The organism is Aeromicrobium sp. EU05-FHT14F07 (assembly GCF_058790455.1).
This window is the reverse complement of sequence record NZ_JBYTCR010000001.1, coordinates 278,207-333,948: the sequence shown is the minus strand read 5'-3', so window position 1 is coordinate 333,948 and position 55,742 is coordinate 278,207. Positions and strand designations below refer to the sequence as shown.

Sequence of the window (55,742 nt, the reverse complement as noted above, 5' to 3'; positions counted from 1 at the left end):
GCTCGTCGCGCGGCAGGTCGGGCAGGGCGGCCCGCACCGGCCAGTCGGGGCACCACACCACGAGGGTCCTCATCCGGCGCTCCGCACGATCGCGGGCTCGCGCCGGCGCACGGGTGCGACGTCGGGGCGAGCCTGCTGCACGGTGAGGTCGGCCGCGGGCAGCAGCAGGTCCCGGGTGCGGCGTGGCGCGGTGCCGCGGCGGAGCGCGACCGTGACCTCCCGCGAGCGCAGGTGTCCGTCGCCGGCACCCGGACCGGCCCAGCGGGCGGTCTCGAGGGTGAGCCGGGCGTCGCAGCGCGGCCAGTCACCCCACGGGACGAGCACGCAGCCCTGCTTGCGCAGCCGGGCCCCGAGGCGGGCCGCGTCGCCCTCGCCGACCGCCGCGGGCGGTCGGACGACCACGAGACCCACCACGTCGACGAGCGCGGCCGTGACCTCCAGCCAGCGGTCCTGCGGGTCGGGCACCAGCACCGTGCGGTGCGGGTCGACGCCCATCGCGACCGCGGCCTCGACCCCCAGGTCGGGTGCGCCGACCACCGCGCACCACGTGCCGGCCGCCGAGGGACCGGCCATGAGCAGCAGGGCCAGGCTGGCCGAGTCGACGCCGTACACCCCTCCGGTCTCCAGGCTCAGCAGACCCTCGAGGGCCGCGTGCGTGGGCACCGACTGGCGGGCGGGAGCGCCCTGCATCCGCTCGACCTCACGTCGCAGCTCGGCGACGACCTCGAGGGCGGGACGGGCGGTGGACACCCCACCATGATCGAACAGATGTTCGAACGCGTCAACTGGATCGACGCACCCCGCGCCCGGTCAGCCGGGCGCGGGGCGAGCCTCAGACGTCGTCGCCGGCCTCCACCACGCCGAGCGGGATCGACCCGCCCGGGATGGCGTCGAGGAGCATGCGCGTGTAGTCCTCGCGGGGGTTCTCGAACACCTCGGAGACGGTCGACTGCTCGACGACCTTGCCGTTCTGCATCACCAGCACGTTGTCGGCGATCTGCCGCACGACCGCGAGGTCGTGGGTGATGAACAGGTAGGACAGGCCCAGCTCGCTCTGCAGCTCGTTCAGCAGCGTCAGGATCTGCGCCTGCACCAGCACGTCGAGCGCCGAGACGGCCTCGTCGCAGATGACGACCTCCGGGTCGAGCGCGAGGGCTCGGGCGATCGCCACCCGCTGGCGCTGGCCGCCCGACAGCTCGTTCGGGTAACGCGTCATGACCGACGCCGGCAGCGACACCTTGTCGAGCAGGTCGCGGATCTTGGTCTCGCGCTCCTTGGCCGTGCCGACGCCGTGCAGCCGCAGCGGCTCCTCGATCGAGCGGTAGATGGAGTACATCGGGTCCAGCGAGGCGTACGGATTCTGGAACACCGGCTGCATCTGGCGGCGCAGCGCGAGCTGCTGGTCCTTCTTGCGCAGGGTCGTGATGTCGACGCCGTCGAACTCGACGCTGCCACTCGTGGCATCGAGCAGGCCGAGGACCATGCGGGCCACGGTCGACTTGCCCGACCCCGACTCGCCGACGATCGCGGTGGTGGTGCCGCGCTCGAGCTGGAACGAGACCTGGTCGACCGCCGTGAAGTCGGTCGACTGGCCGGGCCGGCCGCCCCGGATCTTGAAGACCTTGGTGAGGTCCTTGGCCTCGACGATCGTGCCGCGGCCCTCCCCCAGCTCGTCGTCGTGCGTCGCGACCTCGGCCGCGATCTCGGCCGCCGTCTGCACGGCCTGCTCGCGGACCTCGGCGCGCGCCTGCACCGACGAGAGCCGCTGCGAGGCGAGCGACGGCGCCGAGCTGACGAGCCGCTTGCTGTACGGGTGCTGGGGGTCCTGCAGGATCTCCAGCGCCGGCCCGGACTCCACGACCTGTCCGCGGTACATGACCACGAGGTGGTCGGCCCGCTCGGCCGCCAGGCCGAGGTCGTGGGTGATGAGCAGGACCGCGAAGCCCAGCTCGTCGGTGAGCCGGTCGAGGTGGTCGAGGATCTGCTTCTGCACCGTCACGTCGAGCGCCGACGTCGGCTCGTCGGCGATGAGCAGCTTCGGCCGCGCCGCGAGGCCCATGGCGATGAGCGCCCGCTGGCGCATGCCGCCGGAGAACTCGTGCGGGTACTGCTGAGCACGACGCTCGGCGTCGGGCAGACCGGCCTCCTCGAGCAGCTCGACGACGCGGGCGTCGGCGGCCTTGCCCTTGGCGACGCCGTTGGCCTCGAGCGACTCCTTGATCTGCGTGCCGACGCGCCACAGCGGGTTGAGGTTCGACATCGGGTCCTGCGGCACGAGGCCGATGGACGAGCCGCGCAGGGCGATGATGTCGGACTTCCTGGCGTGCGCGATGTCCTGGCCCTCGAAGAGGATCTGGCCACCGGTGATCCGTCCGGTGCCGGGCAGCAGGTCGATGATGGCGTGCGCCGTCGTCGACTTGCCCGAGCCGGACTCGCCCACGATCGCGACGGTCTGACCGGGGTAGACGGACAGGTTCGCGCCGATGACGGCGGGCACCACGGTCTTCTTGTCGGCCGCGAAGCCCACGTGGAGGTCCTTGACCTCCAGCAGCGGCTGGTCAGGGTTGAGGTCGCGGCTCATCGCTTCTTCGCCTTCGGGTCGAGGGCGTCGCGCACGGCGTCGCCGAGGAGGATGAAGCTGAACACCGTGAGCGCCAGCGCTCCGGCGGGCCAGAACATGGTGCCCAGACGCTGCCCGGCACGCACCTGGTTCTGGGAGGCGGCGATGTCGTTGCCCCACGACACGATGCTGGTCGGCAGCCCGAGGCCGAGGAACGACAGCGTCGCCTCGGCGACGATGAAGACGCCGAGCGAGACCGTCGCCGTGACGATCACCGGGGCGAGCGAGTTCGGCACCACGTGGCGGAGCAGGTTGCGCCGTGGCGTGGCACCGAGCGCACGCGCGGCGTCGACGAACTCCTGCTGCTTGGTCTCGATGACGGCACCACGGGCGATACGGGTCACCTGGGGCCAGCCGAACAGCCCCAGGGCCAGCACGATCGCGAGGACCGAGCCCCAGAAGCCGCGGTTGGGCCACACGTTGTTGAGCGCGGACAGCAGCACGATCGCGGCCAGCAGCAGCGGGATCGCGTAGAAGATGTCGCCGATGCGGGAGATGAGAGCATCGAGGAAGCCGCCGTAGAAGCCGGCCACGGCACCCGTCACCAGCCCGAGCAGCGCGACGATCAGCGTCGTGAAGACGCCGACGGCGACGGAGGCCCGGGCGCCGTAGATGACGCGCGAGTACACGTCGCAGCCCTGACGGTCGAAGCCGAGTGGGTGACCGGGCGAGGAGACCGCCAGGCTCTTGCCAGGCTGGCAGAAGCTGGGGTCGTTGCTCGTGAACAGGCCCGGCACGGCGATGACCACTGCCAGGAACACGAGCAGCACGGCCGAGACCCAGAACAGCGGGTTCTTGCGCAGCTGCTTCCACGCCTCCTTCCACTGGCTCTCCGGCGGTGCCGTCGTGTCGAGGGCGCCGACGTCGTGCAGCGGGGTGTCCTCGAGGCGGGCGACGTAGCGCTCCTGCCCGGGACGGATCTTCGAGGGACGGCCGTCAGGCATAGCGGATCCTCGGGTCGAGCCAGGCGTAGAGCAGGTCCACGACGAGGCTGGTGAGCACGTAGACGAGCACCATGATGGTGACGACCGAGACGATGGTCGGGGTCTCGCCGCGTCGGACGGCCTGGAAGGCCAGGTTGCCGACACCCGGGACGTTGAAGATGCCCTCGGTCACGACCGCGCCGGCCATCAGGCCGCCCAGGTCGGCGCCGAGGAACGTCACGACGGGGATGAGGGAGTTGCGCAGCACGTGCCGGCGGTTGACCTGCCCGTCGGGCAGTCCCTTCGCGCGGGCCGTGCGCACGTGGTCGGCGGTGAGGTTCTCGATGACCGACGTGCGGGTCAGGCGCAGCACGTACGCGAACGACACGAGTCCGAGCACGATCGCCGGCAGCAGCAGCTCGCGGAACGTCGCCTGGGAACTGACCAGCGCCGGAAGCGCGCCGAGCTTGATGCCCACGAGCAGCTGGAGCACGAAGCCGAAGACGAAGATGGGGACGGCGATGACGAGCAGCGACACCACGAGCATCGTGGAGTCGAACAGCTTGCCGCGGCGCATGCCGGCGTAGAAGCCGGCGGCCACGCCGAGCACCGCCTCGATCACCAGCGCCATGAACGCGAGCTTGATCGTGACCGGGAACGCACGCTGGACGAGGTCGATCACCGGCTGCCCGCTGAACGCGGTGCCGAAGTCCAGCGTCACCGCGCCCTTGAGGAACAGCAGCCACTGCACCAGGAACGGCTTGTCGAAGTTGTACTGCTCTCGCAGTGCCTGGTAGGTGCCCTCGGGCACGGGCTTGTCTCCGAACAGCGCGACGATGGGATCGCCTGGTCGCAGGAACACCATCGCGTAGATGAGCAGCGTCGCTCCGAGGATCACCGGGATCGCTTGGAGGAGACGCTTACCGACGTACCACCACATGGGCAGGACTCCTTGTCTGAAGGGGGCGGCCGTGCCGCGACCCGCCCCGACGATACGCCGGGGGCGGAGGCACCACCGAAGGACCCGGACGCACCTGTGGGGCAACACCTGAGGTGTTGCCCCACGGGTGGTCGTGCGGGCGCCGGAGCTACTTCTTGGTGATGAGGTGCAGCTCGGGCTGGTTCTGCCAGTTGAACTCGACGTTCTCGACGTTCTTCGAGGCGGCGGCGGCCACGTTCGAGTACCACAGCGGGATGGCCGGCAGGTCCTTGAACAGAACCTCCTGGGCCTCCGACTGCAGCTCGTAGCGCTTGTCCTCGTCGGGCTCGCCGGCGATCTTCGTCATCAGGTCGTCGAACTCCTTGGAGGAGTAGTCGCCGTCGTTGGAGCCGGCACCGGTCTGGTAGAGCGGGGCCAGGTAGTTGAAGATCGACGGGTAGTCGGGCTGCCAACCGGTGCGGAAGGCGGTCTTGATGCTGCGGTTGGTGACGTCGGCGCGCAGCTCGTCGAACGTGGCGTAGGCCTGGCCCTTGGCGTCGATGCCGAGGTTGTTCTTGAGCTGGTTGGCGATCGCGTCGACCCACTCCTTGTTGCCGGCGCCGTCGCCGTTGTAGGCGATGACGAACGAACCCTTGAAGGGGGCGATGTCGTCAGCCTGGGCCCAGAGCTTCTTGGCCTCGTCGGCGTCGAAGGTCAGCACGTCGCTGCCCGGGATGTCCTTGTCGAAGCCGGGCATGACCGGCGCGGAGAAGTCCACGGCCGGCGTGCGGGTGTCGTCGAAGATGTTCTTGGTGATCTCGGGGCGGTTGATCGCCTTGGAGATCGCCTGACGACGCAGACGGCCCTCGTCGTTGGTGCCGAAGCCGGGCAGGCGCTCGGGGATGGTGACCGAGCCGAAGACCGAGCCGGGCTCGGAGATGGCCTGGACCGAGCTGTCCGACTGGAAGGTCGAGAGCGCGCTCGGCGGCACGGCGTCGAGGACGTCGAGGTCACCGGTCTGGACGGCGGTGTATGCGGTGTCCGGGTTGGTGAAGAACTTCAGCGTGACGCCGCCGTTCTTGGGCTTGCGGACGCCGTCGTACTCCTCGTTCGGGACGAGCTTGATCTGGACGTCGTGCTCCCAGGCACCCTTGCCGTCCATCTTGTACGGGCCGTTGCCGATCGGGTCCTCGCCGTAGGCCTTGATGTCCTCGAACGCGGACTCGGGCAGCGGGTAGAACGCCGAGTAGCCCAGACGCGCCGGGAAGTCGGCCTCAGGCTGGTTGAGCTCGATCGTGAAGGTCTTGTCGTCGACGACCTTGAGGCCCTCGAGCGTCTTGGCCGTCGGCTTCTCGGCCTGGACGGCGTCGAAGCCCTTGATCGGGTAGAAGAAGTAGCTGGCGAGCTGCTTGTTGGTGCTGAGCGCGCCGTAGTTCCACGCGTCGACGAACGACTTCGCGGTGACCGGCGTGCCGTCGGAGAACTTCCAGTCCTTCAGCTTCACGGTCCAGGTGACGTTGTCGTCGGACTCGATCGACTCCGCGACCTCGTTCACGCTCGAGCCGTCCTTCTGGTACGAGACCAGACCGGCGAAGAGCAGGTCGATGGCACGACCGCCACCGGTCTCGTTCGTCGACGTGGGGACGAGCGGGTTCTGGGGCTCGGTGCTGAAGTTGGTGATCACCGAGTCGCTGGACCCGGAGTCGTCACCGCCTCCGCCGCAGGCCGCCAGGACGAGGCTGCCCGCGGCGAGCAGGGCTACGCCCGCGACGCGAGTACGTCGGGAGAGACGCATGGATTCCTCCTGTGAAGATGGGTGCACGCAGTCGCGTGCGCCCCTATTGCTATCACCGGCGGACGGGCCTTCGACAGGGCCCGGAGGGGACTTCACCAACTTGCAACCTGATCAGGATGGGCCATCATGTGTGGCCCCGACGGGCCATGGACGCACGAAGGGCCCCGGACCGAGCGGTCCGGGGCCCTCGTGGTGAGGCGGGTGCTGATCAGCCCTTGCGCGCCTTCGCGGCCTCGGTGGCCTGCGGCAGGACCGTCTTGAGGTCGCCCACGACACCGAAGTCGACGAGCTCGAAGATCGGCGCCTCCTCGTCCTTGTTCACGGCGACGATGGTCTTCGAGGTCTGCATGCCGGCCCGGTGCTGGATGGCACCGGAGATGCCGTTGGCGACGTACAGCTGCGGCGAGACCGTCTTGCCGGTCTGGCCGACCTGGAAGCTGTGCGGGTACCAGCCCGAGTCGACCGCGGCGCGCGAGGCGCCGACGGCGGCACCGAGGGTGTCGGCGAAGGCCTCGACCTCGGAGAAGTCGCCGCCGGTGCCACGACCGCCGGAGACCACGATCGCGGCCTCGGTCAGCTCGGGGCGGCCCGACGCGGCCTTCTCCTTGGTGGAGACGATCTTGGCGCCCTTGGCGGCGTCGGAGACGTCGACCGAGACGGCCTCGACCGTGCCGGCGCCGGAGGCGGCCTCGGGGGCCACGGAGTTCGGCTTCACGGCGATGACCGGGATGCCCTTCGTGACCTGGGCGTCGACGGTGAAGTTCCCGGCGAACACCGACTGCGTCGTGGTGACGGTGTCGCCGTCGACCGAGACGTCGACGGCGTCGGTGATCAGGCCCGACTCGGTCTTGAGCGCCACGCGGGCGGCGATCTCCTTGCCCTCGGTGGTGGAGGGGACGAGCACCGCTGCGGCGGAGGCGTCGGTGACGATCTTGGTGAGCGCCTCGGCCTTGGGGCCGACGAGGTACTCGCCGTAGACGGCGTCGTCGAGCTGGTAGATCTTCTCGGCGCCGTGCTCGGCCAGCGAGGCCGGGACGTCTGCGCCGAAGACGACGGCCGACGGCTCGCCGATCTTGCGGGCGATCGTGAGGAGCTCGAGGCTGGGCTTGGTGGCGTTGCCGTCGACGACGTCGACGAGCACGATGACTTCGGACATCTCTCTACTCCTGCTCAGACGAACTTCTTGGAGGCGAGGAACTCGACGAGCTTCGTGCCGCCGTCGCCCTCGTCGGTGATGATCTCGCCAGCCGTGCGCGGGGGCCGCGGCTCGGTGCTGACGACCTTGGTCCAGGCGGCGTCGAGGCCGACCTCGGACGCGTCGACACCGAGGTCGGACAGGTCCCACTCCTCGACCGGCTTCTTCTTCGCGGCCATGATGCCCTTGAAGGACGGGTAGCGGGCCTCGCCGGTCTGGTCGGTGACGCTCACGACGAGCTTGCCCGAGCCCTGGACCTCCTGCGTGGCGACGTCGCCGTCGCGCTTGATCGTCACGCTGTCGCCGTCGACGGTGATCTCGCCGCCGAGGGTGACCGCGGGCAGGCCGAGACGCTCGGCGACCAGCGTCGGGACGACGCCCATGCCGCCGTCGGTGGAGGCCATGCCGAAGAACACGAAGTCGTACTCGAGCTTCTCGAGGGCCTTCGCGAGCACCAGCGAGGTGGCGAACGCGTCGGAGCCGGCGATGGCGTCGTCGTTGACGTGGACGCCCTTGTCGGCGCCCATCTGCAGGGCCTTGCGGACGGCGTCGGCGGCGTCGTCGGGGCCGACGGTCAGGACGGTGACCTCACCGTCGCCCTCCTCGACGACCTTGAGCGCCTGCTCGACGGCGTACTCGTCGAGCTCGGAGAGCAGTCCGTCGACGTTCTCACGGTCGACGGTGTTGTCGGACGAGTCGAAGGTGCGGTCGGCCGTGGCATCCGGCACGTACTTCACCGCGACGACGATGTTGGTCACGAGGACCCTCCTGTGGTCGGGGACGCGGCGTTCTACGCCGCGCTGTCGGGGACGTCCACCTTCCCACGTGGTGCTCCACGAGGTGAGGGCAGCCTTGCACCAAAGGTTACCGGCGAGTTACATACCGGGGCCAGGCGCGTCACCCATGGTATAGGTCACACCTCCCGCGCACCTGCCGTCGCAGGCGTCGCGGTCAGGACCGGGCGGGCCGGTGCAGCAGCGACGGGGCGAGGACGCCGATGGCCAGGTAGACCACCGATCCCCCGCCGTACGCCACGAACGACTCCTTGGCGGCGGCGTTCTCGCCACTGAAGGAGACCAGTCCGCGCAGGGGTTGCGTGAGCGGGTCGGCGACCGTCGCGACCGACTGGAGCACACCGGTGGACGGGTCGAAGCCGAACGCCACGAGCAGGGCCGCGAGCGCGAGCGTGACCGATGCGACCAGCCCGAGGACGCCCAGCACGACGCCGACCAGACCGATCCCCCGGCGGACCGCGGACGGACCCTCCTGCGGGACCGACGGCGGCTCCGGGACGTCGTCCGCGGCAGCGTCGTCGCGGCGCGCGACGGCGGCGGCGGCCACCTTCGCCCGGCGACGCTCGACCCGGTCCGCGCGGCGCCCTCGGGACGATCCGTCGGTCGGTGCCGCGTCGACGGGCACGCCGTCCGTGGCGGTGTCTGTGGTGGCGTCCGTGACCGGGCCGAGGGCCTCCGCACGGTGGTCCGTCGCGGACGACTCCGGGGCGTCAGGTGCTGCGGCGACCGCAGGCACCACCTGGGTCTCGACCGCGTCGGCCGGCTCCCCCGCGGGCGTCCGAGCCTCCGGGACGTCGGCGGCTCCGACCGCCTCCAGCAGCGCGGTGTCCTCCTCCGACGGCGCGGGTGCCGTGGCCGCGGTGCGCGTCACGGGACCGGAGGTGTCGGCGTCCTCGGCCGGCTCCTCGGCGGAGGGCTCGGCACGGTGGCTGCCGGGCGGGGTGGCCAGTGCCGCCCTCGCCGCTGCCTTGCTCTCCGCGCGACGCCGCGCCTTCGCCTGGGCCTCCTCCTCGGCGAGCCGTCTGGTCTCGGCGCGCTCCTGCTCGCGCTCCTCGGCGTCGGCCGCCGACTGCTCGGCCTCGAGCTGCTTGACCTCCTCGGCCCACACGCGCTCGCGCTCCCGCTCGGCGGCAGCCTCCTGGCGGGCGCGCGCACGCTCCTCGCGGGCACGCTGCTTCTCCGCCTTCGCCTCGGCACGCCGCTGTGCACGCTCGCGCCTCGCCGCGTCGCGACGGGCCGCCTTGGCTCCGCGCGACCCGGGCGCGGGCTCGGCCTCGGGTCGGCGCTCGGGGGTGTCGAGCGCAGCCTCGGCCCGCGCCAGGGGGTCCGGACGGGGGCCGCCGTGGGTCGCCGCGATCCAGGCGAGCGAGCCGGGCACGAGGTCCTCGTACGCGCGGCTGGCGCCGGGCGTGTCCGCCGGTGCGGCGGCGCCCGACGTCGCTGGTACGTCGGACGTCGCGTCGTGCTCGTCGTCCGCCTGCGCGGACGGCGCGTCGAGGCCGGCGACGATGGCGCCGGCCGTCAGGTACTCAGGATCGCCGGATGACCCTTTTTTTGGTCGGGGGGACGGCTGCCCCGGGTCCGTCGCTCACCCCCGCCGAGGCGTCGGGACCGGCCTGGCTCGACGACTCGTCGGCCGTCGGCCTCTCCTCGACGAACTCCCCCACCGCTGGTGGCTCGAGCTCCGCGAAGCTCGGCACCTGCTTGGCCGACTGGTTCGCCGCGACGATGTGCGCCTGGGCGACGCGCTCGGCCTCCGCCTCGGCGGCCGCCACCCACTGCATCGCGGTGGCCTCGGCCTCGGCCAGCTTCTCCTCGGCTGCGGATCGTGCCGCGGCGACGGCCTGCGTGAGCCGCTCCTGCGCGTCCAGCTTGGCGCGCTGCACGACCCGGTCGGCCTCGGCGCGCGCCTCCTCGATACGGCGCTGGGCGTCCTGCTCGGCCCGTTCGCCCACGGCTCGCGCCTCGGTCTCGGCCTGGGCGAGGCGGGCCGCGGCCTGCTGCTCGGCCTCGGCCAGCTTCCGCTCTGCGTCGACCCGGGCCTGCTCGGCCTCCTCGGCCTGACGACGGGCGGCCTCCTCGCGTGCCGCGGCTGCGGCCCGGGCCGCGTCGGCAGCCTCGGCCGCCACGCGCTCGGCCTCGGCCTGCGCCGTCCGCACCCGCTCCTCGGCGACCCGCTCGGCCTCGGCCAGCTTCGCCGAGGCCTGGTTGCGCTCGTCCTCGGCCTGCCGCGCCAGCTCGGCCGCCTCCGCGGTGACCCGCTCGACGTGCGCCCGCGCCTCGTCACGCTCGCGCGCCAGCTCGGCCGCGGCCTGCTCGTGCCGCTCGGCGGCCTCCGAGGCCAGCCGCTCCGCCTCCGCCTTGGCGGCGGCGAGCTGCTCGTCGGCGGAGCGCTCCGCGTCGGAGAGCCGCACGGCGATCGCGACCCGCTCCGCCGCGACCTCCTGGGCGTACTTCTCGGCCTCGGCCTTGGCGACCGCGACGTGCTCGGCGGACGTCCGCTCGGCGTCGGCGACGACCTTCTCGGCCTCGAGGCGCACCTGCTCCAGCTTGGCCTCCGCCTCGGCGCGCTCCTTCTCGAGCTGCTGCAGGGCTGCCTCGCGGTCCTGGCGCGCGGCCTCGGCGAGCTTCTGGGCCTCGGCACGCGCCTCGCTGATCCGGCGCTCCGCGTCCTGCTCGGCAGCGGCGAGACGCCGCTGCGCCGCGTCCTCGGCGTCGCGCTCGCCCTGGGCCAGACGCTCCGCAGCGGTCCGTGCTGCCTCCTCCTCGGCCTCGGCGATACGGCGCTCGGCCTCCGCCTTGGCCTCGTCGAGACGCTCCTGGGCGGCACGCTCGGCCTCCGCACGGGCTGCCTCGACACGAGCGTCAGCCTCCTGCTGGAGCTGCTCGATCTTGGCGGCGGCGGCCTGCCGCTCGCGCTCGATCTCGACCGTGACCCGCTCGGCCTCGGCACGCGCGGCGCGCACCCGCTCCTCCGCAGCCTGCTCGGCGGCTCGCAGGCGACCCTGCAGCACCTCCCGCTGCTCGGCCTCGTCGGCGCGGATGCGGGCGGCGACCTCGGCGCGCTCGCGTGCGGCCTCCTCCATGAGACGGGCGGCCTCGGCGCGGGCGGCGCTGACGCGCTGCTGCGCGGCGGCGCTGGCCGCGGCGAGCTTCTCGGCGAACGTGCTGGGGGCCGGTGCGGCCTGATCGTCCTGCGCGGGCTGCTCGGACGTCACGGTGGTCTCCTCGGCCTGGCCGGCCTCGTCGTCCGACGGGACCGTGGCGGTCGGCGTCGGCTCCTGCTCGGACGGCTCGTCCTGGGCCGGGCTCGGCTCGGCGTCGGCCTGCTCGGCCTCCGCACGCTCCGCCTCCGCCGCGGCCGCACGCTCAGCCTCCGCCTGCTCAGCGGCTGCACGCTCAGCCTCCGCCTGCTCGGCAGCGGCACGCTCGGCCTCCGCCTGCTCGGCAGCCGCACGCTCAGCCTCCGCCTGCTCCGCAGCCGCACGCTCAGCCTCCGCCTGCTCAGCGGCTGCACGCTCAGCCTCCGCCTGCTCGGCAGCGGCACGCTCAGCCTCCGCCTGCTCCGCAGCCGCACGCTCGACCTCGGCCTGCTCCGCAGCCGCACGCTCGACCTCGGCCTGCTCCGCGGCCACACGCTCAGCCTCGGCCTGCTCCGCAGCGGCCTGCTCCGCGGCCGCACGCTCGACCTCGGCCTGCTCCGCAGCGGCTGCATCAGCGTCCGACGCGGCGTCGGACTCGGGCTCGGCGAGGGAGGCGGCCGTCGGGGGCGCCCACCGTCGCGTACCCGAGGAGGACGTGTCGGCGCTGGTCTGGGACGGCTCGTCGTCGGAGTCCTCGACCGCGGGGAGCGTCTGCGTCGTCTCGGACAACGCGGCGTCGATGTGCTCGTCGTCGGTCGAGGGCGCGTCGGGCGACGGCGTCGTCTCGACCGCCGGCTGCTCGGCGGTGGCCGAGGGATCCGCAGCGGGGGCGGTCGGCTCGGACGTGGCCGCCTCGGGCGCGGGCCGCTCCTGCGGCGCGACCGGCTGCGGCTCGGGCTCGCTCGCCTGCGCGGCGGCACGCTCCTGCGCCTCGATGGCCTCCTCGGCCGCCTTGAGCGCGGGCTCCGGCTCGTCACCCTCGCGACGCCCGCGGCGTGAGGCGTTGAAGGCGCGGGCGGCGTTGCGCTCGGCACGTCGCTTCTCGGCCGCCATCTGGCGCGCGGCACGCTGGGCCGCTCGCTTGGCCCGTCGGTCGTCGGGCGCACCGCGGCGCGCGTCGTCCGCGGCAGCCTCGCTCTCACCGCCAGACTGCTCCAGCATGTCGGCAGCCACCTTCAACGGATCGGCGCGTCGACGCTCCTGCGGCTGGTTCGAACCTGAGTCGGTCATGACTACCCTTCTCGCGAGCACGGCGGCACGTCGCAGCACAGTATGCCCCATGCGTCCCTGGTGCCACAGGTGTTCCGTGGCGATGTCGAGGCGTGAGACCCAGAACCCGTAGTGGCGCCTCTCCCACGTCGGTAGGACACCGGTCAGGACCCGCTGAACGTGGCCTTGCCGGGGCCGTTCTCGACGAAGGAGTCCATGCCGGCACGACGGTCGTCCGTTGCGAACAGGCCCGTGAACTCGATCCGCTCGATCTCCAGGCCCGTCTGCAGATCCGTCTCCAGCCCGCGGTCGACCGCACTCTTCGCGGCCCGCAGCGCGAGCGCAGGTCCCCCGACGAAGCCGCGCGCCCAGGCGACGGCCGCGTCGAGCACCTCGTCGGCGGGCAGCACGCGGTCGACGAGACCGATCCGCAGCGCCTCCTGCGCGTCGACGAAGCGCCCCGTGAAGATGAGGTCCTTCGCGACCGAGGGACCCACGAGCCGCGCGAGCCGCTGGGTGCCACCGGCGCCGGGGATGATGCCGAGGAGGATCTCCGGCTGTCCGAGCTTGGCGTTCTCCGCCGCGAACCGCAGGTCGGTGGACAGGGCGAGCTCGCAGCCCCCGCCGAGGGCGAAGCCGGTGACCACGGAGACCGTCGGCTTGCCGATGGCCGCGACCGCGCGCGTGAACTCCTGCAGCAGGTGGCCGTGCCGCGCCATCTCCTGGTACGACATCGCGGCCATCTCCTTGACGTCGGCGCCCGCGGCGAACACCTTCGGACCGCCGTGCAGCACGACCGCCGCGACGTCGTCGCGCATGTCCACCTCCCGCGCCACCTCGACCAGCTCGCGCTGGACCTGCGCGTCGAGCGCGTTCATGGGCGGGCGGATGAGCTGGACGAGGGCGACCCCGTCGGTCACCTCGAGCTGGACGAGCTGCGTCACGCTGGTTCCTTCCGTCGGGCCGGCGTCGTGACACCGACCACAGGGCCGTGGCCGCGAGCATAGGAGGAGCGCCACCTGGTCCGACGCGCGGGTGAACAGGGTGCGGACCGGCCCCGAGCCACTAGCGTGTCCCCATGGTCGCTCGGGTCCCGGTGCTGGAAGTCCGTCCGTGCCTCGACCGTGGGCGCTTCCCGGCCAAGGTGGTCCCCGGCGAACCGTTGACCGTCGAGGCACTCGTCCTGCCCGACACGGTGGAGGTCGGCGCCGCGGTCGTGCTGACCGGCCCCGACGGCGAACGCCGTGACCCCGTGCCGATGCAGCACCTCGGCGACCACGTCTGGTCGGCCACCGTGTCGGCCGACGAGGTGGGCGCGTGGACCTACCACGTGGAGAGCTGGCAGGAGCCCCTGCGCACCTGGGCGGCACGGGTCGTGACCGACATCGACCACGGGGCCGACCCGGAGACCGTGCTCGCCCAGGGCAGTGCGCTCGTCCTCGCGCTCGGAGGCGAGGATCCGGCAGCTCTCGACGTCGGCGACGACCTCCTCGACACCACGACGCCGGCCCACGAGCGGCTCGCCGTCGGCCTGGCCTACGTGGCATCCCTGCCCGACCACCTCGGCCGCGCCGACGTCGGCTCGACGGACCCGCTCCCTCTGCGTGTGGATCCCGAGCGCGCCCTCGTCGGCGCCTGGTACCGCCTGGCCCCGTCCACCCCCGACGACACGCTCTCCGACGCCGCCGCGCGCCTGGACCACGTCGCCGCCCTGGGCTTCGACGTCGTCCGCCTCCCGCCGCTGCACCCCACGCGCGGCCGACCGTGGGACGCCGCCCCCGTCGTCGGTGACCACCTCGACGTCGACCCTCGCCTCGGCACCGTCGCCGACCTCGACGCGCTCGTGCAGCGCGCCCACCAGGTCGGGCTCGAGGTGGCGCTGGAGCTCACCTGGACGGTGGCTCCCGGCCACCCGTGGCTCGAGCGGCACGCGGGGTGGTTCGTGCCGACCGGTGAGGAGACCTGGCGTCTCGATCCCGACGCCGAGCCCGCCGGGGTGCTCGGGCTGGCGCTGGAGACGCTGGTCGGGTGGGCCGATCGCGGCATCGGGGCCTTCGTGGTCCGGGACGCGCAGCAGTGGCCGCTCGGGCTGTGGGAGCAGGTGCTGCGCGAGCTGGCCGTCGCGGCGCCCGACGTCCTCCTCCTGTCCGAGGGCTCGGCCAGCCCCGCGCAGGCGCACGCCCTGGCGCTGGTCGGGTTCCACCAGACGACGCCCGCGCTGCACGACGCCCTCGGCGTCGCCGACGTGGAGGACGTCCTCGCGGGTGTCGGACGCGGGTCGGTCACGCGGACGCACCTCGTCGCCGCCCCCGGCGGTGGGCGCGCCTCGACCCTGGACGACGGTGGCGCCGCCACGCGCTGCGCGTGGGCCGCGGTCGCCGCGCTGGGCAGTCCGGCGTGGGAGACCGGCAGCATGCTGGAGGCGATCGACGGACCGAGCTCGGAGCCGGAGCCCGACGTGGCCACGTTCCTCGGCCGCCTCAACGAGCTGCGCCGCGCCCACCCCGCGCTGCGCCGCCGACGCGGTCTCGTGCTGCACCGCGTCCACCACGCGGGCGTGCTCGCGTTCAGCCGGGGCGACGGCGACGACACCCTGCTCGTCGTCGTCGACCTGTTCCCCGCCTTCGCCAAGTCCGTCGGCGTGCCGGGCGCCCTCGGCGCCCCGGGAGAACGCCTGCAGGACGAGCTCGACGGCACCTGGCACACGCTCGACACGCTCACGCTCGACCCAGAGCACCCCGTGCGGGTGCTGACGGCGCGACGCTGAACGCACCGGCGTCCACGCGCCGGACCCCGCTGCGTGCCGTCGGTCGGCCGCGTACGGTGACGACGTGACCGCCATCCTGCGTGACGACGACCTCCACCTCGAGCCGACGAGCGGCGCGGACGGCCTCAGCGGCTGGTCCGTCGTCGTCGACGGTGAGCGCCGCGGCACCATTGCGCTGCTCGACGAGGGACGCGGCACCGGGTCCGTGCGCTGGAACACCGGCACCGGCGAGCAGTCGCTCGGCCTGGCCGTGCGCGCCCTGCGCCTCGTGCTCGCGCACGCGTTCGACGACCTCGCGCTGCAGAGGATCGAGGCGCGCGTGCCGGTGGACCGCACCGGTGACGTCCGCGCGGCGTCGATCAGCGGTCTACGTCGCGAGGGGATCGCGCGGGGCGCCGGCGACTCCCCCGACCGCGCCCTGCTCGCACGACTGCGCGACGACCCCCCGGCCGACAGCCGCGACGGGTTCATCGCGCTGCTGAACGCCGGTCTGCCGACGAAGCGGGTCATCTCGCAGGGGGTGCTGCGCGACGGCGAGGGCAGGGTGCTGCTCTGCCAGCTCACCTACAAGCAGGAGTGGGACCTGCCCGGAGGTGTCGTGGAGGTCGGCGAGTCGCCGTCGGAGGGGCTCGTGCGCGAGCTGGAGGAGGAGCTCGGCCTCACGTTGACCCTGCACGGCCTTCTGACCGTGAACTGGCTCCCGGCGTGGCGCGGGTGGGACGACGCGTGCGTCTTCGTCTTCGACCTGGGCGTGGCCGACGCGTCGATCGTCGACGGCATGGCGCTGCAGCCGACGGAGATCGCCGGGGTGCACTGGTGCGACGCCGACACCGTCCGCGACCGGGCGACCGCGGCCGCGACCGAGCTGCTCGACGCCCTCGCCGCGGGCGAGGTCCCGCCCTACCGCGAGGCGCCGCTCGCCCCCGACCCGCCGGTCGTCTGAGTCGTCAGGGACCCTCGGCCTCCACCACGCCGCCGTACTGCCCGATGACGCGCGGTCGCCCGGAGCCGCCGGGGATCTCGACCAGCACCTGGTGCAGGTAGCGCAGACGACCGGACGAGGAGACCCCCGACTCCAGCAGCGCCTTCTGCGGGGAGTCGTCCGGCCAGGTCACCTGGATGCCGTCGCGGACGCGGTAGGAGTCGACCCGTTCGAGGGTGGCGAAGACCAGCGCTCCCCCGTCGGCCGTCCTGAGCGCGTGGGTGACCTTCTCGGACTTCCACGTCTGGCTGAACCGGACGCCGTCGAGCGCGGCGTTGCGGCGCGCGGCGGTGCGCATCTGCGCCCGGAAGTCGTCGCTCTCGATCGTCCGCGCCTGCGACGCCGAGGGGTCCTCGAGCGCGGCGGCGTAGCGGTCGGCGGCCTCCTGCGGCGACATGCTCATGCCGGTCGCGCTGCGCGGGTCGACGGTGAGCGCGGCACCGTCGCGCTCCCGCAGCTCGGGCAGACGCGTGCTCAGCACCGTCTCGGGGCTCGCCACGAGGAACCAGGGGTCGACGGCCGACCCACGCTCGAAGACCTGCACGCGGTTGACCTTCGCGGCAGGGTCGCGGACCTCGACGACGAACCAGAGCGGGTAGGCGGTGAACCGGGGCACCGCGAGCCGCTCGACCTGGTCCGACGTGCCGTCGGACCCCACTCCGCGCGAGAGCCGCTGCGCGACGTCGAACGACCCGGTGTCGATCGCGAGCACCGCGCCGCTCTCGACGGTGGACAGCGGCTTGGGGTCCAGCAGCTTCGCGGCGGCCTCCCGCACCTGGTCGTAGCGGCTCAGCACCCGTTCGACCCCGGCCCGGTCGATCGGGACCGTCGAGGCAGGACGGTCGTCGCGCGGGCGGGGCACGGTGCAGGAGGTCAGGACCAGCACGCAGGCCAGCAGCACCACGACCGGGGCGGACCGCCGGCTCATCGGTCACGCTCCTCGTCGTCGACGACCTCGTAGTCGGCGAGCTCGTCCTCGGAGACCTCGTGCTCCACCCCGTCCTCGTCGACGAACACGTAGACGACCGGCGGGGGTGGTACGACGCGGGCGGCGGGCTCGTCGGTCGCAGCAGGCTCGGTCGCAGCAGGCCCGGTCGCAGCAGGCTCGGCCGCACCCGGGTCGAGGGCGGTGCTGTCGGGTCCTTCGGCGGCGAGCCGCTCCTGCAGCCGGGCTGCCTCCTCGGCCGTGATCTCGTGCTCGACCCCGTGCTCGTCGACGAACACGTAGACCTCCTCCTCCACGACCTCGACCTCCTCCTCCGGCTCGCTGCCGCGCTCGCGCCGCGGACGTCGCGGACCACCGGTGAACGCCACCGACCCGCGTCGCAGGAGCACCCCGGACCACGCGAGCCCCAGGCCCCCGAGCAGCGCGCCGAGACCGAGACCGAAGCCGCCCCTCACGCCGTAGGCGAAGGTGACCCGCAGGCCGGAGAGGTCCGAGGCGCCCACCGCGAGGATCGCGAGCGACACCGGCGTGTCGGGCAGGGTCGTGCTGATCGACGCACCCCCGAGTCCCGCGGAGTCGGCGATCCACCAGTCGAGTGCCGTGGGCGCGCCGGGCAGCGCCGGTCGACCGCGACGCTCCGCCGTGCGCACCGTCCAGGGGGCACGGAACGACGTGACCTCGAGCCGTCGCGTGCCGGCCAGGTAGTCCTGCACGTCGACCGTGTTGCCGAGGCCCACGAACACCGGCTTGTTGACGGGGACCTCGACCAGGACGTCGACCTGCAGCCCGCGGTAGGTGATGACGTCGGGCGCGGTGACCACGGCGACGCCGTCGGTCCGGACCGCGTGCGGTCCCGTCGTGAATCGGCTGTCTGGACCGAGGACGACCATGACGGCGGCACCGGCGAGCGCGAGCAGGAGACCGGCGACGACGAGCGGCCAGGCCAGACGTCGCGCCATCACCCCTCCTCGCCGTGGCTGCTCCCACGGCTGCCGTCGCCGCACCCTAACGCGCAGGCGAGGCCGCCGCCGTCAGAAGAGCGCCGACGCGAGGGCGCGTCGCGCGTCGGCGACACGGGGGTCGCTGGTGCCCACCACCGTGAACAGCTCCAGGAGCCGCTCACGGATCCGGTCGCGGTCGTCGCCGTGCGCGGTGCGGACCAGTCCGACGAGCCGCGCGAAGGCGTCCTCGACGTGTCCGCCGCTCACGTCGAGGTCGGCAACGAGGAGCTGCGCGTCGACGTCGTCCGGGGCGTCCGCGGCGGCCTTGCGGGCCTGCTGCAGGTCGGCGTCCTTCGTGCGGGCGAACAGCTTGACGCCGGCGAGGCGCTCGGCGACCTCGGCGTCGCCGGGGTGCTGCAGCGCGAGCCGCTCGTACTCCGCCACGGCCGTGTCGGTGTCACCGGCCGCGAACGCCGCGTCGGCCGCGGCGAACCGGGGGTCCTCCGCAGGCTCCTCGGCCTCGGCCGGCTCGACCCCGGCCGGGGTCGCGCGACCGGTCAGTCCGTTCTGCACCGCCAGCGCCACCAGCTGCTCGAGGTACTGGCGCACCTCGGTCTCCTCGGCGAGGCCCTGGAACAGCGGCACCGGCTGGCCCTTCACGAGACCGACGACGACGGGGACGCCCTGCGCCTGGAGCGCCTGGGCGATTGCCGGGTTGGCGTCGATGTCGACCGCCGCGAGGAGGACCCGTCCCTCGAGCGTGTCGACGACCCGCGCGAGGAGGTCGACGAAGTCGCGGCTCTGCGGTGCGCGGGGAGACCACAGGGCGAGCACGACGACGTGCTGCATGGACGCCTCGAGCGCGACGGTCTGGAAGGTCTGCTCCGACACGTCGACCGTGTAGCCGCCGCCGGGGCCCGACGGAGCGCCCGCCGGGGCGGACGGCTTGGCCAGGGCGGAGAGGTCGATGGCACCGGGACGCGAGAAGCTCATGGGCCCATCCTAGGAACCCACCCCCGGAGTCGGGTCGGCTGTCCGCGCGCCCCGTTCGTCAGCGACCGTCGGGCAGCGGCCGCGGGCCGTCCGGTCGCGGTCCGCGCAACCCGGCTCGCTGCACGACCCGCTGGATCGTCAGGTCGCGCTCGTCGGGGTCGCCGATGTAGCGGATGTCGCGCAGTCCCTGCGCCTGCGCGGCGGACTCGAACACGAAGTGCCCGTAGCCCAGCAGGCGACCCACGAACGGCTTCTCGACCGTGATGTCGAGGATGCGGGTGATCGGCATCGTCGCGATGCGCACCGAGAAGACGCCCGACGCGCGGAAGACGCGCATGTTCGTGATGACGAAGACGTCGCGGTGCTCCCGCGCGACGCAGTAGAGCGCGTACCCGAGGCCGCCGGCAGCCAGCAGCAGGAACAACCAGCCGAGCTGGATCGGACCGACGAACGCGAGCACGCCGACGAGCAGCGCGGCCAGCGCCACGGCCGCGGGGCGCAGGTACACGACACCGTGCTTGCGCACGAGGTCGATGACGTGCTCACCCTCCTCAGCGAGGAGGTGGCCCTCGACGTCCTGGTCCGGGATCCGCGCCAGCAGGGCGGCCAGCGCGGAGCTGCCCAGCACGGGGACTACCGGGTGAGCTCGTCGACGAAGATGAAGACCTGCCCGAAGGCGTCGATGACCGCGTTGACCGCTCCGCTGACCGCGTCGGCAGCACCAGCGGGCGCGGTCAGCAGGTAGTAGACCACGAACGCGGCGACGAGGAGCACGAGGACCTTCTTCAGCACGGCACCATTCCTACCCCAGGCCGGCCCCGTGTCCCGGCAGGCGCGCCCGGCGTGGCCCGTCCCACGTCAGCGGGTCCCGGGCGTCGGTCTCACTGGACCACGTCGAGCAGCACGTCCGCCGCGGCGAACGGATCCTGCTCGCCGGCCAGCACCTCGGCGGCGAGGTCGTCCAGCCGGGCGTCGGCGCCGACGTGCCCGAACCGCTCCCGCAGCTCGTGGACGGCGACCGCCTCGATCTCCCGTCGCGTCCGGGCGAGCCTGCGTCGGCGCAGCTCGCCGCTGGCGTCCTGGTGCGCCCGGTGACGGTCGATCTCCGTCACCACGTCGTCGATGCCCTCGCCGCGCGAGGCAACGGTGAGGACGATCGGCGGCTTCCAGGCACCCTCCGGCCGCTCGGCCATGGCGACCATGGAACGCAGCTCCCGCCGGGTGGACTGTGCACCGTCGCGATCGGCCTTGTTGACGACGAAGACGTCGCCCACCTCCAGGATGCCGGCCTTCGCGGCCTGGATGCCGTCGCCCATGCCCGGCGCCAGCAGGACGAGCGTCGTGTCGGCGAGCCCGGCCACCTCCACCTCCGACTGCCCGACGCCGACCGTCTCGACGAGCACGACGTCGCAGCCCGCCGCGTCGAGCACCCTCAGGGCGTGCGGAGCGGCCCAGGACAGTCCGCCGAGGTGTCCGCGGCTGGCCATCGAGCGGATGTAGACCCCGTCGTCCGTGGCGTGGTCGCCCATGCGGATGCGGTCGCCGAGCAGCGCGCCGCCGGTGAACGGCGACGTCGGGTCCACCGCCAGCACGCCCACCCGCTTGCCCCGTGCGCGCAGCGCGGTGACCAGGGCGGCGGTCGACGTCGACTTTCCGACGCCGGGCGACCCCGTGAGGCCCACGACGTGCGCCCGACCGACGAGCGGCGCGAGCGCCGCGCTGACCTCGCGGAGCACGGGTGACTCGTCCTCCACGAGGGAGATGAGACGGGCGACCGCCCGGGGCTGCCCCTCCCGCAGTCGCGCGACGAGGTCGGCGACGTCGGGTGCGCGCAGGCGCGAGGCAGCCACGGGCGGTCGGTGTGGACGGTGGTCGGCCGTCAGGCGGACGGCACCGTGATGAGCAGGGCGTCACCCTGGCCGCCGCCACCGCACAGCGCGGCTGCGCCGAGACCACCACCGCGACGCTTGAGCTCCAGCGCCAGGTGCAGCACGATGCGTGCGCCGCTCATCCCGATCGGGTGCCCGAGCGAGATCGCGCCGCCGTTGACGTTCACGATGTCCTCGGAGATGCCGAGCTTGCGCGTCGAGGCGATGCCCACCGCGGCGAACGCCTCGTTCAGCTCGACCAGGTCGAGGTCGGCAGCGGTCTTGCCCTGCTTGGCGAGCGCCTTCTCGATCGCGTTCGCGGGCTGCTCCTGCAGCGTGGAGTCGGGGCCGGACACGTTGCCGTGCGCGCCGATCTCGGCGATCCAGCTCAGGCCGAGCTCCTCGGCCTTCGCCTTGCTCATGACCACGACGGCGGCGGCGCCGTCGGAGATCTGGCTGGCCGTGCCGGCAGTGATGGTGCCGTCCTTGGAGAACGCCGGACGCAGCCGTCCGAGCGACTCGGCCGTGGTGTCGCCGCGGACGCCCTCGTCGGCGGAGACGACGACCGGGTCGCCCTTGCGCTGCGGGATCTCGACGGGGACGATCTCCTCGTCGAAGACGCCGTTCTTCTGGGCGGTCGCGGCGAGCTGGTGGGACCGGGCCCCAAAGGCGTCCTGCTCCTCACGCGTGAACGTGTCGACGTCGGCGTTGCGCTGCTCGGTGAGCGCACCCATCGCCTGGTCGGTGAGCGCGTCCCACAGGCCGTCGTACTCCATGTGGTCGAGCAAGGTGGTCTTGCCGTACTTGGTGCCCTCGCGCGAGCCCTGGAGCAGGTGCGGCGCCTGCGTCATCGACTCCTGGCCACCGGCGACGACGACGTCGTACTCGCCGGCGCGGATCAGCTGGTCGGCCAGCGCGATCGCGTTGATGCCGGAGAGACAGACCTTGTTGATGGTCAGGGCGGGGACGTCGAGCGGGATGCCGCCCTTGAACGCGGCCTGGCGGGCGGGCACCTGACCAGCGCCGGCCCCGAGGACCTGGCCCATGATCACGTAGTCGACCTGGTCGCCGGTGATCCCGGCCTTCTCGAGGGCGCCCTTGATGGCGATGCCACCGAGGTCGGTGCCGGACAGCGTCTTGAGGCCGCCGAGGAGGCGACCGATCGGCGTGCGGGCGCCGGCGACGATCACGGACTGGGTCATGGGGTTGCTCCCTTGCATGGACACAGGTGGTGGGGTGCCGGTCACTCTACTCGCGAGTCACATGCTCGGGAGCAGGTGTGGGTCACCTCACGGAGCGCCTGAGAAGCGCCGTGCCAGCAGTGCACCCACTGCCGCGCCAGCCCCTGGCAGGAGCAGCAGCGACGCCGCTCCCGGACGGACGCCGAGCGAGGCGCTGCTCGCCCCGTCGGAAGCGCTGCGTGTCAGGACGACCATCTCCACGTTCCCGACGCCTGCCGCGACACGGCCGTCGCGGTCGCCGAGGGCGCGGGTGGCCTGCACCGCGAGTACCGCGAGCAGGAGGCAGGCCAGCAGCATCCCCAGCGCGACACCGCGTCTCACCGGTCGCCAGGGTCGTGGTCCGAGCACGCTCATCCGGTCTCTCCTTCTGACGTCGGAGGGGGGTCGACGTCCCCCCGACGAGTGCGGGCGAGCAGGCCGTCCTCGGCTCGCACGCCGACGAGGACGGCCGCCACGGTCACGGCGGACAGCAGGGTGACGAGCGCAGCGGGGTCCGCGCCGCCACCGAGCACGAGGGCGACCGTGGCCAGCGCGCCGACGGCGCCCAGCTCAGCCACGGGGTCGCCGGCGGGCGCGCCCAGCACGGCACCGACTGCGAGACCGACCCCCGTCGCTGCGACACAGAGGACCAGCGGCACGAGCACCATCCCGACACCGGAGGGCGAGGACAGCGCCAGTCCCACGAGGATCAGCGGGGCCGTGCAGACGAGAACACCGCCCAGCGCGAGCCCGACATGCCGCCACGACGTGACGAGCCAGCGCACGTCGAGCGGGAGCACACCGTCGAGTCCGCGCAACGCCACCCCCGCCACCGCGCACACGAGAGCCGCCACCACGACACCGCCGGTGGACGGACCGACCTCGGGACGCCACTGAGGCGCCACGCCCAGCACGGCCAGCAGGCTCGTCCCCATGAGCAGATGCACCTGCGTGGGCCTGGCACGCAGGACCCGGGTGACCTGCAGCACCAGCAGCGGGACACGCCGGAACCGTCTCCGCCCCCAGACGCCCCGCAGACCGGGATCCGGTCGCACCGCCCCGAGCAGCAGACCAGCCAGCACCGTCCAGAGCAGCAGGTCGAGCCCGAGATCGACGGCTGCACGGCCGCCCGTCATCACGTCGAGCACCCGCGGCCACACGGCCAACGCCGGGGCGAGCGGATGCAGCAGGCCGTGGCCGACGGCCCCGACGGTCGCCAGGGTCCAGCCGGTCCACACGAGCGCCGCGAGCGGAGCCGCCACGACCGCGGGCACGCCGAGGCGCGCGGCCGCGGCAGTCGCGCCGCTGGCGACCACAGAGCACAGGAGGCCCGTCGCGACTCCTGCGACGACGCAGACCGCGACCATCAGCGACGCCTCGAGGTAGCCCGTGCCGACCTCGCTGAGGAGGAGCAGGAGCGCGGGAGTGCAGACGAGCACCAACAGCCCGAGCGCGAGCAGACCCGGCAGCCGCTGCAGACGGGCGGCCGCACGACGACCGACCGGCAGGGTCAGCAGCGGGCCGTGGACCCCGCGGGGAGCGGTCTGGTCAAGCACCACGATCGCCAGGCCGACCGCGAGCACGAGCGACGGCGGCACGAGCACGGCACCCGTGGACACCTCGTCACGCCACCGGGAGCGCGCGAAGACCGCCCCGGACGCCGCGACCGCGCCCACCAGCCCGGCCAGGGCCAGCGCGATCCTCGGCGATGCGCCGCGCAGGAGGACGTGGCGCCCGTGCACGCGCGCGAGCAGGACCCCCGTCACCCGACGTGCTCCTGGTACGCCGACGCCAGCGCCCGATGCCGACCTCGCACCTCGTCGACAGTGCCGGTGGCCACGACGCGACCGCCGTGCAGCAGGACCACCCGGTCGGCCCGGCGCTCGACCCAGGCGAGGTCGTGAGTGCTGACGACGACCGCCGCTCCGTCGGCCCGGGCGTCGTCGAGCATCCGGTCGGCGGTTCCTGCCGCCAATGGATCGAGGCCATTGCTCAGCTCGTCCACGAGGAGCAGACGGGGACGGTGCATCAGCGCGGCGACGAGCTGTGTCTTGCGGCGCATCCCGTGGCTGAACGCGGCGAAGGGCGTGCTGCCGGGCGCGTGTCCGAGGCGGTACGCCAGGTCGGCCGCGTGGCGAAGCGTCTGCGCGGCCCGGTCGGTGTCGCGCACTCTTGCCAGCAGGGCGTAGTACTCGTCGGCCGTCAGCTCGGGGTAGACGGTCGCCTCCTCGTCGGGCACGTAGCCGACCCGGGCGAGATGGCGGCGCGCACCGAGGTCGACGACGTCGTCGTCGAGCACGACCGCTCCGCCGGTGACCTCCACCTGACCGAGGAGCGCCGAGAGGACCGTGGTCTTGCCCGAGCCGTTGACGCCCACGAGGGCCAGCAGCTCACCGTCGGCCACCTCGCAGTCCACCGGGCCGACCTCGAAGGACCCACGTCGGGTCCGCACGCCCTCAAGTCGCAGCACGTCGGACCTCCGTCCTGCGCACCGCCCGCGCGAGCATCGCGCCGTCGGCCGCCCATGGCCCGAGGTGCACCAGGTGGCTCAGCCCGACCGCGCAGGCGACGACCGCGAACTCGAGGCCCAGCACCGGGAGCAGGCCGAGCGGAGCGACGGCGAGCCCGCCCGCGAGGCCCGCGATCGGACCGGCCACAGCCACGGCCGCGGACCGGGCGCGACCCTCGGGCTCGAGGTCGCGCGGGCGCAGCAGCGCCATCCGCCACCCCCGCACGACGACCACCGCTCGATCGCGACGCCAGCCGAGCGCCAGGAGGTGCCCGATCTCGTGGAACGCCATGGTCGCCCAGAGGCAGACCACGAGTGCCGCGACGAGGACGGACGACTCGACCAGGACGTCAGTGCCGAGGTCGGGTCGTACGCCCCGCAGAGCCAGCACGAGACCGCCGGCGCCGACCAGGAGCACGACGGTCGGCCACAGCAGGATGCGTGTCGTGGCTCGCGCGACCCCGCGGACGGTGGCGGGCAGGCGGTAGGCGCGGAAGAGGTCGCCCCCCGTGACGAATGCCGCTGCAGTACCGGCGACCCCCGACCGCGACCACACCAAGCGGCGCGGACGCCGCACGGCCAGCAACGCCTGGTCGTCGAGAGTGCGGAGCAGGTCGAGGACGTCCTCACGCGCCCGGTCGGTGGGGATGCCGTAGCGGTCGGCGAGCCGCACCGACACCTCCTCGACCGTCCACCCACCCTCCGCCAGCGCCCCGACCACCTCAGCCGCGGAGTCGTTGACCGCGTGCCGGGCCCCCAGTGTGGTGTCGACCAGGTCCTGGGCCCTCTCGTCCCAGCGGACCTCGGACGGCAGACCGACCACGTCCTGCACGTCGAGCCTCATCGGCCGCTCCTCCCTGCGGGGTGGATGGTGCGGGCAGTGCGGACGGCCCCAAGGAGCCGCCCCGCACCCGCGACACGGATGTCCCGGGTGCCCTCGGTGACGGACCGCATCACTTGCGGCAGACCGCCTTGATGTTCACGACGTAGTGCGCCTTGCACGACTTGACGCCACCGTTCCCCTTGCAGACGTACTTGCACCAGAGCGCGGCACCGCCGAAGTACGCGACGATGCCGATCGGGACGACGAACCAGGCCTGGTTCTCTTCATGGCCCGCCGAGGGCACGACGTCGATGACGGGACTGCGGTAGTCCTCGAGCACGAGGGTGGACATGATGTCTCCTTTCACGAGGGCGGCTTCGGTGCCGCCAGCGTGAGCATGACGGCGTGCCGCGCGACGACGTCACCCGTCTTCGGCATTGGTGGGGAAGGTCTTGACGCAGGACGACCGGTCGCCTACGTCGTCGCCGAGCCGCTCCAGCTCGCGAGCCGCGGCGAGCATGAGCCGGGCCACCGGCGCCGCACGACGACCGGCGTCGGTCAGCACGATGCGCGCCCCCTCACGCCGCACGAGTCGGACACCGCAGCCCTTCTCGAGGGCCTGCACCTGAGCACTCACCGCCGGCGTGGAGAAGCGCAGCACCCGGGCCGCGTCGGTGAAGGAGCCGATCTGCTCGACCGCGACGAAGGCGCGCAGCATCCGCAGGTCGAGATGCACGGCGACTCCCCCTCCCCTGGCTCCGCGGCGGCCGTCGCGGCCCGATCCGTGCGCGCCGGCACGGAGCAGGGCGGGACCCGACGGTCGGGCGGCCTGCTCGACCGCGCAGCACCGAGCCAAGAGCAGCGGACCCTCGCAGGACAACGAGATTCACGATCTCTAGGACTGCTCTTGAGAAGTCCCTCGCTTCTTGGTAGAGGCCGCGGACCTGCCGCTCCCGTCGACGTCGGGACGTGCTGCACCCGGGACGTCGCCGCGTGGCCGTCGCCCCTGCGGTCGCGGCCCGGCCGGCCCCGACTGCACCGACGCCTCCAGCCGCTGGAGCTCCTGCGCGGCGACCAGGATGAGGCGGGCGATCGGCACGGCCCGCCGCCCTGCGGCCGTGAGTCGCGTGCCGGAGCCCGTGCGCTCGACCAGGCGCGTGCCGCACTCCTTCTCCAGGGCCCGCAGATGGGCACTGACGGCGGCCGGTGAGAACGCCAGCGCCTGCGCCGCACCTCCGATGGACCCCTGCGCCTCGACCATCACCAGCGCCCGCAGCATGCGCATCTCGACGTGCATCCGACCTCCGCCCTCCGTGGACTATCGACACTACGTTCGATCTCGGACGACCGTCCCGCGCCCGGCTGCACGCTCCTCTACGCTGCCTCCCATGACCTCCTCCTCCGTCGTCCCCGACCACCTGCTCGTCGCGATCGACCACGTCGGCATCGCCGTCCCCGACCTCGACGAGGCGCTCGCCTTCTACTCCTCGGTCTTCGGGCTGGAGTCGGTGCACGAGGAGGTGAACGAGGAGCAGGGCGTCCGCGAGGCGATGCTGGCGGTCGGCGACTCGGGCTCGTGCATCCAGCTGCTGGCGCCGCTGGACGACAGCTCGACGATCGCGAAGTTCCTCGACCGCAACGGCCAGGGCGTCCAGCAGCTCGCCTACCGCGTGACGGACATCGACGCGGTGTCGGCCGTCCTGCGCGACCGGGGCGTCCGGCTGCTGTACGACCAGCCGAAGCGCGGCACGTCCGACAGCCGCGTCAACTTCGTGCACCCGAAGGACGCCGGCGGCGTGCTCGTCGAGCTGGTCCAGCCGGCAGCCACCGGCCACTGACGTCCGCCACGGCAGCCCGCGCCGCCCCCGGCCGGGCCCCGGACCCCGCCCTGGACCCGGCGTGACCTGATCCACATGCGCGAGACGGGACGCAGAAGGCTACGTCTCGGTAACATCGCCGAAACCCGTGCCGGACCGAGCGCCGGAACACCCACCACTGGAGGCCCCGTGCAGCACATCCTCGACGCGATCCTCGCCGGAGACACGGCGGACGAGGACTTCGCCCACCTGGAGATCCCCGACCACTACACCGCCGCCACCGTCCACAAGGACGAGGTGGACATGTTCGAGGGCGTCGCCAGCCGCGACAAGGACCCCCGCAAGTCGATCCACGTCGAGGACGTGGCGCTCCCCGAGCTGGGCCCGGGCGAGGCGCTCGTCGCCGTCATGGCCAGCGCCATCAACTACAACACCGTCTGGACGTCGATCTTCGAGCCGGTCTCGACCTTCGGCTTCCTCGAGCGCTACGGCAAGCTCTCGCCGCTCACCAAGCGCCACGACCTGCCGTACCACGTGGTCGGCTCGGACCTCGCCGGCGTCGTGCTGCGCACGGGTCCCGGCGTCACGCAGTGGAAGCCAGGCGCCGAGGTCGTGGCGCACTGCCTGTCGGTCGAGCTCGAGGACCCGGCCGGCCACGACGACACGATGATGGACCCCCAGCAGCGCATCTGGGGCTTCGAGACCAACTTCGGCGGTCTCGCCCACATCGCCCTCGTGAAGTCCAACCAGCTCCTCCCCAAGCCCGACCACCTCACGTGGGAGGAGGCCGCGTCCCCCGGCCTCGTCAACGCGACGGCCTACCGCCAGCTCGTGTCCAAGAACGGCGGCAACATGAAGCAGGGCGACAACGTCCTGATCTGGGGCGCCTCCGGCGGACTCGGCGGCTTCGCCACGCAGTACGCGCTCAACGGCGGCGCCAACCCGATCTGCGTCGTCTCGAACGAGGAGAAGGCGAAGATCGTGCGCAGCATGGGCGCCGAGCACGTCATCAACCGTTCCGAGGAGAACTGGAAGTTCTGGAACGAGGACGGCACCCGGCAGAACCCCAAGGAGTGGCAGCGCCTGGGCAAGAAGATCCGTGAGCTGACCGGCGGCGAGGACATCGACATCGTCTTCGAGCACCCCGGCCGCGAGACCTTCGGCGCCTCGGTCTACGTCACCCGCAAGGGCGGCACGATCACCACCTGCGCGTCGACCACGGGCTTCATGCACGAGTACGACAACCGCTACCTCTGGATGAACCTCAAGCGGATCGTGTCGAGCCACTTCGCCAACTACCGCGAGGCGTTCGAGGCCAACCGCCTCATCGCGCAGGGCAAGATCCACCCGACCGTGTCGAAGACGTACAAGCTCGAGGACGTGGGCCAGGCGTCCCTCGACGTGCACCACAACCTCCACCAGGGCAAGGTCGGCGTGCTCGCGCTGGCACCCGAGGAGGGCCTGGGCGTGCGCAACGAGGAGTTCCGCGCCCAGCACCTCGACGCGATCAACCGGTTCCGCGGCATCTGATCCGCGATCGCACGCACCCCACCGAGGTCCCGGACGCGCCGCGTTCGGGACCTCGGTGCGTCCGGGGCGCCGTCGCCCCCGCACGGACGTCCGGCCCGCGCCCGCGTCGCCGCTACGTCGTCGGTCCGCCTGGGTATGGTGGACGACGTCGCGCACCGCAGCCGGCGCAGCGGCGCCCGCGGCGCCCACGACACCGCCGTCCCAGCACGACCTCCAGCACACCCCCCGAACCGACAGGGAGCACAGCGGCATGGCCGAAGAGCAGTCCGGGTTGTCCATCTTCGACGCGGCCCGCAAGTCCGCGGAGGCCGCGTTCCCCCTCGCCCGGCGCGGCGGCTACGACAGCGACGCCGTCGACGCCTGGGCCCGCACGCAGACCGCGGAGCTCCAGAAGGCGGCCGCCGCCGTGCAGGCGCTGCAGGAGGAGAACGACGAGCTCCACGACATCGTCGAGCAGCTGCGCGAGCGGGTCGAGTCCATCGAGCGGCCCTCCTACGCCGGCCTCGGCGGTCACGCGGCCCAGCTGCTGCAGCTGGCCGAGCAGGAGGCCGAGGAGATCCGCAGCCGCGCCCGCCGCGAGGCCGAGGAGACACTGAAGATCGCCGAGGAGGAGGCGACCCTCGTCCGGACGGTCGCCGCGAAGGAGGCCGAGGAGACCCGCGGCCGGGCGGTCGTCGAGATCGAGGAGAAGCGTCGCGAGGTCCTCACCGAGGCGGAGGCCGGTCGGGCCGAGGCCGCGGCCCACGCGGACGACGTGCGTGCCCAGGCCGACCGCGAGGCCGCACAGATCCGGCTCGCCGCCGAGCAGGACGCCCAGAACATGCGTCTCGGCGCGACGCGCGAGGTCGAGCAGGCCCGCGCCGCCGCCGACCGCGAGGTCACGGAGGCTCGTCGCGTCCTGGCCGTGGAGAAGGAGCGGCTCGCCCGCGAGGCAGCCGAGAACCATGCCGCCGCCACCGAGCAGACCGCTAAGCTGGTCACCGACGCCGAGACCCGCGCCGCTGCTGCCGACGAGCGCGCTCGTGGCCTCATGGCCAAGGCGAACGCGGCGAAGGAGTCGGCTGCCGCCGAGGCGGCGGGCATCATCGAGAACGCCCGCAAGGAGGCTGCCTCCCTCGTCGCCAACGCGAGGGCGGACGCCGAGCACCAGCGCGCGGCCGCCACGACCGACGTCGAGCGCGAGACGCGTGCCCTGCGTGCCGAGGTGGACGAGCTCCAGCGTCGCCGCGAGGGCATCCTGGCCCAGATGGGTCAGCTGCGCGACATCGTCGCCTCCTTCGCCGGCGACGCCGTCGCCGCGCCTTCACCTGCCGCGGCGTCCGACGCCGACGCGGACGACGACACCGAGGGCGAGCCCAGCAGGCCGGCGGCCGGCTGAGCCGTCGGCGGGGTCGCCGGTTGGCTCCCCCGCCCCGTCTCCCCAGCCCCGTCCCCACCGCCCTAGGGTCGGCGGGTCCAGCACGCGGTGTGCCAGTGCCGACGCTCGTCGACCGCGTCCGCGCTGAGCAGCGCCTTCTGCACCGGCCACACCACCACGTGCGGCGTCGCCGGCGGGATGGGTCGGTGGCAGGCGGGGCAGGTGTACGTGCTGCGCGCGCTCGAACCGGCCAGTCGGCGGACGTGCCACTCGCCGTCGCGCTTGGTCTCCACCGGGGGCGGCGCAGAGGCCGGCGCGGGCCCGCGTGGCCGGCGGGGTGGTCGTCGACGGGACACCCGCGCGAGACTACCCGCCGATCCCAGGCACGCAGTAGGAGCGCAGCCAGCCCTGCCGGTGCGCCGCGACGTCGAGCGCCTGGTCGAAGGGCAGCACGGCCGCCTCGCCTCCCAGCCACTCCACGACGACGGTGTCCGTGAGCAGCGGACGCACGGTGCACCGCATGCCCTGCCGCACGAGGTCGTCGAGCAGGGCCTCAGCAGCCGCGGACAGGTCGGCGGCGCAGGGGCCGTGCTCGCAGAGCACGACCTGCTGGGTACCGGGTTCGGAGGGAGGGCCGACGAGCTCGTGGGCGACGAGCACCGCGGGGACGAAGGAGATGACGAACGACAGCACCGAGCTGCGCACCAGGTCGCTGCCGCGCCTCGCCAGGTCGATCGTCGTCACGGGTACTCCCGTCGTTCGTCCGCTCCGGCCCGATGACCGTCGCGGGAGCATCAACGACCGGCGTCACGCGGAGTTACCCGACGGTCCGCGCGCTGGACCTCCCGTGACACGCACAGGGGCGCCCGGGAGATCCCGGACGCCCCTGTCGTGACGTGGCGGCTCAGTAGGTGTGGAAGCCCTCGCCGGTCTTGCGGCCGAGCTTGCCCTCGGCGACGAGGCGCTCGAGGGTGGGAGCGGGCGCCCAGCCGTCGTGCCCGAACGTGCTCACGAGCGTCTGCTCGATGGCCAGCGACACGTCGTTGCCGACGACGTCGAGCAGCTCGAACGGACCCATGGGCAGCTTGGTCTCCTTGAGGGCCGTGTCGATCTCCTCGAGGCTGCCGCCGCCGGCCTCGTGCAGCTTGACGGCGTCGTTCAGGTACGGGAACAGCAGCGCGTTCACGATGAAGCCCGCCCGGTCGCCGCACGAGACCGGGTGCTTGGCGACGTCGAGGCACAGCGCCTTGACCGTCTCCGCGACCTCGGGCGACGTGCTGTCGGCCGACACGACCTCGACCAGCTTCATGACGGGTGCCGGGTTGAAGAAGTGCATGCCGACGACGTCCTGCGGCCGCGACGTGGCCTCCGCGCACGTCCCGATCGACAGCGACGACGTCGTCGTGGCGAGGATGGCACCCGGCTTGGTGATCCGGTCGAGGTCGCGGAAGAGCTCGAGCTTCACGTCGATGTCCTCGGCGATCGCCTCGACGACGATGTCGACGTCGTCGAGCGCGTGCCGGTCGGTCGCGGCGGTGAGGCGACCGATGACGTCGGACTTCTCGTCCTCGGTGAGCCGGCCCTTGGCGATCGCGCGGTCGAGGTTCTTCTCGATCCGCGCCTGGACCGCGGCGACCTTGTCGTCGGTGCGGCCGACGAACACGACCTCGTGCCCGGCCTTGGCGAAGACCTCGACGATGCCGGAGGCCATGGTGCCGGTGCCGACGACGCCGACCTTGCCGACCGGGTGGTGCTTCTGCGGCGCCGGGGCGGCTCCAGCGTCGGCGGCAGCGGCCTCGAAGGTCGAGCCGGCCTCGGCGAGCTTCACGAGGACCGGCGCGGGCTCGTGCAGCGGGTCGCCGGTGGTGGCGTGCTGCTCGCGCAGGCCCTCCACGACCGTGGCCGCACCGAGCGCGTCGACGAGCGCCAGCGGCCCGACCGGGTAGCCGCACCCGAACCGCATCGAGGCGTCGATGTCGTCCTTCGTCGCGTAGCCGCTCTCGTACATCGAGGCGGCGTGGTTGAGGTACGGGTACACCAGTGTCCGGGCGATCTGCGCGCCACGGTCGTCGGCCGTCAGACGGTCCACGATCTCCTGCATGCCTACTCCTAGGTAACTACGGGGTCGTGACACACTAGCGTCCGATCAGGATCTACGGGAGGACTGTCCTATGAATCGACGTATGAGCCGCGCCACGGGGGTCGCCGCCCTCGTCCTCGTGACCGTCGCCGCCTGCGGGACCGACGACGGTCCCGGCACGCCGGAGGGCTCCTCGCCCTCCCCGAGCGCGTCCTCGTCATCGCCGTCGGCCTCGCCCTCGTCGGCCGCGCCGACCGAGAACCCGGCCACCGCGGCCGACCTCGCTGGCACGTGGCGCGACGACGCGAAGGACTGGACCGTCACCTTCAGGGCGGACGGCACCTTCACCGAGGACTTCCAGGGCGTGCCGAAGTTCCGCTCGGGCGACTACGAGGTCTCCGACGGCATCGTGCAGCTGATGGGCGCGGACGGGAACACCGACCGTGGCACCGTCAAGGACGGGACGCTCGTGTTCCGTCTCGGCACGCTGGTCCGGCAGCAGTAGTGCGTCTCCTCGTCGCGCGCTGCCAGGTCGACTACGCCGGGCGGCTCACGGCCCACCTGCCCATGGCGACCCGGGTGATCATGGTCAAGGCGGACGGCTCGGTGCTCGTGCACTCCGACGGCGGGTCGTACAAGCCGCTCAACTGGATGAGCCCGCCGTGCACCCTCAAGGAGGGCACGGCCGAGGACGGCCGGGTCGAGTGGACGGTGCAGGCGGGCAAGACCGACGACACGCTGCGCATCCTCGTCGACGAGGTGCTGCACGACTCCCAGCACGACCTCGGCGTCGACCCGGGGCTGCGCAAGGACGGTGTCGAGAAGCACCTGCAGGAGCTGCTGGCCGAGCACACGACCACGCTCGGTGTCGGCATGACGCTCGTGCGACGTGAGTACATGACGGCCATCGGGCCGGTCGACCTCCTGTGCCGCGACGACGCCGGCGCCTCGGTCGCCGTCGAGATCAAGCGGCGCGGCGAGATCGACGGCGTCGAGCAGCTGACGCGGTACCTGGAGCTCATGAACCGCGACCCGCAGCTGCGGCCCGTGAGGGGCATCTTCGCCGCCCAGGAGATCAAGCCGCAGGCCCGCACCCTCGCCGAGGACCGCGGTATCCAGTGCGTCGTGGTCGACTACGACGCACTGCGTGGCATCGACGACCCCTCGCTGCGATTGTTTTGAAGCGCGACTGTGAAAATTCGCTACACGATCGTCATACATGCTGTCATGCTGTCAGGCGCACGGCCGCGCCATCTCAACTCGGCACCGCGCCCCTAAATTGAAACAGAAGCCGGTCCTCGCTCAGTCTGGCGGATTATCCGCCGACTTCCAGCGCGAGGGCACCTGAGGGCCCAGCTTGGATTCTTCAGCGCGTTTTCTGAAATTGCTTGACTCTTTAGGCGTTGATTCCTTGGAGGCGCCAGTTCACACACGAGGCGCGTAGCCCGCCGGTGACAGATCCACACAATTTCTCTCGCATGCGGACCGAATGAATGGCGCTGGTCGTTCACGGAAAATTTGGCATAGAGTCACGAAACGCCGCGTTGGCCAACGGCGCAGACCGATAGACACGTCGCAGTTAGTCGAAGATGACTTGCTCAACAGATGCCGGCTTCACACCCAGCTCTTGCTTGACCGGGATTGAGGTGGAGCAAGCATCCACTCGGGAAGCAACGATCGAAGCGGACGCGAGCAGGTAGCTGGCCGCACGGTGAGGACCCGCCCATCGGATGCGCCCGAGGCCAGAGTAGGCATCCAGAACCGGCGCACGAGCCGGTAAACTCATGCGCTGCAGATGAACATCAACGTGCATCCTGACGAAACCTGTTCTGCTTATGGAGGTCGATGGACTAGGCAGCAGCTTGATACCTCGAGACCCGCGAAGCAGCATCGGCGTCGCGTTCCAGCCTCGAGGTGGGCGTCTGCGCCCTCGATCAATCGATCATTCAGAGACATAGAACGTATGTTCGACCCCTCCAGCGCGCCTACCAGGTTTGACTCAATCTAGGCCGTACACTGGTTGCACTTGAAGGCCTACGAACGATGGAGCCCCGGCCCGTGGACTTGACTCACTCGTATCAACAGCACCTGCCGGCCGAGGTGGTCAGTCGATACACCTTCGCAGAAGTTCGCAACGCCGCGGCTGTTCTCGCTGCAAGCAACCCGGAGTGCCACGCCGAAATTGCTTACGTTCTTGATCACTTCGCTGTGGACGCCATCGACATCACGACGCCCGGCGGAAATCGCAGCAACATCCCGAAACGTCTGGACGGTGCGTTTGGTCGACTTGGTTGGGAGGCTGTCAGAATCAACACGCAGACAAAACTGATCGGCAAGGTCAAGGGAGCGCGTGGTCGCGGCGTGTTCAACTCGGAAGTAGCCAACGAGGGCTTCGAGGTCGACAACATGAAGGCTCGCGTTGCTCTCGACGTTGAGTGGAACGCCAAAGACGGCAACCTCGACCGAGACCTGAGTGCCTACCGTGCTCTCTACGAAGTCGGTCTCATCGACGTCGCTGTAATCATCTGCCGCGACTTCGAAGGGATCATGAACTTGGCTTGGATCGATCTGCAGAACGAGGACGCGATGCGTCGGATGAAGAGCACGACGACCACGACGATTCAGAAGCTGACGCCCCGCCTGACACGTGGCGATGCTGGCGGCTGCCCCGTGCTAGCTGTCGCCATCTCCCGCGAGACTTGGAGCGGTCGGTGACATCCACACTTGAGCCGGTGACGACACCAAAGCGGCCCGCCAAGTTGCGGGCCGACATAGAGCCGACACCATTCACCCCGCTACCCAAAGTCGAGGGCGGGTTCCAGACAGTTCTCGCTGATCCGCCATGGAGATTCGCGAACCGAACGGGGAAGGTCGCACCGGAGCATCGACGTCTTGACCGCTACGACACTATGACGCTCGATGAAATCAAAGGCTTGCCGGTAGAAGATCGACTCGCTCCCAATGCGCACCTGTATCTCTGGGTGCCCAATGCTCTTCTCCCAGAAGGAATCCAGGTCCTGCAGTCGTGGGGCTTCCGGTACGTCAGCAATATCGTATGGGCGAAGCGTCGCAAGGATGGCGGGCCGGACGGTAGAGGCGTTGGCTTCTACTTCCGCAACGTCTCAGAGTTGATCCTCTTCGGCGTGCGTGGCTCGCTGCGCACTCTGCCGCCTGGCCGCTCCCAGGTGAACATGATCGAGACCAGGAAGCGCGAGCACTCGCGTAAGCCTGATGAGCAGTATGACCTGATTGAAAGCTGTTCCCCCGGACCGTTCCTGGAGCTCTTCGCCCGTCACCAGCGTCCTGACTGGCACGTGTGGGGCAATGAGTCCGAAGTCGAGGAGGTGCGCGGCAAGGTCCACCGCGGCTACGGCGGCGGGCAGATCGAAAACACTCAGACCTACTAAGACCTCAAGGACGCAATAAGACCCGGCCGGGAGGGTCGAGGCCGGGTCTTGTTCCAGTGCTGCTCGAGAGAACGAGGTACATCAGAGGTAATGTGCCGAACTTCAAGTACAACGAGGAGGGCTTACAGTCATTACGGGCGCTGTGGGAGGGCCCGACCCGATGGATTCATTCGCAGCGGACCTGGTGAATCCAACCGACGCGACGCGGTCGCCACCATCCTCTGATGGTTGTTTCCGTAGTACAACTCTTCGTCTTCAAACGGTACACCCAGCCCCGCACGCACAAGGTTGTGGACCGTCACGATGCCGTTGCCGCCGAGGCGGGCCCCGCACTCTCACACAAGTTGCACTTCCGCGACCGGTCGTGATGCAGGAGCATCGTCCTTTGTCGCAGATTCCACCACGCGGCAATCGATCTGCCGCTCGGCCCGCCATACCGAAAGCGATCCCGGATCTCTCACCACACACAAGGTGGTCGCACGACGCCCGTGGTCCGGTCACCGCCACGCGTCGCAGCGTCCACCGCTCGCGTCTCGAGCACCACCTAAGAGAGCTTGACGAGGCCGATAGCACCGATCAACAACGGCCGCCCCGCTCCTCGACGCGCGTTCTGGCGTCGGCGGTCCTACGGTGAGGCATGCGCCGGCTCCTGGTGATCCTCCTCACGACCGTCCTCGTCACGCCCACCGCGGCGGCCCGGGCCAGCACGGCGGCCGAGCCGTCCCCCGACCCGACCGTCACGACGACCAGCGAGCCGTCCCCCGACGCGACGACGGAGCCGACCACCGAGCCCGACCCCGACGAGCCGGAGCCGACCGATCCACCACCGACGACGCCGAGCCCCACCGTCGCGCTCGACGTGACCGCGGTGCGGGTCTGGGCCAGCACCACGGCGACGCTGGGCGGCCGGGTCGACGGCGCGACTCCTACCGGCGCGCTGCGGGTCGCCCGGCGCTCAGGGGACCAGTGGGCCGTGCTCGCGGGAAGCAGCGTGGTCGTCGGCAGCGACGGCACGTTCACCGCGAAGGTGCCGGCGGCGGCCGGGCGCACCACGGTGCGCGTGGAGCTCGTCGACGCCGGTGTGGTCGTGGCCGCCTCCTCGTCCGCCGACGTCGTCGGGGCTGCCGCACCCAGTACCGCGCGGATCGCGATGCCGAAGGCGGTGACCGACTACAGGAAGGCGAAGGTGGCCGCGTCATGGCGCACCGTCGACGGGCGTGCCGTCAGCGCACGCCTCGCCGTCGAGTTCCGCCGCTCCGGCACCCGCACGTGGGTCCGGTCCGGCACCGTGACCCTGCGCGGCGGCAAGGGGGCCACGGACGTCAAGCCGCGCCACGACGGTCGGTGGCGGGTGCGGTCCTTCGGCACCAGCACCGTCCTGCCCACCCGCTCCAGCTCGGTCTACGTCGACAACCGTCCACCGGGATCGGTCGTCCGCCTGCCGAAGGGCACGCCCGGACCTGGCATCCGCCTGGCCGCCCAGCCGCGTGCACCGCGGGTCAGCGCCGACGCCACGGTCTCGCGCATCCCGACCGCGATGTGGCGGTCGATGCGCGGGCGCAGCTGGCACGCCGGCTGCCCCGTCGGCCGCGACCAGCTGCGCGTCGTCCGGGTCAGCTACTGGGCGTTCGACGGCTACGTCCGGCGCGGCGAGATCGTCGTACACGCCCAGCACGCCCGCGCCACCGCTGCCGTCTTCACCGACCTGTTCCGCATGCGGGCCCCGATCCGGTCGATGTACCGCGTCGACCGCTTCGGCTGGAACAGCGCCCTGCGTGGCGCCGACGACTACGCCTCCATGCGCGCCGACAACACCTCCGGCTTCAACTGCCGCCAGGTGGTGGGCCGACCCGGCACCCGGAGTCCCCACGCCTACGGGAGCTCGATCGACATCAACCCGTGGGAGAACCCGTTCGCGTCGGGCTACGGGTGGACGCCCAACAGCACCTGGCAGCGACGCACCACGCCCGCCGCGATCACCTACCGCGGTGCGAACGACCCCGTCGTCGCCGTCCTGCGGCGCCACGGCTTCCGCTGGCTCGGGTTCGCCGACCTGCACCACTTCCAGCGCTGATCCGGCCACCGGGTCGGGAGGGTCCGGACCCGGGCGTGGTGGGGGCGGCGGTGCTAGGTTCTGCTCGTGTCGAAGCTCCCGAAGAAGAAGTGCTGCGTCAGCAAGACGCGGTGCAAGCGCTGCCCGTTGCGCATGCTGAAGGAAGGCACCCTGCCTGACGGGTACGGCGTCAAGCGTCGGCGGCTCGTCCGCATCGACGCCGACGGCACGGTCCTGCCGCTGGAGAAGAAGGACAAGAAGTCCTCCAAGAAGGCCGCGAAGAAGAAGGCCAAGAAGAAGGCTCGCAAGAAGGCAGAGAAGAAGGCCCGCGCCAAGGGCCAGACGAAGGGGAAGAAGTCCTCGACCTCCGGCCTGCGCGCCGCCTGACGTCCACCCCGCGGGACTCGGCTGGTGGGCCCTGGTCCGCTGTCCTAGCGTCAGGTCCATGGACCTCTCGACCCGCGCCCAGACCCTGCTCGACCTGCACACCGCGCCGGAGCTGCTCACCGTCGTCAACGTGTGGGACGCCATCACCGCCCGCATCGTGACCGAGGTGGAGGGCACCCGAGCCCTCGCCACCGCGAGCCACTCCATCGCGGCCTCGCACGGCTACGAGGACGGGGAGAACATCCCCGTCGACGAGATGATCGCCGCGATCGGGCTCATCGTCGCGAACACCCACCTCCCGGTCAGCGCCGACCTCGAGGCGGGCTACGGCGACCCGGGCGAGACCGCCCGCAAGGCCATCGGGGTCGGCGCGGTCGGCGCCAACCTCGAGGACCAGCAGAAGCCGCTCGCCGAGGCCGTGGCCGCGGTCGAGGCCGTCGTCAAGGCCGGCGAGGCCGAGGGCGTCCCGTTCGTGCTCAACGCCCGCACCGACGTCGTCGCACAGGCCGGCGACCGCCCGCACGACGAGGTCATCGCCGACGCCGTCGAGCGCGGGAAGGCCTTCCTCGAGGCCGGTGCGCCCGTCGTCTTCGTGCCCGGCCCGCTGTCGGAGGACGACATCAGCGTCCTCGCCGACGCGTGGGGACCGCAGCGTCTCACCACCATCGGCTACCCCGGCTCGGTCCCGCTCGCACGTCAGCAGGAGCTCGGCGTCGCGCGGGTCTCGTACGGGCCGTTCACCCAGTCGGTCGCCCTCATGGCGCTGCAGGACCTCGCCCGCGACGTCGAGGCCGGCGGCGGGCTGCCCGAGGACTTCCGCGTCCTCAACTGACGACGACACGAGGCCCCGCACCGGGCACGGTGCGGGGCCTCGTCACGTCGAGAGCTCAGACCTCCAGGCCGTGGGCCTTGCGGATCTCGTCGACGATCCGGGCCATGATGTCGGTCATCCCGAAGTCCTTCGGCGTGAACACCGCGGCGATGCCGTCGGCCTCCAGGCGGCGACCGTCGGAGTCGGGGATGATCCCGCCGACGATGAGGGGCACGTCGTCCATGCCGGCGTCGAGCAGACGACGCTGGACGTCCGGGACGAGCTCCATGTGGGAGCCCGAGAGGATCGACAGACCGACCACGTGCACGTCCTCGGCGACCGCGGCCGACACGATCTGCTCGGGCGTGAGGCGGATGCCCTGGTAGACGACCTCGAAGCCGACGTCGCGGGCACGGACGGCGATCTGCTCGGCACCGTTGGAGTGACCGTCCAGGCCCGGCTTGCCGACGAGGAAGCGCAGTCGGGTGCCCAGCTCCTCCCCCGTGCGTGCGACGCGCTCGCGCACGGCGGTGAGCTCGGCTCCCGCCTCGGCCACTCCCACGGCGCCGGAGACGCCCGTGGGGGCGCGGTACTCGCCGAACACCTCGCGCAGCGCACCCGCCCACTCACCGACGGTGGCGCCGGCGCGCACCGCCGCCAGCGTCGCCTCCATCAGGTTGGTGTCGGTCTTGGCCTCGGACTGCAGACGCTCCAGCGCCTGGTCGACGGCGGCCTGGTCGCGCTGGTCACGCCACGCCTGGACGTCGGCGACGGCGTTGGCCTCGGCCTGGGGATCGGCCACCATGATGGCCGCGTCGAGGTCGGAGGTGAGCGGCGACGGCTCGGTCTCGGTGTAGCTGTTGACGCCGACGACCTTCAGCTCGCCGGCCTCGATCTGGGCACGACGGGCGGCGTGCGAGGCGACGAGCTCGGACTTCATGTAGCCCGACTCGACGGCAGCGACCGCTCCGCCCATGGCCTGGACACGGTCGATCTCGGCCTTCGCTCCCTCGACGATCTCGGCGACCTTGGCCTCGATGACGTGCGACCCCTCGAAGATGTCGTCGTACTCCAGCAGGTCGGACTCGTAGGCGAGCACCTGCTGCAGCCGCAGCGACCACTGCTGGTCCCACGGGCGCGGCAGCCCGAGCGCCTCGTTCCACGCGGGAAGCTGCACCGCACGCGCACGCGCGTTCTTGCTGAGCGTCACGCCGAGCATCTCCAGCACGATCCGCTGGACGTTGTTCTCGGGCTGGGCCTCGGTCAGGCCGAGCGAGTTGACCTGCACGCCGTAGCGGAAGCGCCGCATCTTCGGGTCGGTGACGCCGTAGCGGTCACGGGTGATCTCGTCCCACAGCTGCCCGAAGGCGCGCATCTTGCAGGTCTCCTCGATGAACCGCACGCCGGCGTTGACGAAGAAGGAGATCCGCCCGACGGTCTTCTCGAAGTCGGCGTCGTCGACCTGCCCGGAGTCCTTGACGGCGTCGAGGACGGCGATGGCCGTGCTGAGCGCGTAGGCGATCTCCTGCGTCGGCGTCGCCCCCGCCTCCTGCAGGTGGTAGCTGCAGATGTTGAGCGGGTTCCACTTCGGGATGGTGTTCACCGTGTAGGCGATCATGTCCGTCGTGAGCCGCAGCGACGGCGCCGGTCCGAAGACGTAGGTGCCGCGCGACAGGTACTCCTTGATGATGTCGTTCTGCGTGGTGCCGGCGAGCTGCGCGGGCTCGACACCCTGCTCCTCGGCGGCCACCTGGTACATGGCCAGCAGCCACATGGCCGTCGCGTTGATCGTCATCGACGTGTTCATCTCGCCGAGCGGGATGTCCTGGAACAGCCGGCGCATGCTCCCGAGGTGCGGGATCGGCACACCCACCTTGCCGACCTCGCCCCGCGACAGCACGTGGTCGGGGTCGTACCCGGTCTGGGTCGGCAGGTCGAACGCGACGGAGAGCCCGGTCTGGCCCTTCGCGAGGTTCTTGCGGTACAGCGCGTTGGACTCCGCCGCGGAGCTGTGACCGGCGTACGTGCGCATCACCCAGGGACGGTCGGGCGCAGACTTGTCAGGCATGCCCGCCAGGTTACCGCGCCGTAACGTGACGTGGCAGACTCTGTGAGCCACGCGACCCACCTCACACGGTCCCGCGCTGTCGCTCGCGCGTCCGGTCACCCGGCGGCACCGCCTAGGGTGAGTCCATGGTCAACCTGACGCGCATCTACACCCGCACCGGCGACGACGGCACGACGAACCTCGTCGACTTCAGCCGCACCTCGAAGAACGACCTGCGCCTGGTCGCCTACGCCGACGTCGACGAGGCGAACAGCCAGCTGGGTCTCGCGCTGTCGTTCGACGAGCTCGACGACGACGTCGTGCGGATCGTGCGGCACGTGCAGAACGACCTGTTCGACGTCGGGGCCGACCTCGGTGCCCCGGTCGTGGAGAACCCCGAGCACCCCCCGCTGCGCGTCGAGCCGGACTACGTCGACCGGCTGGAGGGGTGGTGCGACGACTACAACGAGCGGCTCGAGAAGCTGCGGTCGTTCATCCTGCCCGGCGGCACGCGCTCGGCGTCGGCGCTGCACGTGGCGCGTACCGTCACGCGGCGCGCCGAGCGCTCCGCCTGGGCCGCCATCGAGGTGCACGGACCGACCATGAACCCGCTCACCGCGCGCTACCTCAACCGACTCAGCGACCTGCTCTTCATCCTCGGCCGCTACGCCAACCGCGAGGTCGGCGACGTGCTGTGGGTGCCCGGCGGGGAACGCTGACCCGACCGCTCACCACGGGGACGAACGCACCGTCGCCCACGTCCCTCGGGGAAGGGACGTGGGCGACGGTGTGGTGCGAGACGGGTGCTCGGTCACTCCCAGTCGATCGCGCGCTGGGTGGTGGCGCCGCCGGTGCTGTCGCCCTTGACGACCTTGGTGACGGCCGGCTTGGAGCCGGTGTCGGCCTGGGCCGGCATCGAGAGCGGGAGGACGGCGACCGCCGAGGCGAAGGTCGCGACGACGAGGCGCTTGAAGGTGCGGTTCATGGTGGCTACCTGTTCCATCGGGGGAACCCGGGACGTCCGGGCATGGCTCGTGTGAGTCATCGTCGCCTAGTCCACGATCGACGTCAACCTCCGCGGCGACGTGGCGGGACGATCGTCCGGGCGTGTGCCGTCAGACGACGGTGTTGACGCTGCGACCGGGCGGCGAGGCCTCGAGCCACGCCAGAAGACCGGTGAGCGCTGCCGGCGTCAGGGCCAGCTGGCGCACGGCGGTCCCGTTGTCGGTCGCCACCACCACGTGCCCGTCGTGGATGGCGTGCACCTCTCCCCCGACCGGGTCACGCCGACCGTCGACCAGCATGGCATCGCGCGTGAACCGGTACGCCGGGCGCATCCGCAGCGAGAACGTGCGGTACCACTCCAGCGTGCTGCCGCGGTACACGGCGAGGCCCAGGGTCCAGCCCTGGGCCGACGCCGCGTCCCGCTTGTTGATGCTCAGGTCGAAGGCACCGAGGCGACGCGCCAGGTACCGCCGGCGGAGCACCAGGACGGCGAGCAGCAGCACGCTGAGGGCGATCGCGGCCAGGACGAGGTCCACGGCCCACAACCACAGGGGCACCCGGCCCCTCCCTCCTCCGGCAGTCGTCCGGTGCTAGGCGAGCTCGATGCCCCGCAGCTTGGCCTCGGCACGCAGCACCGCGTCCGTGTCGTCCGCCGAACGGGCATGCTCGAGCTCGGCCTGCACCTGGTCGCGGTCGAGCTCGGACACCAGGGACGTGTCCTCGCTGAGGATCGAGACCCGGTCGTCGGCGACGGACAGGAACCCGTCCTCGACGACGGCCACCACGGTCTCCGCGCCCGCCTTGATCTTCACCACGCCCGGCACGAGGACCGAGAGCAGCGGGACGTGCCCGACGAGGACGCCGAGGTCACCCTCGACGGTGCGCGCGACGACCTCGTCGGCCTGGCCCGACCACACGACGCGGTCGGCTGCGACCAGCTCGACCTGGAGCGACGTGTCCGCCATCAGGAGTTCTTCTGGATCTCGGCCCACTTCGCGTCGACGTCGTCCAGACCGCCGCACATGAAGAAGGCCTGCTCGGCCACGTGGTCGTACTCGCCGTCGCAGATCTTCGTGAACGCGTCGATGGTCTCGTCGAGCGGGACGGTCGAGCCCTCGATGCCGGTGAACTGCTTGGCCACGTAGGTGTTCTGGCTGAGGAAGCGCTGGATGCGACGCGCGCGCGAGACGATCGTCTTGTCCTCCTCACTGAGCTCGTCGACACCGAGGATGGCGATGATGTCCTGGAGCTCTTTATTGCGCTGCAGGATGCCCTTGACGCGGTTCGCCGTCTGGTAGTGGTCGTCGGCGATGTAGCGCGGGTCGAGGATGCGCGACGTCGAGGTCAGCGGGTCCACGGCCGGGTAGATGCCGAGCGACGCGATCTCACGGGAGAGCTCGGTCGTGGCGTCCAGGTGCGCGAACGTGGTGGCCGGCGCCGGGTCGGTGTAGTCGTCGGCGGGCACGTAGATCGCCTGCAGCGAGGTGATCGAGTGTCCGCGCGTCGACGTGATCCGCTCCTGCAGCACGCCCATCTCGTCGGCGAGGGTCGGCTGGTACCCCACGGCGGACGGCATGCGGCCGAGCAGCGTGGAGACCTCCGAGCCGGCCTGCGTGAACCGGAAGATGTTGTCGATGAAGAGCAGCACGTCCTGCTTCTGGACGTCGCGGAAGTACTCCGCCATCGTCAGGGCGGACAGGGCCACGCGCAGACGCGCTCCCGGCGGCTCGTCCATCTGGCCGAAGACCAGCGCCACCTTGTCGAGGACGCCCGCCTCCTCCATCTCGGCGATGAGGTCGTTGCCCTCACGGGTGCGCTCGCCGACACCGGCGAACACGGACACGCCGTCGTGGTCCTTGGCGACACGGGCGATCATCTCCTGGATGAGCACCGTCTTGCCGACGCCGGCGCCCCCGAACAGGCCGATCTTGCCGCCGAGCACGTAGGGCGTCAGCAGGTCGATGACCTTGATGCCGGTCTGGAACATCTGCGTCTTGGACTCGAGCTGGTCGAACGCCGGCGCCTTGCGGTGGATGCCCCACCGCTCCTGGACGTCGAACGTCTCGCCCTCGGCGAGGTTCATGACCGCACCGGTGGTGTTGAACACCTTGCCGAGGGTCTGGTCGCCGACCGGCACCGAGATCGGCTCGCCGGTGTCGGTGACGACCGAGCCGCGGACGACGCCGTCGGTGGGTCGCAGCGAGATGGCGCGGACCAGGCCGTCACCGATGTGCTGCGCGACCTCGAGGGTCAGCGTCTCCTCACGACCCTCGATCTGGGTGTCGACCGTGAGCGCGTTGTAGATCTCCGGCATCGCGTCCGAGGGGAACTCGATGTCGAGCACCGGTCCGATGACCCGCGCGACGCGACCGGTGGTGGTGGTCTTCTCTTCGGCAGTGGCAGTCATAGCTCTCTCACTCCTGACCAGCCGTCGCGTCGGCGAGCGCGTTCGCGCCGCCCACGATCTCGCTGATCTCCTGGGTAATGCCGGCCTGGCGGGCCTGGTTGGCGATGCGGGTGTACTTCTCGATGAGGTCCTGCGCGTTGTCGGTCGCGGACTTCATGGCCTTCTGGCGGGCGGCGAGCTCGGAGGCCGCCGCCTGCAGCTGGCAGTAGTAGATGCGGCTGTTCACGTACTTCGGCAGCAGCGCGTCGAGCACCTCGTGGGCCGACGGCTCGAACTCGTAGAGCGGCAGCAGCTCGGACTCGTCCGGGGTCTCCGTGCCCTCGACGACCTCCAGCGGGAGCAGACGGATGACGTCCGGCTCCTGCGTGAGCATCGACCTGAAGCGGGTGAACACGATGTGCAGCTCGTCGACCGCACGCGCCGGGTCGATGGCCTCGTCGGAGGACTCGTCCTGGGCGAACAGCGACGTGAGGGTGTCGCCGATCTCGCGGGCGTTGGCGAACTCGGGCTTGTCGGAGTAGCCCGTCCACGACTGGACGAACTCGCGCTGGCGGAACGTGAAGTACGTGACCGCCTTGCGTCCGGAGAGGTAGAAGTCGACCTCCTTGCCCTCGGCGCGCAGCTTCTCGGTGAGTCGCTCCGCCTCCTTGAGGACGCTGGAGGAGTACGACCCCGCGAGCCCGCGGTCGCTGGTGATCACCAGCACCGCGGCGCGCGTCGGGTTCTCCTTCTCGGTGGTGAGCGGGTGGTCGACGTTGGAGAACGTCGCCACCGCGGACACCGCCCGCGTCAGCTCACGCGCGTACGGGGCTGCTGCCGCCGCGTGCTGCTGCGCCTTGATGATGCGCGAGGCGGCGATGAGCTCCATGGCGCGCGTGATCTTCTTGGTCGCCTGGGTCGACCTGATCTTCGCGCGTAGCTCTCGTACCGACGCTGCCATAGTGGGTCAGCTCCGCTTCTGCTTGACGATCTGCTCCTGCTCGACGTCCTCGTCGTCAAGAGCCTCGAACTCCTCGCGACCGACCGAGATGCGCTCGCCCTCGCTCGTCTCGAACTGCTCGACGAACGCCTCGTACGCGGCCTCGAGCGACGACGCGGTGTCGTCGTCGAACTTCCCGGTCTCGCGGATCGCCGAGAAGATGCCCTCGTGCGAGCGCTTGACGTAGTCGAGGAACTCCTCCTCGAAGCGGCTGATGTCCTCGACGGGCACCGGGTCGAGCTTGCCCTGGGTACCGGCCCACAGGGAGACGACCTGCTGCTCCATCGGGAACGGCGCGTACTGACCCTGCTTGAACAGCTCCATGAGGCGCTGGCCGCGGGCGAGCTGCGCCTTCGACGCGGCGTCGAGGTCGGAGGCGAACATCGCGAAGGCCTCCATGGCGCGGAACTGCGCGAGGTCGACCTTGAGCGAGCCGGTGACCGCCTTCATGGCCTTCGTCATCGCCGCACCGCCGACGCGGGACACCGAGATGCCGACGTCGACCGCGGGACGCTGGTTGGCGTTGAAGAGGTCGGACTGCAGGAAGATCTGGCCGTCGGTGATGGAGATGACGTTGGTCGGGATGTAGGCCGACACGTCGTTCGCCTTCGTCTCGATGACCGGCAGACCCGTCATCGACCCGGCGCCCAGCTCGTCGCTGAGCTTGGCGCAGCGCTCGAGCAGCCGGCTGTGGAGGTAGAACACGTCACCGGGGTAGGCCTCGCGGCCCGGCGGGCGACGCAGCAGCAGCGACACGGCGCGGTACGCCTCGGCCTGCTTCGACAGGTCGTCGAAGATGATGAGGACGTGCTTGCCCTGGTACATCCAGTGCTGGCCGATGGCCGAGCCGGTGTACGGGGCGAGGTACTTGAAGCCTGCGGAGTCGGAGGCCGGGGCGGCGACGATGGTCGTGTACTCCAGCGCGCCGGCGTCCTCGAGGGCGCCACGCACGCCGGCGATGGTCGAGCCCTTCTGGCCGATGCCGACGTAGATGCAGCGGACCTGCTTGGTCGGGTCGCCGCTCTCCCAGAACTCCTTCTGGTTGATGATCGTGTCGATCGCGATCGCGGTCTTGCCGGTCTGACGGTCGCCGATGATCAGCTGGCGCTGGCCGCGGCCGATGGGCGTCAGGGAGTCGATGGCCTTGATGCCGGTCATGAGCGGCTCGTGCACCGACTGGCGCTGGACCACGTTCGGGGCCTGCAGCTCGAGGGCACGGCGGTCGTCGGTGGCGACGTCGCCCAGCCCGTCGATCGGCTGGCCGAGCGGGTCGACGACGCGGCCGAGGTAGCCGTCGCCCACGGGGACGGAGAGCACCTCGCCCGTGCGCTTGACCTTCTGGCCCTCCTCGATGCCGGCGAAGTCACCCAGGATGACGACACCGATCTCGCGGACGTCGAGGTTCAGTGCGAGGCCGAGCGTGCCGTCCTCGAACTCGAGCAGCTCGTTGGCCATGGCCGAGGGCAGACCCTCGACCCGCGCGATGCCGTCGGCCGCCTCAGCGACGATGCCGACCTCTTCGGTCTTGCTGGCGCTCGGGGAGTAGTCGGTGACGAACTGCTGCAGCGCGTCGCGGATCTCCTCGGGACGGATGGAGAGTTCCGTCATGTTTCTGCCTGCCTTCTGTGGGTCTGGTGGCTGGGTGGAGCCGGAAGTGTGGGTGGGGTTCAGCCCGCGAGCCGCCGCCGGGCGGCCTCGAGCCGGCTGGACATGGTGCCGTCGACGACCTCGCCGCCGAGGGAGACGGCGATGCCTCCAACGACGCTCGGGTCGACCACGACGTTGAGGTGCACGTCGCGGCCGTACTTGGCGGCCAGCGCGGATGCCAACCGGGTGCGCTCGTCCTCGGAGAGGTCGTAGGCGACCCGCACGACGGCGACCGCGCGGTCGCGACGCTGGGCGGCGATCTCGCCGAAGAAGGTGAGCACCTTCTCGAAGGAGCCGGTGCGTGCCACCACGGCCTGCTGCGCGAGCTCGAGCGCCTCGGCCGAGACCTGGGAGCCGAACAGCGTCGCGAGCAGCGACGCCTTGGCCTGCGCCGGGTAGGACCGGTCGGCCACGACACCGCGGAGCTCGACGTCGGCCGCCACGGTGCGCCCGATCTCGAACAGCTCGGTCTCGAGCTGCTCGAGGGAGCCGGCGGCGTCGGCCCGTGCGACCAGGGCGCTCACGCCGGCGGTCTCGAGGGCGTCGGCGAGGTCACGACCGGCGTTCCACCGCGCGGCGGCGGCGGCACGCACGACGTCGACCGTGCCCGGACCGACCTGCGAGCCGAGCACACGGGACGCGAGACCCGCCTTGGCGTCGGACTCGGTCGACGGGTCGGTGAGCACCCGGCGCAGAGCCGGGTTGGCGTCCAGCAGGGACACGACGCCGAACAGCTGCGTGCCGAGGTCCGCCGAGTCCTGGGCCGACTCGACGGCGGACAGAACCTCCTCGAGGGACCGCGCGGAGATGCCTCGCATCAGTTGGCCGACCCCTCCAGCTCCGTGATGAAGCGCTCGACGGTGCGACGCTGACGCGCCTCGTCCTCGAGCGACTCACCGACGATGCGCCCGGCGAGGTCCGTGGCGAGCGAGCCCACCTCGGACTTGAGCTGGGCGAGGGCCTGCGACCGCTCTGCCTCGACCTGCGCGTGCGCGGTCGCGGTGATGCGGGCAGCCTCCTCCTGGGCCTGGGCCCGGAGCTCGGCGATGATCTGCGCGCCCTGCTCCTTGGCCTCCTCGCGGATGCGAGCGGCCTCGTGACGAGCGTCGGCGAGCTGCGCGGTGTACTGCTCGAGCGCGGCCTGGGCCTCCTGCTGCGCCGACTTGGCCTCCTCGATCCCGCCCTCGATCGCGGCCGTGCGCTCGGCGTAGGCCTTCTCGAAGTTGGGGACGACGAACTTGCGGATCAGGAGGAAGAGGATCCCCAGGACCACCAGGCCCAGGACGATCTCCGGCAGCTCCGGGATCAGGGGGTTGTGCTCCTCCCCCTCAGCTGCTGCGACCAGGATCGCGCTCATGGTGAATCTCCCTTAGCAGAGGATCAGTTGTAGCCGAAGACGAAGGCGAGGGCCAGCGCGATGATGAAGAACTGCTCCGCGAGGACGAAGCCGAAGATCGCGATGCCCTGGAGACGACCCTGCGCCTCGGGCTGACGGGCGACGCCCGTGACGTAGGCGGCGAAGATCAGACCGACGGCGATGGCCGGGCCGATGGCAGCGAGGCCGAGGCCGACGGTGGCGATGGAACCATTCATGACGGTTCTTTCCTTTCGTGACGACGCGGACGCGTCTGGTGCGGGTCGAGAAGTGGTCGGATGGAGCCGGCCGAGCTCAGTGCTCGTCGGCGATCGCGCTGCCGATGTACATCGCGGTCAGCAGCGTGAAGACGTAGGCCTGCAGGAACATGATCAGCATGTCGAGGAAGCTGACCCCGATGCCGAGCACGAAGGAGAGCACGCCGGCCGGGATGCCGATGGCGGCGTTGGCGTAGCCCGTGACGAGGTACGCGGCACCCAGCGAGAACAGCAGGATCAGCAGGTGTCCGGCGAACATCGTCGCGAAGAGACGCAGCGCCAGCGTGAACGGGCGCACGATGATGTTGGAGAGGAACTCCAGCGGCACGAGGGCGATGAGGATCGGGCCCTTGGCGCCGGCCGGGACCGTCTGGTGCTTGAGGTAGCCGACGAAGCCGTGGCGGCCGATGCCGGCGACGTTGTAGATCAGCCAGGTGACCAGCGCCAGCGCGACCGGGAAGCCGAACTTCGACATCGACGGGAACTGGATCACGGGGATGACGCCGTAGAAGTTGTTGACCAGCACGAAGAGGAACACCGTGAAGAGGTACGGCACGTACTTCATGTAGTCGGCGCTGCCGATGTTGTCGCGCGCGATGGAGTTGCGGATGAACCCGTAGACGAGCTCGCCGGCGAACTGCAGACGCCCGGGCACGACCTGGGCCTTGCGGCTGGTGGCGTAGGCGAACGCGAAGACGATCACCAGCGACAGCACGAGGAACAGCTCGGGCTTGTTGACCTCCCACCCGCCGATCGTGAACGTCGGCGGGAGCAGGAAGCTCCCGGGGCCGGGCTGCGGCGGGCCGTCAGCGGCAGCCACCAGGGCGGTCGAGGCGAGGGTCACTCGGTCACCTTTGTCTCATGGCGCGGTCGATTCCGACGAAGGTCGGCGATCCGGCAGTACGGCCAGCGTCATCGTTCACGTCGAGCCCGGTCGCTGTGCGGTTCCGGTCCGGCGCATGAGTGAGGCTACCAGGGGGTCACGACGGGGTGTCGCCCAGGTCATAGGTGGGGACCCGGCGGCGACGGAACGACCACGTCGCCAGCACGGTCCAGACCAGGCTGGACAGGACCGCGGCGAGGCCGAACGTGCGACGGTCGACGTGCTCCGCCACTCCCCCGACGTCGAAGAGGAGGAACAGCACGGCCATCGCCGCGAACGCCTTCACGAGGAAGAAGAGGACCGCCGCGGGGAGCGAGAGCACCGGGCTGGACCGCGCGACCGGGTTCAGGACGACCGGCGTCGACCCGAGGAACACCGCGACGACGAGGCCCGCGAGGAGCGCTCCCAGGAGCCCGGCGGTCCCCCGCGCGGCGAGCCCGGCGACGGCGGCCAGGGCGACGACGGCCGCGTACGCGAGGACGTGCGTGCGGACGGCACCCCGCTGCGCGGACGTCACGACCCGTCCCAGACGCGCTGCTCGAGCCGCGGGAGCACGAAGACCGCGGCGGCCGTGAGCACGCTCAGCACGCCGAACCCGACGATCGACTGCCACCCGCTGAACAGGCTCACCACCACGCTGCCGAACGCGACCAGGCCCGCGGCCGCGTACATGAGCAGCACCGCACGACGGTGCGAGTGCCCGATCTCGAGGAGCCGGTGGTGGATGTGCATCTTGTCCGGGCTGAACGGCGAGCGTCCCGCGCGGGTGCGGCGGACGACCGCCAGCCCCAGGTCGACGAACGGCACGATGAGGATCGCGAAGGGCAGGAAGAGCGGCAGCAGGGCCGGCAGGAAGCTCGCCGCCCCGCCACCCACGCCCTCGGACAGGCTGGTGGCCGGGAACTGGCCCGTGAGGCTGATCGAGGAGCACGCGAGGACGAACCCGATGAGCATCGACCCGGAGTCGCCGATGAACATGCGGGCGGGGAAGAAGTTGTGCGGCAGGATGCCGAGGCAGGCGCCCGCCAGGGCGGCCGTGAGCAGGGCGGCGCCGATCGCGCGTGCCTCGCCGTTCACGACGGCGAGGGAGAAGGCGTACGAGAAGAAGGCCACGGCGCCGATCGCGACCATGCCGGCGGCCAGCCCGTCGAGGCCGTCGACGAAGTTGACGGCGTTCGCGGTGGTGACGATGAGCAGCACCGTGAAGATGATCGACTGGGCGTTGTCGAGCCCGAGGTAGTTGTTGTACAGCGGCAGGTAGAGGAACTGCAGGCCCATCGCGACGACGACGATGCCGGCCAGCACCTGGCCGGCGAACTTGCTGAGCGCGTCGAGCTCGAAGAGGTCGTCGATCACGCCGACGAGGCAGATGACGGCACCGCCCACGATGACCGCGCGGGCGTCGCCGAACACGGCGTCCTCGTTGCGCGACAGGAACGGCAGGTGGGTCGCCACCAGGTAGGCCGAGACGAGGCCGCCGAGCATCGCGGGGCCGCCGAAGTACGGGGTGGGGATCGCGTGCACGTCGCGGTCGCGCACCTTGGCGACGGCTCCGAAGCGCATCGCGAGCGTCCTGGCGATCGAGGCGAGGAGGTAGGTCACCCCCAGGGCGACGCCGAAGACGACGAGGTACTCACGCACCGAGCGGCTCCACCGTGTTGTTGAACCGGTGGAGCACGTCGAGCCCGATCGGGCCCTCGCGCAGGATGCGCGGCGTGGCGCCGGTGACGTCGAGGATGGTCGACGCGGTGCCGCCCGGGCTCCGGCCCGCGTCGAGGTAGACGCTGACGGTCTCGCCCAGCATCCGCTCGGCGTCGTCGATCGTCGTGGCGGCCGGCTCGCCGGTCAGGTTCGCGCTGCTCACGGCGAGCGGACCGGTCTGCTTGAGCAGACCGAGCGCGACGGGATGGTCGGGCATGCGCACCGCGACGGTGTGGTGGGTCTCCCCCAGGTCCCACGTGAGCGACGGCTGCTGCCGGCACACGACCGTGAGCGGTCCGGGCCACAGCTCGGTGGTCATCGACCGGAGCCATCCCGGCACCTCGGTGACCAGGGCCTCCAGGGTCGTCGGCGCCCCGACCAGCACCGGCGGCGGCTTCTGGCGCGTGCGTCCCTTGGCGTCCAGCAGCCGCTGGACCGCCTCGGGCGAGAACGCGTCGGCGGCCAGGCCGTACACGGTGTCGGTGGGCAGCACGGCGAGCTCGCCGGCCTCCAGCGCCGCCTGGGCGGCGTCGACGCCGGTGCGGCGCATCTCCTCGTCGGCGCAGTCGTACCTCACCGGACCACCCTAGCGGGCACGGGTGGGCCCGCCGGTCACCACAGGTCGTGCACGGCGTCCAGCAGGTCGAGCCCGTGGACGAGGAAGGCGAGCGCCAGGAACTGCGCCGTCCGACCGAGGAAGACCATCGTGAGGAACACCCACAGACGCTGGCGTGACAGGGGCGCCAAGATCGTCACCACGGCGAGCGGCGGCACGGCCAGGAGGGAGGACAGGAGCACGGTCGCCGCACCGAGCACCGGACGGTCGAGCCAGGTCAGGAGCAGGTCGCCGACCCGCCGCAGCCAGGCGGTGAACCGGTAGCGGGGCTCCGAGCGCCGCGCCTCCCGGCGGAAGCGCTGCGACCCGCCGCGGATCAGCACGAACACGAGCGCCTTCCCGGCGACCGTGCCGACGCTGAGCGCCATGACGCCCCAGAACAGCATCCAGTCCTGCATCGTCGCGCCCATGGCGACGACGTAGACCTCGGCGTTGAGGAACACCGGGAGGATGGCCGAGCCGACCCCGAACGCGAACGCGGCCCCGTGGATCAGGAGCTCGGCGACCATGCCGCGACCCTACCGATCCCGCTCCGCGCCGCGCCGGAGGTCCTGCCTCGTGCGCGCCGAGCCGCTCAGGGGCGTCGCGCGGTGACGTACCGCGGCCGGTCCGCGAGGTCCGCATGGTCGCGCACGTCGGCCCACCGGCCGGCGAACACCGCGGGCGCCGACTCCCCCTGCGCGTCGGCGTGCTCGGCCCCGACGACACCGCCGGGTCGCAGCAGGCGCCAGGCCGCACGCTCGAGACGACGCATCGCGTCGAGGCCGTCGTCACCCGACCAGAGCGCCAGGGACGGGTCGTGGTCGCGGGCCTCGGGCGCCACGCCCTCCCACGCGTCCAGCGGGATGTACGGCGGGTTGCACACGACGACGTCGACCGTGCCGTCGAGGTCGGCGAAGGCCTCGAACGCGTCACCGAGCCGCAGGTCGGTGCCCGTGTCGCCGAGGTTGCGCTCCGCCCACGCGAAGGCCTGCTCGTCGAGCTCGACGGCGTGCACCTGGGCGCGCGGCACCTCGTGCACGACGGACAGCGCGATCGCCCCCGACCCGGTGCAGAGGTCGACCACCACCGGCGGGGTCTCCCGGCCGGACGACAGCACGGCCGACGCCTGCTCGACCGCCCAGCCCGCCAGCAGCTCGGTCTCCGGACGCGGCACGAACACCCCAGGACCGACCTCGAGGTCGACGTAGCGGAAGCCGGCGGAGCCGGTGAGGTGCTGCAGGGGCACCCGACGCGCACGGGCCGCGACCATGTCGCGGTAGACCTGCAGCTGCGGGCCCTGGAGGCGGGCGCTGAGCAGCAGGCCGCGCGGGGTCCCGGTGACGTGGGCGAGGAGCAGCTCCGCGTCGACCCGCGGCGACGCGACGTCGGCGGCCGTCAGGGTGGCCGTGGCCTCCTCGAGCAGGCGCTCGGCCTGGCTGCGGACGCGACTCACGCCCGCGACCCGTCGGCGGTCTCGAGCCGTTCGGCGAGGTCGGCGTCGACGAGCGAGCCGATGACGTCGTCGAGCGCACCGTCCATGACGGCGTCGAGGTTGTAGGCCTTGAAGCCGGTGCGGTGGTCGGAGATGCGGTTCTCGGGGAAGTTGTAGGTGCGCACGCGCTCGGACCGGTCGACCGTGCGGACCTGCGAGCGCCGCGCGTCGGACGCCTCCGCGTCGGCTGCCGCCTGCGCCGCCTCCAGCAGGCGCGAGCGCAGGATGCGCAGCGCCTGCTCCTTGTTCTGCAGCTGGCTCTTCTCGTTCTGGCAGCTCACGACGAGGCCGGTCGGCAGGTGGGTGATGCGCACGGCGGAGTCGGTCGTGTTGACGCTCTGGCCTCCGGGTCCGGAGGAGCGGAAGACGTCGATGCGCAGGTCGGCGTCGTTGACCTGAACGTCGACGTCCTCGGCCTCGGGCAGCACCAGGACCCCGACCGCGGACGTGTGGATGCGCCCCTGGGACTCGGTGACCGGCACCCGCTGCACGCGGTGCACCCCGGCCTCGAACTTCAGCAACGCGTAGGGAGCCTGGCCCGGCTCGGGGGTGCCCTTCGCCGCCACCGAGGCCGTCACCGACTTGTAGCCGCCGAGCGCGGACTCCGTGGCGTCGATGATCTCGACCCGCCAGCCCTTCGTCTCGGCGAAGCGCGTGTACATGCGCAGCAGGTCGCCGGCGAACAGCGCCGACTCCTCGCCGCCCTCGCCACCCTTCACCTCGAGGATGACGTCCTTGTCGTCGGCGGGGTCGCGCGGCACCAGCAGGCGCTGCAGCCGCTCCTCCAGCTCAGCGCGCTGGGCGGCCAGCTCGCCGGCCTCCTCGACCAGCTCGAGCTCCTGCGCGGCCTCGAGGTCCTCCCCCGCCTGCTGCCAGGCGCGGTAGGTGCGCACGACGGCGCCGAGCTCGGCGTAGCGGCGCCCGACCTTCTTGGCCCGCGCGGGATCGGCGTGCGTGGCAGGGTCCGACATCTGTCGCTCGAGCTCGGCGTGCTCGGACAGCAGCGCCTCGACGGCCTCGAACATGCTGGTCCCCTCTCCTCGCTCGTGCTCACGAGCTCCTCGGCGCGCTGCGCCCGGACGGACGACGACGCCGACCCGTCCGCTGGGGATCGGGTCGGCGTCGGAGAGGAGCTACTTCTTGCCGTAGCGCTTCTCGAACCGGGCCACGCGGCCGCCGGTGTCGAGGATCTTCTGCTTGCCCGTGTAGAACGGGTGGCAGGCCGAGCACACGTCGGCGCGGAGGGTGCCCTCCGTGGCGGTGCTGCGGGTGGTGAACGAGTTGCCACAGGTGCAGGTGACCTGGGTCTCGACGTACTCGGGGTGGATGTCGCGCTTCATGGTGTCCTCTCGTGGTGCTGGGTCGGGCCGCGGCGCGGACCGTGAACCAGGACCGGGGATCGATTGTGCCAGGGGCACGGGCGTCAACCAAACCGGGGCCGACTCTGTTCCCGTGGCCCGACCGTCGGGCTCGTCAGGCGGGCAGCAGGGCCTCGACGTCCTCGGCGATCTTCTCGGGCTTCGTCGTCGAGCCGTAGCGCTTCACGACGTTGCCCTCGGCGTCGACGAGGAACTTGGTGAAGTTCCACTTGATCTTGCTGCCGAGGACGCCGCCCTTCTCCGAGCGCAGCCAGCGGTAGAGCGGGTGTGCGTCGTCGCCGTTGACGTCGACCTGGGAGAACATCGGGAAGCTGACGCCGTAGTTCTTCTGGCAGAACGCCGCCGTGTCCTCGTCGGAGTCCGGGTTCTGGTGGCCGAACTGGTCGCACGGGAAGCCGAGGACGACGAGCCCGCGGTCCGCGTACCGGCTGTACAGCTCCTCCAGGCCGGTCAGCTGGGGGGTGAAGCCGCACTGCGTGGCGGTGTTCACGACGAGCAGGACCTTCCCCCGGTAGTCGGAGAGGTCTCGCGGTGCGCCGTCGATGGTCGTGGCGGTGAAGTCGTAGGCAGTGGTCACGTCGCCATCCTAGGGACGCGGTCCACCCTCCGCAGACGAGCGCGACGCGCCGGAGCTCGCGCTGCCGGACGGCGGCGGGAAGCCCGACGGGCCCGCCGACCAGGGTCGGCGGGCCCGTCGGGGCCGGGTCAGGCCAGGGGGCTGCGCTGGAGCGCGAGGAGCAGCTCGGCGTTGCTGCCGGTCTTCTCCAGCCGTCCGACGACCGCGTCGAGGACCTGCTGCGGGCTGCGGCCGACGAGGGCCCGGCGCGCCGCGACGAGGATGTCGAGCTCCTGCTCGTCGAGCAGCAGCTCCTCGTGGTTCGTG

General features: G+C 71.4%; 61 protein-coding genes (2 of these 61 running past the window's edge). 13 read left to right on the top strand and 48 right to left on the bottom strand.

The window, feature by feature from the left end:
- The 11 genes from AC3WRM_RS01710 to AC3WRM_RS01660 form a co-directional block, all read right to left on the bottom strand.
- On the bottom strand, positions 1–73 hold the 5' portion of the coding sequence (locus AC3WRM_RS01710; RefSeq protein ID WP_492246664.1) for a DNA polymerase Y family protein. The gene continues 1,448 nt to the left of window position 1, outside the view; 73 of the gene's 1,521 nt are visible here — the first part of the coding sequence; the start codon lies at positions 71–73; its stop codon lies beyond the left edge, outside the window.
- The gene (imuA', locus tag AC3WRM_RS01705) at positions 70–750 is read right to left on the bottom strand and encodes a DnaE2-dependent mutagenesis accessory factor ImuA' (protein WP_492246665.1); all 681 of its coding nucleotides are present in this window, start codon (positions 748–750) and stop codon (positions 70–72) included. Before imuA' ends, AC3WRM_RS01710 begins: the two co-directional genes overlap by 4 nt.
- A gap of 82 nt (positions 751–832) precedes the next feature.
- The gene (locus AC3WRM_RS01700; protein WP_492246666.1) at positions 833–2,581 is read right to left on the bottom strand and encodes a dipeptide ABC transporter ATP-binding protein; all 1,749 of its coding nucleotides are present in this window, start codon (positions 2,579–2,581) and stop codon (positions 833–835) included.
- A complete protein-coding gene (locus tag AC3WRM_RS01695; protein WP_492246667.1) occupies positions 2,578–3,564 on the bottom strand; it encodes an ABC transporter permease in 987 nt (328 codons plus the stop codon). Before AC3WRM_RS01695 ends, AC3WRM_RS01700 begins: the two co-directional genes overlap by 4 nt.
- Positions 3,557–4,483, bottom strand: a complete 927-nt coding sequence (locus AC3WRM_RS01690; protein ID WP_492246668.1) for an ABC transporter permease — start codon at positions 4,481–4,483, stop codon at positions 3,557–3,559. Before AC3WRM_RS01690 ends, AC3WRM_RS01695 begins: the two co-directional genes overlap by 8 nt.
- A gap of 148 nt (positions 4,484–4,631) precedes the next feature.
- Positions 4,632–6,257, bottom strand: a complete 1,626-nt coding sequence (locus AC3WRM_RS01685; protein WP_492246669.1) for a peptide ABC transporter substrate-binding protein — start codon at positions 6,255–6,257, stop codon at positions 4,632–4,634.
- A 208-nt stretch (positions 6,258–6,465) separates the two neighbouring features.
- Entirely contained in the window at positions 6,466–7,413 is a 948-nt protein-coding gene (locus AC3WRM_RS01680; protein WP_492246670.1) for an electron transfer flavoprotein subunit alpha/FixB family protein, read from the bottom strand.
- A 14-nt stretch (positions 7,414–7,427) separates the two neighbouring features.
- Positions 7,428–8,210, bottom strand: coding sequence for an electron transfer flavoprotein subunit beta/FixA family protein (locus AC3WRM_RS01675; protein ID WP_492246671.1), 783 nt, complete (start codon positions 8,208–8,210; stop codon positions 7,428–7,430).
- A 193-nt stretch (positions 8,211–8,403) separates the two neighbouring features.
- Positions 8,404–9,624: a hypothetical protein gene (locus tag AC3WRM_RS01670; protein ID WP_492246672.1), complete on the bottom strand. Its 1,221-nt coding sequence runs from the start codon at positions 9,622–9,624 to the stop codon at positions 8,404–8,406.
- A gap of 151 nt (positions 9,625–9,775) precedes the next feature.
- Entirely contained in the window at positions 9,776–12,619 is a 2,844-nt protein-coding gene (locus AC3WRM_RS01665) for a coiled-coil domain-containing protein (RefSeq protein ID WP_492246673.1), read from the bottom strand.
- Positions 12,620–12,762: 143 nt separating this feature from the next.
- Positions 12,763–13,542: an enoyl-CoA hydratase/isomerase family protein gene (locus AC3WRM_RS01660; RefSeq protein ID WP_492246674.1), complete on the bottom strand. Its 780-nt coding sequence runs from the start codon at positions 13,540–13,542 to the stop codon at positions 12,763–12,765.
- A gap of 134 nt (positions 13,543–13,676) precedes the next feature.
- On the opposite strand from AC3WRM_RS01660, the gene AC3WRM_RS01655 reads away from it, so the two are divergent.
- Positions 13,677–15,365, top strand: coding sequence for a maltotransferase domain-containing protein (locus AC3WRM_RS01655; protein ID WP_492246675.1), 1,689 nt, complete (start codon positions 13,677–13,679; stop codon positions 15,363–15,365).
- 64 nt (positions 15,366–15,429) lie between these two features.
- Positions 15,430–16,308 carry an NUDIX domain-containing protein gene (locus AC3WRM_RS01650; RefSeq protein ID WP_492246676.1) on the top strand — a complete coding sequence of 293 codons (879 nt, stop codon included), beginning with the start codon at positions 15,430–15,432 and terminating at the stop codon, positions 16,306–16,308.
- A gap of 4 nt (positions 16,309–16,312) precedes the next feature.
- On the opposite strand, the gene AC3WRM_RS01645 is transcribed toward AC3WRM_RS01650, so the two are convergent.
- The 14 genes from AC3WRM_RS01645 to AC3WRM_RS01580 form a co-directional block, all read right to left on the bottom strand.
- On the bottom strand, positions 16,313–17,275 hold the full coding sequence (locus AC3WRM_RS01645) for a DUF8094 domain-containing protein (protein ID WP_492246677.1): 963 nt from the start codon (positions 17,273–17,275) through the stop codon (positions 16,313–16,315).
- Positions 17,272–18,252: a hypothetical protein gene (locus AC3WRM_RS01640; RefSeq protein WP_492246678.1), complete on the bottom strand. Its 981-nt coding sequence runs from the start codon at positions 18,250–18,252 to the stop codon at positions 17,272–17,274. Before AC3WRM_RS01640 ends, AC3WRM_RS01645 begins: the two co-directional genes overlap by 4 nt.
- A 72-nt stretch (positions 18,253–18,324) precedes the next feature.
- Positions 18,325–19,227 carry a co-chaperone YbbN gene (locus tag AC3WRM_RS01635; protein ID WP_492246679.1) on the bottom strand — a complete coding sequence of 301 codons (903 nt, stop codon included), beginning with the start codon at positions 19,225–19,227 and terminating at the stop codon, positions 18,325–18,327.
- A gap of 58 nt (positions 19,228–19,285) precedes the next feature.
- A complete protein-coding gene (locus AC3WRM_RS01630; RefSeq protein ID WP_492246680.1) occupies positions 19,286–19,855 on the bottom strand; it encodes a PH domain-containing protein in 570 nt (189 codons plus the stop codon).
- 5 nt (positions 19,856–19,860) lie between these two features.
- Positions 19,861–20,019 (bottom strand): hypothetical protein, encoded by a 159-nt coding sequence (locus AC3WRM_RS01625; protein ID WP_169795969.1) that lies wholly within the window; start codon positions 20,017–20,019, stop codon positions 19,861–19,863.
- A gap of 89 nt (positions 20,020–20,108) precedes the next feature.
- Positions 20,109–21,077, bottom strand: a complete 969-nt coding sequence (gene meaB / locus AC3WRM_RS01620; protein WP_492246681.1) for a methylmalonyl Co-A mutase-associated GTPase MeaB — start codon at positions 21,075–21,077, stop codon at positions 20,109–20,111.
- Positions 21,078–21,106: 29 nt separating this feature from the next.
- A complete protein-coding gene (locus AC3WRM_RS01615; RefSeq protein WP_492246682.1) occupies positions 21,107–22,297 on the bottom strand; it encodes an acetyl-CoA C-acetyltransferase in 1,191 nt (396 codons plus the stop codon).
- Between the two features lie 87 nt (positions 22,298–22,384).
- Positions 22,385–22,690 (bottom strand): hypothetical protein, encoded by a 306-nt coding sequence (locus tag AC3WRM_RS01610; RefSeq protein ID WP_492246683.1) that lies wholly within the window; start codon positions 22,688–22,690, stop codon positions 22,385–22,387.
- Entirely contained in the window at positions 22,687–24,081 is a 1,395-nt protein-coding gene (locus tag AC3WRM_RS01605) for a GumC domain-containing protein (RefSeq protein ID WP_492246684.1), read from the bottom strand. Before AC3WRM_RS01605 ends, AC3WRM_RS01610 begins: the two co-directional genes overlap by 4 nt.
- The gene (locus AC3WRM_RS01600) at positions 24,078–24,785 is read right to left on the bottom strand and encodes an ATP-binding cassette domain-containing protein (RefSeq protein ID WP_492246685.1); all 708 of its coding nucleotides are present in this window, start codon (positions 24,783–24,785) and stop codon (positions 24,078–24,080) included. Before AC3WRM_RS01600 ends, AC3WRM_RS01605 begins: the two co-directional genes overlap by 4 nt.
- Positions 24,772–25,668 (bottom strand): PqqD family protein, encoded by an 897-nt coding sequence (locus tag AC3WRM_RS01595; protein ID WP_492246686.1) that lies wholly within the window; start codon positions 25,666–25,668, stop codon positions 24,772–24,774. The genes AC3WRM_RS01600 and AC3WRM_RS01595 overlap by 14 nt, the downstream gene beginning before the upstream one ends.
- Positions 25,669–25,777: 109 nt before the next feature.
- Positions 25,778–25,999: a hypothetical protein gene (locus AC3WRM_RS01590; protein WP_492246687.1), complete on the bottom strand. Its 222-nt coding sequence runs from the start codon at positions 25,997–25,999 to the stop codon at positions 25,778–25,780.
- A 69-nt stretch (positions 26,000–26,068) separates the two neighbouring features.
- Positions 26,069–26,383 (bottom strand): LysR family transcriptional regulator, encoded by a 315-nt coding sequence (locus AC3WRM_RS01585; RefSeq protein WP_492246688.1) that lies wholly within the window; start codon positions 26,381–26,383, stop codon positions 26,069–26,071.
- Positions 26,384–26,542: 159 nt separating this feature from the next.
- Positions 26,543–26,944, bottom strand: coding sequence for a LysR family transcriptional regulator (locus tag AC3WRM_RS01580; RefSeq protein WP_492246689.1), 402 nt, complete (start codon positions 26,942–26,944; stop codon positions 26,543–26,545).
- A 91-nt stretch (positions 26,945–27,035) separates the two neighbouring features.
- On the opposite strand from AC3WRM_RS01580, the gene mce reads away from it, so the two are divergent.
- From mce to AC3WRM_RS01565, 3 genes are all read left to right on the top strand, one after another.
- Positions 27,036–27,485, top strand: a complete 450-nt coding sequence (mce, locus tag AC3WRM_RS01575) for a methylmalonyl-CoA epimerase (RefSeq protein WP_492246690.1) — start codon at positions 27,036–27,038, stop codon at positions 27,483–27,485.
- Positions 27,486–27,653: 168 nt separating this feature from the next.
- Positions 27,654–28,994: a crotonyl-CoA carboxylase/reductase gene (gene ccrA / locus AC3WRM_RS01570; protein ID WP_492246691.1), complete on the top strand. Its 1,341-nt coding sequence runs from the start codon at positions 27,654–27,656 to the stop codon at positions 28,992–28,994.
- Positions 28,995–29,244: 250 nt separating this feature from the next.
- The gene (locus AC3WRM_RS01565) at positions 29,245–30,372 is read left to right on the top strand and encodes a hypothetical protein (RefSeq protein ID WP_492246692.1); all 1,128 of its coding nucleotides are present in this window, start codon (positions 29,245–29,247) and stop codon (positions 30,370–30,372) included.
- Positions 30,373–30,434: 62 nt separating this feature from the next.
- Here the strand turns inward: AC3WRM_RS01565 and AC3WRM_RS01560 are convergent, their stop codons facing one another.
- The 3 genes from AC3WRM_RS01560 to AC3WRM_RS01550 form a co-directional block, all read right to left on the bottom strand.
- Entirely contained in the window at positions 30,435–30,644 is a 210-nt protein-coding gene (locus AC3WRM_RS01560; RefSeq protein WP_492246693.1) for an Rv1322 family protein, read from the bottom strand.
- A gap of 73 nt (positions 30,645–30,717) precedes the next feature.
- Positions 30,718–31,095, bottom strand: a complete 378-nt coding sequence (locus AC3WRM_RS01555; RefSeq protein WP_492246694.1) for a hypothetical protein — start codon at positions 31,093–31,095, stop codon at positions 30,718–30,720.
- Between the two features lie 160 nt (positions 31,096–31,255).
- Entirely contained in the window at positions 31,256–32,452 is a 1,197-nt protein-coding gene (locus tag AC3WRM_RS01550; protein ID WP_492246695.1) for a 3-hydroxyacyl-CoA dehydrogenase NAD-binding domain-containing protein, read from the bottom strand.
- An 82-nt stretch (positions 32,453–32,534) separates the two neighbouring features.
- Here AC3WRM_RS01550 and AC3WRM_RS01545 point away from each other — a divergent pair, with 82 nt between their 5' ends.
- From AC3WRM_RS01545 to AC3WRM_RS01515, 7 genes are all read left to right on the top strand, one after another.
- A complete protein-coding gene (locus AC3WRM_RS01545; RefSeq protein ID WP_492246696.1) occupies positions 32,535–32,936 on the top strand; it encodes a lipocalin-like domain-containing protein in 402 nt (133 codons plus the stop codon).
- The gene (gene nucS / locus AC3WRM_RS01540; RefSeq protein ID WP_067856320.1) at positions 32,936–33,613 is read left to right on the top strand and encodes an endonuclease NucS; all 678 of its coding nucleotides are present in this window, start codon (positions 32,936–32,938) and stop codon (positions 33,611–33,613) included. Before AC3WRM_RS01545 ends, nucS begins: the two co-directional genes overlap by 1 nt.
- Positions 33,614–34,489: 876 nt before the next feature.
- Entirely contained in the window at positions 34,490–35,146 is a 657-nt protein-coding gene (locus tag AC3WRM_RS01535; protein WP_492246697.1) for a BglII/BstYI family type II restriction endonuclease, read from the top strand.
- A gap of 17 nt (positions 35,147–35,163) precedes the next feature.
- Positions 35,164–35,838 carry an MT-A70 family methyltransferase gene (locus AC3WRM_RS01530; protein WP_492246698.1) on the top strand — a complete coding sequence of 225 codons (675 nt, stop codon included), beginning with the start codon at positions 35,164–35,166 and terminating at the stop codon, positions 35,836–35,838.
- A gap of 637 nt (positions 35,839–36,475) precedes the next feature.
- A complete protein-coding gene (locus AC3WRM_RS01525; RefSeq protein WP_492246699.1) occupies positions 36,476–37,912 on the top strand; it encodes a M15 family metallopeptidase in 1,437 nt (478 codons plus the stop codon).
- 66 nt (positions 37,913–37,978) lie between these two features.
- The gene (locus AC3WRM_RS01520) at positions 37,979–38,278 is read left to right on the top strand and encodes a hypothetical protein (protein WP_492246700.1); all 300 of its coding nucleotides are present in this window, start codon (positions 37,979–37,981) and stop codon (positions 38,276–38,278) included.
- Between the two features lie 58 nt (positions 38,279–38,336).
- The gene (locus AC3WRM_RS01515; RefSeq protein WP_492246701.1) at positions 38,337–39,110 is read left to right on the top strand and encodes an isocitrate lyase/PEP mutase family protein; all 774 of its coding nucleotides are present in this window, start codon (positions 38,337–38,339) and stop codon (positions 39,108–39,110) included.
- 55 nt (positions 39,111–39,165) lie between these two features.
- Here the strand turns inward: AC3WRM_RS01515 and AC3WRM_RS01510 are convergent, their stop codons facing one another.
- Positions 39,166–41,157, bottom strand: a complete 1,992-nt coding sequence (locus AC3WRM_RS01510; protein WP_492246702.1) for a protein meaA — start codon at positions 41,155–41,157, stop codon at positions 39,166–39,168.
- 125 nt (positions 41,158–41,282) lie between these two features.
- On the opposite strand from AC3WRM_RS01510, the gene AC3WRM_RS01505 reads away from it, so the two are divergent.
- On the top strand, positions 41,283–41,855 hold the full coding sequence (locus AC3WRM_RS01505; protein WP_492246703.1) for a cob(I)yrinic acid a,c-diamide adenosyltransferase: 573 nt from the start codon (positions 41,283–41,285) through the stop codon (positions 41,853–41,855).
- A 92-nt stretch (positions 41,856–41,947) separates the two neighbouring features.
- Here AC3WRM_RS01505 and AC3WRM_RS01500 read toward each other — a convergent pair whose 3' ends face one another.
- The 19 genes from AC3WRM_RS01500 to rho form a co-directional block, all read right to left on the bottom strand.
- On the bottom strand, positions 41,948–42,121 hold the full coding sequence (locus AC3WRM_RS01500; protein WP_492246704.1) for a hypothetical protein: 174 nt from the start codon (positions 42,119–42,121) through the stop codon (positions 41,948–41,950).
- 130 nt (positions 42,122–42,251) lie between these two features.
- Positions 42,252–42,698, bottom strand: a complete 447-nt coding sequence (locus AC3WRM_RS01495; protein WP_492246705.1) for a DUF2550 domain-containing protein — start codon at positions 42,696–42,698, stop codon at positions 42,252–42,254.
- Between the two features lie 33 nt (positions 42,699–42,731).
- Positions 42,732–43,106 carry a F0F1 ATP synthase subunit epsilon gene (locus AC3WRM_RS01490; RefSeq protein WP_492246706.1) on the bottom strand — a complete coding sequence of 125 codons (375 nt, stop codon included), beginning with the start codon at positions 43,104–43,106 and terminating at the stop codon, positions 42,732–42,734.
- Positions 43,106–44,548: a F0F1 ATP synthase subunit beta gene (gene atpD, locus AC3WRM_RS01485; RefSeq protein WP_492246707.1), complete on the bottom strand. Its 1,443-nt coding sequence runs from the start codon at positions 44,546–44,548 to the stop codon at positions 43,106–43,108. The genes AC3WRM_RS01490 and atpD overlap by 1 nt, the downstream gene beginning before the upstream one ends.
- A 7-nt stretch (positions 44,549–44,555) precedes the next feature.
- Positions 44,556–45,488 carry a F0F1 ATP synthase subunit gamma gene (locus AC3WRM_RS01480; protein WP_492246708.1) on the bottom strand — a complete coding sequence of 311 codons (933 nt, stop codon included), beginning with the start codon at positions 45,486–45,488 and terminating at the stop codon, positions 44,556–44,558.
- 6 nt (positions 45,489–45,494) lie between these two features.
- Positions 45,495–47,135 carry a F0F1 ATP synthase subunit alpha gene (gene atpA / locus AC3WRM_RS01475; RefSeq protein WP_492246709.1) on the bottom strand — a complete coding sequence of 547 codons (1,641 nt, stop codon included), beginning with the start codon at positions 47,133–47,135 and terminating at the stop codon, positions 45,495–45,497.
- A gap of 59 nt (positions 47,136–47,194) precedes the next feature.
- Complete coding sequence (locus AC3WRM_RS01470) at positions 47,195–47,992, bottom strand: F0F1 ATP synthase subunit delta (RefSeq protein ID WP_492246710.1); 798 nt, start codon at positions 47,990–47,992, stop codon at positions 47,195–47,197.
- Entirely contained in the window at positions 47,992–48,531 is a 540-nt protein-coding gene (locus AC3WRM_RS01465; protein ID WP_492246711.1) for a F0F1 ATP synthase subunit B, read from the bottom strand. The genes AC3WRM_RS01470 and AC3WRM_RS01465 overlap by 1 nt, the downstream gene beginning before the upstream one ends.
- Before the next feature lie 23 nt (positions 48,532–48,554).
- The gene (locus AC3WRM_RS01460; RefSeq protein WP_067856280.1) at positions 48,555–48,767 is read right to left on the bottom strand and encodes an ATP synthase F0 subunit C; all 213 of its coding nucleotides are present in this window, start codon (positions 48,765–48,767) and stop codon (positions 48,555–48,557) included.
- A 76-nt stretch (positions 48,768–48,843) separates the two neighbouring features.
- Complete coding sequence (gene atpB, locus AC3WRM_RS01455) at positions 48,844–49,650, bottom strand: F0F1 ATP synthase subunit A (RefSeq protein WP_492246712.1); 807 nt, start codon at positions 49,648–49,650, stop codon at positions 48,844–48,846.
- A gap of 136 nt (positions 49,651–49,786) precedes the next feature.
- The gene (locus AC3WRM_RS01450; protein ID WP_492246713.1) at positions 49,787–50,206 is read right to left on the bottom strand and encodes a Cg1360 family ATP-synthase-associated protein; all 420 of its coding nucleotides are present in this window, start codon (positions 50,204–50,206) and stop codon (positions 49,787–49,789) included.
- Positions 50,203–51,330, bottom strand: a complete 1,128-nt coding sequence (locus AC3WRM_RS01445) for a glycosyltransferase family 4 protein (RefSeq protein ID WP_492246714.1) — start codon at positions 51,328–51,330, stop codon at positions 50,203–50,205. The genes AC3WRM_RS01450 and AC3WRM_RS01445 overlap by 4 nt, the downstream gene beginning before the upstream one ends.
- Positions 51,323–51,967, bottom strand: a complete 645-nt coding sequence (locus AC3WRM_RS01440) for an L-threonylcarbamoyladenylate synthase (protein ID WP_492246715.1) — start codon at positions 51,965–51,967, stop codon at positions 51,323–51,325. The genes AC3WRM_RS01445 and AC3WRM_RS01440 overlap by 8 nt, the downstream gene beginning before the upstream one ends.
- 35 nt (positions 51,968–52,002) lie before the next feature.
- Positions 52,003–52,515: a VTT domain-containing protein gene (locus tag AC3WRM_RS01435; RefSeq protein ID WP_067856268.1), complete on the bottom strand. Its 513-nt coding sequence runs from the start codon at positions 52,513–52,515 to the stop codon at positions 52,003–52,005.
- 65 nt (positions 52,516–52,580) lie between these two features.
- Positions 52,581–53,441: a peptide chain release factor N(5)-glutamine methyltransferase gene (gene prmC, locus AC3WRM_RS01430; RefSeq protein ID WP_492246716.1), complete on the bottom strand. Its 861-nt coding sequence runs from the start codon at positions 53,439–53,441 to the stop codon at positions 52,581–52,583.
- Positions 53,438–54,505 carry a peptide chain release factor 1 gene (gene prfA, locus AC3WRM_RS01425; RefSeq protein ID WP_492246717.1) on the bottom strand — a complete coding sequence of 356 codons (1,068 nt, stop codon included), beginning with the start codon at positions 54,503–54,505 and terminating at the stop codon, positions 53,438–53,440. The genes prmC and prfA overlap by 4 nt, the downstream gene beginning before the upstream one ends.
- Before the next feature lie 108 nt (positions 54,506–54,613).
- Positions 54,614–54,820 carry a 50S ribosomal protein L31 gene (gene rpmE / locus AC3WRM_RS01420; RefSeq protein ID WP_067856259.1) on the bottom strand — a complete coding sequence of 69 codons (207 nt, stop codon included), beginning with the start codon at positions 54,818–54,820 and terminating at the stop codon, positions 54,614–54,616.
- Between the two features lie 133 nt (positions 54,821–54,953).
- Entirely contained in the window at positions 54,954–55,436 is a 483-nt protein-coding gene (locus AC3WRM_RS01415) for a glutathione peroxidase (RefSeq protein WP_492246718.1), read from the bottom strand.
- 128 nt (positions 55,437–55,564) lie between these two features.
- Positions 55,565–55,742, bottom strand: the end of a protein-coding gene (gene rho, locus AC3WRM_RS01410; RefSeq protein ID WP_492246719.1) for a transcription termination factor Rho. 1,712 nt of this gene lie beyond the right edge of the window; 178 of the gene's 1,890 nt are visible here — the last part of the coding sequence; its start codon lies beyond the right edge, outside the window — the gene reads right to left on this strand; the stop codon is at positions 55,565–55,567.

Excerpts from the sequence above, each read along its gene's own strand:
- AC3WRM_RS01700 (WP_492246666.1), bottom strand. The coding sequence starts at position 2,581 with ATGAGCCGCGACCTCAACCCTGACCAGCCGCTGCTGGAGGTCAAGGAC.
- AC3WRM_RS01695 (WP_492246667.1), bottom strand. The coding sequence starts at position 3,564 with ATGCCTGACGGCCGTCCCTCGAAGATCCGTCCCGGGCAGGAGCGCTAC.
- AC3WRM_RS01690 (WP_492246668.1), bottom strand. The coding sequence starts at position 4,483 with ATGTGGTGGTACGTCGGTAAGCGTCTCCTCCAAGCGATCCCGGTGATC.
- AC3WRM_RS01685 (WP_492246669.1), bottom strand. The coding sequence starts at position 6,257 with ATGCGTCTCTCCCGACGTACTCGCGTCGCGGGCGTAGCCCTGCTCGCC.
- AC3WRM_RS01680 (WP_492246670.1), bottom strand. The coding sequence starts at position 7,413 with ATGTCCGAAGTCATCGTGCTCGTCGACGTCGTCGACGGCAACGCCACC.
- AC3WRM_RS01665 (WP_492246673.1), bottom strand. The coding sequence starts at position 12,619 with ATGACCGACTCAGGTTCGAACCAGCCGCAGGAGCGTCGACGCGCCGAT.
- AC3WRM_RS01655 (WP_492246675.1), top strand. The coding sequence starts at position 13,677 with ATGGTCGCTCGGGTCCCGGTGCTGGAAGTCCGTCCGTGCCTCGACCGT.
- AC3WRM_RS01645 (WP_492246677.1), bottom strand. The coding sequence starts at position 17,275 with ATGAGCCGGCGGTCCGCCCCGGTCGTGGTGCTGCTGGCCTGCGTGCTG.
- AC3WRM_RS01640 (WP_492246678.1), bottom strand. The coding sequence starts at position 18,252 with ATGGCGCGACGTCTGGCCTGGCCGCTCGTCGTCGCCGGTCTCCTGCTC.
- AC3WRM_RS01635 (WP_492246679.1), bottom strand. The coding sequence starts at position 19,227 with ATGAGCTTCTCGCGTCCCGGTGCCATCGACCTCTCCGCCCTGGCCAAG.
- AC3WRM_RS01615 (WP_492246682.1), bottom strand. The coding sequence starts at position 22,297 with ATGACCCAGTCCGTGATCGTCGCCGGCGCCCGCACGCCGATCGGTCGC.
- AC3WRM_RS01610 (WP_492246683.1), bottom strand. The coding sequence starts at position 22,690 with ATGAGCGTGCTCGGACCACGACCCTGGCGACCGGTGAGACGCGGTGTC.
- AC3WRM_RS01595 (WP_492246686.1), bottom strand. The coding sequence starts at position 25,668 with ATGAGGCTCGACGTGCAGGACGTGGTCGGTCTGCCGTCCGAGGTCCGC.
- AC3WRM_RS01590 (WP_492246687.1), bottom strand. The coding sequence starts at position 25,999 with ATGTCCACCCTCGTGCTCGAGGACTACCGCAGTCCCGTCATCGACGTC.
- AC3WRM_RS01580 (WP_492246689.1), bottom strand. The coding sequence starts at position 26,944 with ATGCACGTCGAGATGCGCATGCTGCGGGCGCTGGTGATGGTCGAGGCG.
- mce (WP_492246690.1), top strand. The coding sequence starts at position 27,036 with ATGACCTCCTCCTCCGTCGTCCCCGACCACCTGCTCGTCGCGATCGAC.
- AC3WRM_RS01565 (WP_492246692.1), top strand. The coding sequence starts at position 29,245 with ATGGCCGAAGAGCAGTCCGGGTTGTCCATCTTCGACGCGGCCCGCAAG.
- AC3WRM_RS01550 (WP_492246695.1), bottom strand. The coding sequence starts at position 32,452 with ATGCAGGAGATCGTGGACCGTCTGACGGCCGACGACCGTGGCGCGCAG.
- AC3WRM_RS01545 (WP_492246696.1), top strand. The coding sequence starts at position 32,535 with ATGAGCCGCGCCACGGGGGTCGCCGCCCTCGTCCTCGTGACCGTCGCC.
- AC3WRM_RS01525 (WP_492246699.1), top strand. The coding sequence starts at position 36,476 with ATGCGCCGGCTCCTGGTGATCCTCCTCACGACCGTCCTCGTCACGCCC.
- AC3WRM_RS01515 (WP_492246701.1), top strand. The coding sequence starts at position 38,337 with ATGGACCTCTCGACCCGCGCCCAGACCCTGCTCGACCTGCACACCGCG.
- AC3WRM_RS01510 (WP_492246702.1), bottom strand. The coding sequence starts at position 41,157 with ATGCCTGACAAGTCTGCGCCCGACCGTCCCTGGGTGATGCGCACGTAC.
- AC3WRM_RS01505 (WP_492246703.1), top strand. The coding sequence starts at position 41,283 with ATGGTCAACCTGACGCGCATCTACACCCGCACCGGCGACGACGGCACG.
- AC3WRM_RS01500 (WP_492246704.1), bottom strand. The coding sequence starts at position 42,121 with ATGAACCGCACCTTCAAGCGCCTCGTCGTCGCGACCTTCGCCTCGGCG.
- AC3WRM_RS01490 (WP_492246706.1), bottom strand. The coding sequence starts at position 43,106 with ATGGCGGACACGTCGCTCCAGGTCGAGCTGGTCGCAGCCGACCGCGTC.
- atpD (WP_492246707.1), bottom strand. The coding sequence starts at position 44,548 with ATGACTGCCACTGCCGAAGAGAAGACCACCACCACCGGTCGCGTCGCG.
- AC3WRM_RS01480 (WP_492246708.1), bottom strand. The coding sequence starts at position 45,488 with ATGGCAGCGTCGGTACGAGAGCTACGCGCGAAGATCAGGTCGACCCAG.
- atpA (WP_492246709.1), bottom strand. The coding sequence starts at position 47,135 with ATGACGGAACTCTCCATCCGTCCCGAGGAGATCCGCGACGCGCTGCAG.
- AC3WRM_RS01470 (WP_492246710.1), bottom strand. The coding sequence starts at position 47,992 with ATGCGAGGCATCTCCGCGCGGTCCCTCGAGGAGGTTCTGTCCGCCGTC.
- AC3WRM_RS01465 (WP_492246711.1), bottom strand. The coding sequence starts at position 48,531 with ATGAGCGCGATCCTGGTCGCAGCAGCTGAGGGGGAGGAGCACAACCCC.
- AC3WRM_RS01460 (WP_067856280.1), bottom strand. The coding sequence starts at position 48,767 with ATGAATGGTTCCATCGCCACCGTCGGCCTCGGCCTCGCTGCCATCGGC.
- AC3WRM_RS01435 (WP_067856268.1), bottom strand. The coding sequence starts at position 52,515 with ATGGTCGCCGAGCTCCTGATCCACGGGGCCGCGTTCGCGTTCGGGGTC.
- prfA (WP_492246717.1), bottom strand. The coding sequence starts at position 54,505 with ATGTTCGAGGCCGTCGAGGCGCTGCTGTCCGAGCACGCCGAGCTCGAG.
- rpmE (WP_067856259.1), bottom strand. The coding sequence starts at position 54,820 with ATGAAGCGCGACATCCACCCCGAGTACGTCGAGACCCAGGTCACCTGC.